The organism is Falsigemmobacter intermedius (genome assembly GCF_004054105.1).
GTDB classification, from domain to species: domain Bacteria; phylum Pseudomonadota; class Alphaproteobacteria; order Rhodobacterales; family Rhodobacteraceae; genus Wagnerdoeblera; species Wagnerdoeblera intermedia.
The window spans coordinates 1-42,522 of sequence record NZ_SBLC01000023.1 but is presented as its reverse complement, the minus strand read 5'-3'; the positions used below and the strand labels follow the sequence as shown (position 1 = coordinate 42,522).

Annotated in this window: 38 protein-coding genes and 1 tRNA gene; 17 read left to right on the top strand and 22 right to left on the bottom strand. The window is 61.2% G+C overall.

The window, feature by feature from the left end; all coding sequences use genetic code 11:
- Positions 1-222: 222 nt before the first annotated feature.
- The 3 genes from fabG to EP867_RS14230 all read left to right on the top strand — a co-directional run bounded on the left by fabG (position 223) and on the right by EP867_RS14230 (position 2,703).
- Positions 223-963 (top strand): 3-oxoacyl-[acyl-carrier-protein] reductase, encoded by a 741-nt coding sequence (gene fabG / locus EP867_RS14240; RefSeq protein WP_128490153.1) that lies wholly within the window; start codon positions 223-225, stop codon positions 961-963.
- Between the two features lie 151 nt (positions 964-1,114).
- Positions 1,115-1,351: an acyl carrier protein gene (locus EP867_RS14235; protein ID WP_128490152.1), complete on the top strand. Its 237-nt coding sequence runs from the start codon at positions 1,115-1,117 to the stop codon at positions 1,349-1,351.
- 113 nt (positions 1,352-1,464) lie between these two features.
- Positions 1,465-2,703, top strand: coding sequence for a DUF2254 domain-containing protein (locus EP867_RS14230; protein WP_128490151.1), 1,239 nt, complete (start codon positions 1,465-1,467; stop codon positions 2,701-2,703).
- Positions 2,704-2,746: 43 nt separating this feature from the next.
- Here EP867_RS14230 and EP867_RS14225 read toward each other — a convergent pair whose 3' ends face one another.
- The 4 genes from EP867_RS14225 to serS form a co-directional block, all read right to left on the bottom strand.
- Positions 2,747-4,246 (bottom strand): replicative DNA helicase, encoded by a 1,500-nt coding sequence (locus tag EP867_RS14225; RefSeq protein WP_128490150.1) that lies wholly within the window; start codon positions 4,244-4,246, stop codon positions 2,747-2,749.
- Positions 4,247-4,479: 233 nt separating this feature from the next.
- Complete coding sequence (locus EP867_RS14220; protein WP_128490149.1) at positions 4,480-5,166, bottom strand: orotate phosphoribosyltransferase; 687 nt, start codon at positions 5,164-5,166, stop codon at positions 4,480-4,482.
- A gap of 11 nt (positions 5,167-5,177) precedes the next feature.
- On the bottom strand, positions 5,178-6,407 hold the full coding sequence (locus EP867_RS14215; RefSeq protein ID WP_128490148.1) for an MFS transporter: 1,230 nt from the start codon (positions 6,405-6,407) through the stop codon (positions 5,178-5,180).
- 300 nt (positions 6,408-6,707) lie between these two features.
- On the bottom strand, positions 6,708-7,997 hold the full coding sequence (serS, locus tag EP867_RS14210; protein WP_128490147.1) for a serine--tRNA ligase: 1,290 nt from the start codon (positions 7,995-7,997) through the stop codon (positions 6,708-6,710).
- Positions 7,998-8,341: 344 nt separating this feature from the next.
- On the opposite strand from serS, the gene EP867_RS14205 reads away from it, so the two are divergent.
- Positions 8,342-9,004, top strand: coding sequence for a PRC-barrel domain-containing protein (locus EP867_RS14205; protein WP_128490146.1), 663 nt, complete (start codon positions 8,342-8,344; stop codon positions 9,002-9,004).
- Positions 9,005-9,878: 874 nt separating this feature from the next.
- Positions 9,879-12,080 (top strand): Hint domain-containing protein, encoded by a 2,202-nt coding sequence (locus tag EP867_RS14200; RefSeq protein ID WP_128490145.1) that lies wholly within the window; start codon positions 9,879-9,881, stop codon positions 12,078-12,080.
- A gap of 147 nt (positions 12,081-12,227) precedes the next feature.
- Here EP867_RS14200 and EP867_RS14195 read toward each other — a convergent pair whose 3' ends face one another.
- Positions 12,228-12,848 carry a nucleotidyltransferase family protein gene (locus EP867_RS14195; protein WP_128490144.1) on the bottom strand — a complete coding sequence of 207 codons (621 nt, stop codon included), beginning with the start codon at positions 12,846-12,848 and terminating at the stop codon, positions 12,228-12,230.
- Between the two features lie 186 nt (positions 12,849-13,034).
- Between EP867_RS14195 and rpsB the strand changes: the two genes are divergently transcribed.
- Both rpsB and tsf read left to right on the top strand, forming a co-directional pair.
- Positions 13,035-13,799 (top strand): 30S ribosomal protein S2, encoded by a 765-nt coding sequence (gene rpsB / locus EP867_RS14190; RefSeq protein ID WP_128490143.1) that lies wholly within the window; start codon positions 13,035-13,037, stop codon positions 13,797-13,799.
- Between the two features lie 85 nt (positions 13,800-13,884).
- The gene (gene tsf, locus EP867_RS14185; RefSeq protein ID WP_128490142.1) at positions 13,885-14,793 is read left to right on the top strand and encodes a translation elongation factor Ts; all 909 of its coding nucleotides are present in this window, start codon (positions 13,885-13,887) and stop codon (positions 14,791-14,793) included.
- Positions 14,794-15,130: 337 nt separating this feature from the next.
- On the opposite strand, the gene EP867_RS14180 is transcribed toward tsf, so the two are convergent.
- Entirely contained in the window at positions 15,131-15,904 is a 774-nt protein-coding gene (locus EP867_RS14180) for a helix-turn-helix transcriptional regulator (RefSeq protein ID WP_128490141.1), read from the bottom strand.
- A 125-nt stretch (positions 15,905-16,029) separates the two neighbouring features.
- Between EP867_RS14180 and EP867_RS14175 the strand changes: the two genes are divergently transcribed.
- Positions 16,030-17,211: an NAD(P)/FAD-dependent oxidoreductase gene (locus tag EP867_RS14175; protein ID WP_128490140.1), complete on the top strand. Its 1,182-nt coding sequence runs from the start codon at positions 16,030-16,032 to the stop codon at positions 17,209-17,211.
- Positions 17,212-17,298: 87 nt separating this feature from the next.
- Here EP867_RS14175 and mmsB read toward each other — a convergent pair whose 3' ends face one another.
- The 4 genes from mmsB to EP867_RS14155 form a co-directional block, all read right to left on the bottom strand.
- Positions 17,299-18,171, bottom strand: coding sequence for a 3-hydroxyisobutyrate dehydrogenase (mmsB, locus tag EP867_RS14170; RefSeq protein ID WP_128490139.1), 873 nt, complete (start codon positions 18,169-18,171; stop codon positions 17,299-17,301).
- Positions 18,168-19,190, bottom strand: coding sequence for an enoyl-CoA hydratase/isomerase family protein (locus tag EP867_RS14165; protein ID WP_128490138.1), 1,023 nt, complete (start codon positions 19,188-19,190; stop codon positions 18,168-18,170). Before EP867_RS14165 ends, mmsB begins: the two co-directional genes overlap by 4 nt.
- Positions 19,187-20,332: an acyl-CoA dehydrogenase family protein gene (locus tag EP867_RS14160; protein WP_128490137.1), complete on the bottom strand. Its 1,146-nt coding sequence runs from the start codon at positions 20,330-20,332 to the stop codon at positions 19,187-19,189. The genes EP867_RS14165 and EP867_RS14160 overlap by 4 nt, the downstream gene beginning before the upstream one ends.
- Before the next feature lie 83 nt (positions 20,333-20,415).
- On the bottom strand, positions 20,416-21,915 hold the full coding sequence (locus EP867_RS14155) for a CoA-acylating methylmalonate-semialdehyde dehydrogenase (protein WP_128490136.1): 1,500 nt from the start codon (positions 21,913-21,915) through the stop codon (positions 20,416-20,418).
- 108 nt (positions 21,916-22,023) lie between these two features.
- On the opposite strand from EP867_RS14155, the gene EP867_RS14150 reads away from it, so the two are divergent.
- From EP867_RS14150 to coaD, 3 genes are all read left to right on the top strand, one after another.
- Positions 22,024-22,914, top strand: coding sequence for a LysR family transcriptional regulator (locus tag EP867_RS14150; RefSeq protein WP_128490135.1), 891 nt, complete (start codon positions 22,024-22,026; stop codon positions 22,912-22,914).
- A 53-nt stretch (positions 22,915-22,967) separates the two neighbouring features.
- Positions 22,968-23,402 (top strand): CBS domain-containing protein, encoded by a 435-nt coding sequence (locus EP867_RS14145; RefSeq protein WP_128490134.1) that lies wholly within the window; start codon positions 22,968-22,970, stop codon positions 23,400-23,402.
- Positions 23,403-23,515: 113 nt separating this feature from the next.
- The gene (gene coaD, locus EP867_RS14140) at positions 23,516-24,028 is read left to right on the top strand and encodes a pantetheine-phosphate adenylyltransferase (protein WP_128490133.1); all 513 of its coding nucleotides are present in this window, start codon (positions 23,516-23,518) and stop codon (positions 24,026-24,028) included.
- 79 nt (positions 24,029-24,107) lie between these two features.
- Here the strand turns inward: coaD and aroQ are convergent, their stop codons facing one another.
- Complete coding sequence (gene aroQ / locus EP867_RS14135) at positions 24,108-24,545, bottom strand: type II 3-dehydroquinate dehydratase (protein ID WP_128490132.1); 438 nt, start codon at positions 24,543-24,545, stop codon at positions 24,108-24,110.
- 54 nt (positions 24,546-24,599) lie between these two features.
- Complete coding sequence (locus tag EP867_RS14130; RefSeq protein ID WP_128490156.1) at positions 24,600-25,790, bottom strand: phosphoglycerate kinase; 1,191 nt, start codon at positions 25,788-25,790, stop codon at positions 24,600-24,602.
- A 118-nt stretch (positions 25,791-25,908) separates the two neighbouring features.
- On the opposite strand from EP867_RS14130, the gene EP867_RS14125 reads away from it, so the two are divergent.
- The gene (locus tag EP867_RS14125) at positions 25,909-26,418 is read left to right on the top strand and encodes a peptidylprolyl isomerase (RefSeq protein ID WP_128490131.1); all 510 of its coding nucleotides are present in this window, start codon (positions 25,909-25,911) and stop codon (positions 26,416-26,418) included.
- A 40-nt stretch (positions 26,419-26,458) separates the two neighbouring features.
- Positions 26,459-26,962: a peptidylprolyl isomerase gene (locus EP867_RS14120; RefSeq protein ID WP_241656919.1), complete on the top strand. Its 504-nt coding sequence runs from the start codon at positions 26,459-26,461 to the stop codon at positions 26,960-26,962.
- 92 nt (positions 26,963-27,054) lie between these two features.
- On the opposite strand, the gene EP867_RS14115 is transcribed toward EP867_RS14120, so the two are convergent.
- The gene (locus EP867_RS14115; protein ID WP_128490129.1) at positions 27,055-27,363 is read right to left on the bottom strand and encodes a hypothetical protein; all 309 of its coding nucleotides are present in this window, start codon (positions 27,361-27,363) and stop codon (positions 27,055-27,057) included.
- Positions 27,364-27,533: 170 nt separating this feature from the next.
- Here EP867_RS14115 and ade point away from each other — a divergent pair, with 170 nt between their 5' ends.
- On the top strand, positions 27,534-29,231 hold the full coding sequence (ade, locus tag EP867_RS14110; RefSeq protein ID WP_128490128.1) for an adenine deaminase: 1,698 nt from the start codon (positions 27,534-27,536) through the stop codon (positions 29,229-29,231).
- A gap of 104 nt (positions 29,232-29,335) precedes the next feature.
- Here the strand turns inward: ade and EP867_RS14105 are convergent, their stop codons facing one another.
- Positions 29,336-29,557, bottom strand: a complete 222-nt coding sequence (locus EP867_RS14105) for a DUF6324 family protein (protein WP_128490127.1) — start codon at positions 29,555-29,557, stop codon at positions 29,336-29,338.
- Positions 29,558-29,642: 85 nt separating this feature from the next.
- Positions 29,643-30,797 (bottom strand): trans-sulfuration enzyme family protein, encoded by a 1,155-nt coding sequence (locus EP867_RS14100; protein WP_128490126.1) that lies wholly within the window; start codon positions 30,795-30,797, stop codon positions 29,643-29,645.
- A gap of 127 nt (positions 30,798-30,924) precedes the next feature.
- Here EP867_RS14100 and EP867_RS14095 point away from each other — a divergent pair, with 127 nt between their 5' ends.
- Positions 30,925-31,401, top strand: a complete 477-nt coding sequence (locus EP867_RS14095; protein ID WP_128490125.1) for an Lrp/AsnC family transcriptional regulator — start codon at positions 30,925-30,927, stop codon at positions 31,399-31,401.
- Between the two features lie 10 nt (positions 31,402-31,411).
- Here EP867_RS14095 and EP867_RS14090 read toward each other — a convergent pair whose 3' ends face one another.
- Positions 31,412-31,639, bottom strand: coding sequence for a DUF2798 domain-containing protein (locus tag EP867_RS14090; protein WP_128490124.1), 228 nt, complete (start codon positions 31,637-31,639; stop codon positions 31,412-31,414).
- Between the two features lie 238 nt (positions 31,640-31,877).
- Positions 31,878-32,204, bottom strand: coding sequence for a HesB/IscA family protein (locus tag EP867_RS14085; protein ID WP_128490155.1), 327 nt, complete (start codon positions 32,202-32,204; stop codon positions 31,878-31,880).
- A gap of 81 nt (positions 32,205-32,285) precedes the next feature.
- Here EP867_RS14085 and EP867_RS14080 point away from each other — a divergent pair, with 81 nt between their 5' ends.
- Together EP867_RS14080 and EP867_RS14075 are read left to right on the top strand one after the other, a co-directional pair.
- Positions 32,286-33,485 (top strand): deoxyguanosinetriphosphate triphosphohydrolase, encoded by a 1,200-nt coding sequence (locus tag EP867_RS14080; RefSeq protein ID WP_128490154.1) that lies wholly within the window; start codon positions 32,286-32,288, stop codon positions 33,483-33,485.
- Between the two features lie 75 nt (positions 33,486-33,560).
- A tRNA-Ser gene (locus tag EP867_RS14075) sits at positions 33,561-33,650 on the top strand.
- 318 nt (positions 33,651-33,968) lie between these two features.
- On the opposite strand, the gene EP867_RS14070 is transcribed toward EP867_RS14075, so the two are convergent.
- The 5 genes from EP867_RS14070 to EP867_RS14045 form a co-directional block, all read right to left on the bottom strand.
- On the bottom strand, positions 33,969-37,076 hold the full coding sequence (locus EP867_RS14070) for a type I restriction endonuclease subunit R (RefSeq protein ID WP_128490123.1): 3,108 nt from the start codon (positions 37,074-37,076) through the stop codon (positions 33,969-33,971).
- 13 nt (positions 37,077-37,089) lie between these two features.
- A complete protein-coding gene (locus tag EP867_RS14065) occupies positions 37,090-38,406 on the bottom strand; it encodes a restriction endonuclease subunit S (protein WP_128490122.1) in 1,317 nt (438 codons plus the stop codon).
- Positions 38,403-40,238, bottom strand: coding sequence for a type I restriction-modification system subunit M (locus EP867_RS14060; protein WP_128490121.1), 1,836 nt, complete (start codon positions 40,236-40,238; stop codon positions 38,403-38,405). The genes EP867_RS14065 and EP867_RS14060 overlap by 4 nt, the downstream gene beginning before the upstream one ends.
- A 97-nt stretch (positions 40,239-40,335) precedes the next feature.
- Positions 40,336-40,842, bottom strand: a complete 507-nt coding sequence (locus EP867_RS20530; protein WP_206616345.1) for an HGGxSTG domain-containing protein — start codon at positions 40,840-40,842, stop codon at positions 40,336-40,338.
- A 525-nt stretch (positions 40,843-41,367) separates the two neighbouring features.
- Positions 41,368-42,519 (bottom strand): IS256 family transposase, encoded by a 1,152-nt coding sequence (locus tag EP867_RS14045; protein ID WP_241656918.1) that lies wholly within the window; start codon positions 42,517-42,519, stop codon positions 41,368-41,370.
- Between the last annotated feature and the right edge of the window lie 3 nt (positions 42,520-42,522).

The following is a 42,522-nucleotide window of genomic DNA, read 5'->3' as shown; positions in this document are numbered from 1 at the left end:
CATAGCGAAGACCGGGAAAGGCAGGCTGTTTCGGCATCGGCGGGGCTCCTCGTCGCGTCCCGATAATCCTATCAGATCACGCCAAAACGCGCAGGTTTTTCAGACGTTCCTTAAATACTCAAATGGCATCCCTCTCATTCGCTGATTCGTCTGCGGGGAAAAGGCAATGGTTGAGCGCGCTGGCAAATGGCGCTACACCCGGCGAAACTCAACGGAGGACTTATGTTCGACCTTACCGGTAAAACGGCGCTGGTGACCGGCGCTTCGGGTGGCATCGGTGCCGCTGTGGCCCGGGCCCTGCACGGGGCGGGCGCTGTTGTGACGCTGTCCGGCACCCGTGAAGCGCCGCTGCAGGCGCTGGCGGCTGAACTTGGCGAGCGGGCTTTTGTCGCGACTGCAAATCTCTCAGACGGCGCCTCGGTGGATGCGCTTCCCAAGGCTGCTGCCGATCTGATGGGCGGGCGCGTAGACATTCTGGTCAACAATGCCGGGATCACCCGTGACAACCTTTTCATGCGCATGTCGGATGAAGAGTTCCAGTCTGTCATTGACGTGAACCTGACGGCAAGCTTCCGGCTGATGCGCGGCTGTCTGCGCGGCATGATGAAAGCCCGCTATGGCCGCATCGTTTCGGTGACCTCGGTGGTGGGTGCGATCGGCAACCCGGGGCAGGGCAACTACGCGGCTTCGAAAGCCGGAATCGTGGGCATGTCGAAAGCTCTGGCGCAGGAAGTCGCCAGCCGTGGCATCACCGTGAACTGCATTGCTCCGGGCTTTGTTGCCACGGCGATGACGGAAAAACTGACCGATGATCAGAAGGCGGCTCTGCTGCCGAAGATCCCTGCGGGCCGTATGGGCACTCCGGAAGACATTGCAGCCGCTGCACTTTTCCTTTCGAGTGCCGAGGCTGGTTATGTCACCGGGGCCACACTTCACGTCAACGGCGGCATGGCGATGCTGTGATTGCCGCAGGCGTGGCGGAAACAGTTTGCCACGCCGGATTAACATGCTATAGCCCCGCTCGGATCGCATGGACTTTGCCGCAGTGGCAGAGGGCTTTGCGAACGATATGGGACAGACTGCGGGCTCTTCCCGCTTCAGAAAAGGTAGTACCATGAGCGATATCGCAGACCGCGTGAAGAAGATCGTTGTCGAGCACCTCGGCGTTGAAGAAGACAAAGTCCTCGAAAACGCTTCGTTCATCGACGATCTCGGTGCGGACAGCCTCGACACCGTCGAGCTCGTGATGGCATTTGAAGAAGAGTTCGGCATCGAGATCCCGGACGATGCAGCCGAGACCATCCAGTCGTTCGGTGACGCAGTGAAATTCATCACCGAAGCATCGGCCTGAGAATTTCCGGCCATTGGCTGAGAAAGGCGCCTCCCCGGAAGGGGGGCGCCTTTTTCGTTGCGCGGCTGGCAAGTGCAGGCCACTCTTGCCGCAGCTGATTGGGGTGAGAGTGCATGACACGCTGGCGCTGGAAGATTCTGCAGTTAAGTCGCAAGCTCTGGGTGCGGGCGGTGTTTTTGGGGCTGGTTGGTCTTCTTGCCGCGCTGGCCTCGGTCTTTGCGGAAGCCTGGCTGCCTTGGGAGTTTCCGGTTGAGATCAGTGTGACCGCTGTCGAATCGCTCCTGACGATTATTGCCTCCTCCATGCTGGCCGTGACGACCTTTTCGCTGTCGACCATGCTGGGGGCTTTTGGGGCGGCCACCAATAATGTGACGCCCCGGGCGACGCCGCTGCTGCTGGAAGACCGTCTGGCGCAGAATGTTCTGTCGAGCTTTGTCGGCTCCTTCATCTTTTCGATTGTGGGTCTGGTGGTGCTGAAGACCGGTGCCTATGGCGACCGGGGGCGGTTCATCCTTTTCCTGGTCACCATCGCGGTCATCGTGATGATCGTGGTGATGCTCATGCGCTGGATCAACCATCTGCTGCTGCTGGGGCGGATGGGGGAAACCACGGGGCGGGTTGAACTGGCCGCCGCTCAGGCGCTCCGCGGGCGGCTGGAGCAGCCCTGGCTCGGTGGTGTGGCGCTGGAGGATGCGGAGCGGGAGCCGCCTGAGGGGGCGGTGGTGTTGCGGGCCGGAGAGGTCGGCTATCTGCAGCATATCGATCTGCCGGGGCTGGCTCTGCTGGCTGACACCCTGGAGACGGAGATTCGCATTCCGATCAACCCTGGAAAATTTCTTTATGCTGACACTGTTCTGGCCTGGCATGACGGCCCGGCAGAGAAGATGGAGGAGTTTCGGGAGGCGTTTACCGTCGGCATTGCGCGGACCTTCGATCAGGATCCGCGCTTCGGATTTATGGTCATGGCAGAGATCGGCTCGCGTGCATTGTCGCCTGCGACCAATGACGCCGGCACGGCGATTGATGTGCTGGGGCGGCTTGCGCGGCTGATGACGATCTGGGGCGAGGGGACGGCGCGTCTTGCGGAGGAGCCGCCGGAGCCGGCCTATCCGCGCCTGCGGGTGGCACCGCTGTCTGATAACGATCTTTTTGAGGATGCCTTCATGCTCATGGCACGCGACGGGGCGGGGCTGGTCGAGATTCAGCTGCGCCTGCGCAAGACGCTTGAGGCGCTTGGCCGCATCGGCAGCCCCGCCTTTCGTCAGGCGGCGGAACGTCAGCGCGCCCTTGCCGGTGCGCGTGCTGCGGAGGCCCTGATGTTGTCTCAGGATCTTGAAAGGCTGCGCGACTGAGCTGCGGGAACGAAGAAGGCCGGGGAGATCCCCGGCCTTTATCTTAGTGGAAGTCGTCGCGATCGTTCTGCCACTCGCGGGCAAGGTTGCCAAAGCGGGTGTATTTGCCCTCAAAGCTTAATTCGACCGTGCCGATCGGCCCGTGACGCTGTTTGCCAAGGATGACTTCGGCCTTGCCATGGGCCTGTTCCATGACCTGCTGCCAGGCGGCCATTTTTTCCAGCTCGTGATCGCCGGGCTTTTCGCGCTCTTTATAGTATTCATCACGATAGACGAACATCACCACATCGGCGTCCTGCTCAATCGAGCCGGATTCGCGCAGGTCGGAAAGCTGCGGGCGTTTGTCTTCACGGCTTTCGACCTGACGTGACAGCTGTGACAGCGCAATCACGGGGATGTTGAGTTCTTTGGCGATTGCCTTCAACCCTTGGGTGATCTCAGAGACCTCCTGGACGCGGTTGTCTTTGGAGGTGCCTTTGAGAAGCTGAAGATAGTCCACCATCAGCACGTCCAGCCCGTGGGTCCGCTTCAGGCGGCGGGCGCGGGCGGCCACCTGGCTGATCGGCAGTGCCGGCGTGTCATCGATGTAAAGCGGGCAGGTCTCAAGCGCCTTGGCGGCTTCCACGAAGCGGCGGAATTCGGCCTCGGTCATATCCCCGCGGCGGATCTGCTCTGAGGGGATCTCCGCGGCCTCAGACAGGATACGGGCGGCCAGCTGATCGGCCGACATCTCCAGCGAGAAGAAGCCCACCACGCCGCCTTCCACCGCGCCTTCAGAGCCATCCGGGCGGCGGCCCTTTTTATAGGCCTTGGCGATGTTGAAAGCGATGTTGGTGGCAAGCGAGGTTTTACCCATCGACGGACGGCCGGCGAGGATGATCAGGTCCGAGGGGTGCAGACCGCCCAGTTTCTTATCCAGATCGATCAGCTGGGTTGGAATGCCCGACAGGCCGCCGCCGCGCTGATAGGCGGCATTGGCGGTATCAACAGCCGTGGTGACGGCGCGCAGGAAGCTTTGAAAGCCGCGCTCAACGACACCCTGTTCGCCCAGTTTATAGAGGCGCTGTTCGGCCTCGGTGATCTGTTCTTTCGGCTCTGAGCTGATATCGACCTTGGCGGCGCGGTCGACGATATCTTTACCAAGCTGGATGAGTTCGCGCCGCACCGCCAGATCATAGATCATCTGCGCATAATCGCGGGCCGCAAAGGCCGAGATGGCGGCACCGGCAAGGCGCACCAGATAGGCCGGACCGCCGAGTTCTTTCAGCCCGGCATCATCTTCCAGAAAAGCCTTCAGCGTCACCGGAGAGGCGAGGGCGTTTTTCTGGATACGCGAGGCCGCAATCTGAAAGATCCGCTGGTGGACGGGGTCGTAGAAATGCTCCGCCTTCACCAGGGCGGCGATGCGGTCGTAGACATCGTTATTGGTCAGGATCGCGCCGAGAAGCTGCTGTTCCGCCTCAATGTTATGCGGCAGCACCTCGGCAGCGCTGTCAGCGGCGGGCAGGGGGGCGACTGGGCGAAGAGGCGTAATCTCGGTCATGACCGTCTTTTCAGAACTGTTCGGCAGGGTCTCTTTGTTTAGGGCATGGCGCGCTCAGGGTCGAGGGGCAGACGCTGGCGGCTTTTGCGCAGTCTGGCGCGTTTGGGGCCAGTTGTCACCACCCCTTGCGATCGGGGCAGGCTCTGCCCCGAGATGATGTAAAATAAGACAGGCCGGGGAGTGCCCCCGGCCTGAAAATATTTTTCCTGCGGCGCTGTGGCTCAGGTCTTCGTTCAGGCGGTCGGCAGGCCGCGGCTTTCGCGCCAGGCGTCGGGGCTGGTCAGGAAGGCTTCGACCTCAGAGAGGGTTGCCTCATCAAAGGCCTTACGCTCACGCGCCACGGCCAGAACATCCCACCAGGTGCAGAGGTAGTGCAGTTCCACGCCATGTTCGCGCAGTTTCGGCACGGTGTCTTTGAAGATGTCGTAGTAGAAGATCACCGCCGTATGACCGCATTCTGCGCCGGTCTCTCGGATCGCATCGACGAAGGACAGCTTCGAGAAGCCGTTGGTGGTCATATCTTCGACCAGCAGCACGCGCTGGCCCTCAGTCATCTGACCCTCAATGCGGGCATTGCGGCCATAGCCTTTGGGCTTTTTGCGCACATAGGTCATGGGCAGGGCCATGCGCTCTGCCACCAGGGCCGCGAAGGGGATGCCTGCGGTCTCGCCGCCGGCGATATTGTCGAAGGCCTCAAGGCCTGCGTTGCGCATGACGGTGCAGGTCAGGAAATCCATCAGCGCCGAGCGGATGCGCGGATAAGAGATCAGCTTGCGGCAGTCGACATAGGTCGGGCCCTTCAGCCCGGAGGCATATTGAAAGGGCTCTGCGGCATTGAAATGCACCGCTTTGATATCCAGAAGCATGCCGGCCGAAAGGCGGGCAATTTCTTCGCGGGCGGGGAAGCTGGACGGGATCATGGCGCGCTCCTTCAGGCTGACGCGGCGGCTTTGCCACTGCGGGGGGTGAAATGCAACCGCCCGCCGCGTGAAAGCAGCCATAACACGATGCCGACATTGGCCGCGTTCCACACGATGCCGTTGAGGAAGGCGGCCGCATAGCTGCCGGTGAGGTCGTGAATCGCGCCTGACAGCCAGCCGCCGAGCGCCATGCCAAGGATGGTGGCCATCATCACGATCCCCACATTGGTCCCTGCGACGGCGGCGGGCATGTAGTCGCGCACGATCACCGCATAGGCCGGAACAATGCCGCCTTGGCTGAGGCCGAAAATCAGGCTGACAATATAGAGTGAGATCAGCCCGTCAAAGGGCAGATAAAGGAACAGTGCCATCATCTGCAGGCTGCCAAAAAGCAGAAGGGTCCCAAGCCCGCCGATCCGGTCGCTGATTGCCCCGCCGATCAGCCGCGACACCACGCCGCCCGCCAGCATGAGCGAGAGCATCTCCGCGCCCACCGCCGGGCCAAAACCAAGGTCCATGCACAGGGCCACGATATGCACCTGCGGCATCGACATCGCCACGCAGCAGGCCACGCCTGCAAGGCTGACCATCACAAGAAAGCGCCTCTGCGGGATCGGCAGAGCGCGGTGTCCCTCTGATCCCGCCTCAGTGGCCCTCGCCTCAACGGGCAGGGGGCGGCGCAGCAGCCAGATCAGTCCCGGCAGCAACAGAAGGATCAGCAGGCCCGTCAGCGCATAGGCCCGTCCCCAGCCCATCTGCGGCACCCAAAGGGTCAGGAGAAGCGGCCAGACGATCCCCGCCAGATAATTGGCCGAGGCCGCGATCGAGACGGCAATCCCGCGCCGCCTGCGAAACCAATGCGAGATGTCCGCCATCAGTGGCGAAAAGCAGCCCGCCGTGCCAAGCCCGACCGCGACCTGCGCCCCTCCGGCCACCCAGGCATTCGGGGCAAAGCCGGTGACGATATGCCCAAGCCCGGTCAGAAGCCCCGCAAGCACAAGGGTCGGCACCAGACCCTGACGGTCCAGCATCCGCCCGGTCACCACATTGCCGATGGCAAAGCCGATCATGGTGGCCGCGAAAAGCGCCGAACTTTCCGCCCGCTCCAGGCCGAAATCGGCGGCCATCATGGGCAGGGCGACAATCACGCTCCACATGCCGACATTGCCGATGGTGCCCGCGAGCACCGTCACGCCAAGCCGCCCCCAGGCGGTGCGGCTGTCCTGGATCGTCTGGCGCATGGTCTCACTCCTCCCCGGGCTTCCTGACTGTCCGCGCCGTCAGGCAGAAAGGCAAGAGCGGTGAAGCGCGGGGGACTTCAGTCCCTCTCCGGCATGTCGTGATGATCCAGGCGGGCTCAGAGGGGTTCTCTTGGCGCGTTGGCGGGCGCTGATGCCCCTTTCCAATTCTCATTAGAATATCCACAGCACCTCTGCGGTGAGGCTTCAAAGACCTTGCCTCGGGCCGCAACGCGGCAGGCATTGAACAAAAAAGGCCACCCCGAAGGATGGCCTCTCCTGTCATGACGCAGGCGCTCTGCCTCAGACCAGATCGCCTTCCGGTGAGATGCGGGTTTTGCCGCCAAGGTAGGGGTGCAGCACCGCCGGAAGATCGACCGAGCCGTCCTCCTGCTGGCCGTTCTCCAGAACCGCGATCAGCGTGCGGCCCACAGCAAGGCCCGAGCCGTTCAGCGTTGCCACGAACTCCGGCTTGCCACCTTCGGGGCGGAAGCGCGCGTTCATGCGGCGGGCCTGGAACTGGCCACAGGTCGAGCAGGAGGAAATCTCGCGGTATTTGCCCTGACCCGGAACCCAGACTTCGATGTCGTGGGTCTTCTGGCTGCCAAAGCCCATATCGCCGGTGCAAAGCACCACCGTGCGGTAGGGCAGGTTCAGCTTTTGCAGGATCGCCTCAGCACAGGCGGTCATGCGGTCATGCTCTGCGAGGGCCTGCTCGGGCTCGCAGATGGTGACCATTTCGACTTTCTCGAACTGATGCTGGCGCAGCATGCCGGTGGTGTCTTTGCCCGCCGAACCCGCTTCCGAGCGGAAGCAGTGGGTGTGGGCGGTCATGCGGATCGGAAGCTGCGCCTGATCGAGGATCTCACCGGCGACAAAATTCGTCAGCGTGACTTCCGCAGTCGGGATCAGCCACCAGCCATTGGTGGTCTGATAGCTGTCTTCCGAGAATTTCGGCAGGTTGCCGGTGCCGAACATCGGCTCGTCTTTGACCAGAACCGGGGTCCAGCATTCGGTCAGACCATGCTCTTCGACATGGGTATCGACCATGAACTGACCAAGCGCGCGGTGCACGCGGGTCACAGCGCCCTTCAGCACCATGAAGCGCGAGCCGGAGAGCTTTGCGGCGGTTTCAAAATCCATTCCCGGTTTCACGCCTTTGATCTCAAAGTGCTCAACGGGTTGGAACGGGAACTCCCGGGGGGTGCCCCAGGTGCGGATCTCGACGTTGTCGTTTTCATCGCGGCCCTCCGGCACCTCATCGAGGGGCAGGTTGGGGATGGTCATCAGTATGTCGCGCAGTTCTGCGTCGCGTGCAGCGGCTTGCGTGTTCAGCGCTGCGATCTCGGCTTTCTTTTCGGCCACGAGGGCACGCAGACGCTCGAACTCCGCGTCATCGCCACGGGCCTTCGCGGCACCGACTTCCTTTGAGGCGCGGTTCTGTTCGGCCTGCGCGGTTTCTGCCGCCTGGATCTTGCCGCGACGCTCCTCATCAAGCGCCAGGATCTGCGACGACAGCGCCGCGAGGCCACGGCGGCCAAGCGCGCGGTCGAAAGCTTCGGGGTTTTCGCGGATGAAGCGAATGTCGTGCATGGATCGGCTCCGGATGGGTCAGGGCGGCGCGCGCCCGGTCTCTCCGGCAATACCAGGCCCCCTGCGCTCAGGCAAGGCCACTGCGTCCGGCCTGGTGACGCGCAGGTTCCCGTCGCAGCTTTGCCAGAGGCAGAGTTTCGCCGGAAAATGGCACGGGAAGTGGCTGAAACCCGCGTTTCGATGTAAAATCCGGCAGTGATTTCACCCGGCGGGGGAGCCGGGCGGCCTCTGTGCCGTTGTCATTTCATCATGAGCGCCGTGCGGCTGAGAGCCGTTCTGCCCTCACATCCGTCCGGGCAATGTCCCGGATATCCGGTCAGACTGACGAGGAGAAGATGGAGAAAATGTTTAAGACCCACCCGATTGCCGCCCTGATCACCACCGTCGCCCTGCTTGCCCCGCCTGCCTTTGCGCAGCAGGGGACGGCCCCGGATGGTGCAAATACGACCATCCCGCCGGGCCTGCCGCCGCATACCACCCCGACGGCCCCCGATGGCACCTCGCCCACCACGTCCCCTACCGGGCAGGTCGATGTGCAGACGAAGCCCGATCTCGGTGCAACGGCTGATGCTCCGGCACCAAGCGCGGCACCCGCACCGGATGCCACTGCGCCCGCGCCGGCTTCAAGCGCTGCCCCGGCAGCGCCGGTGACCACGCCGGCACCGGAAGTGCCGGCCATGGCCACGGGACTTCTGGCGCCCGAGGGCTATACCCAGATCGCCGATTTCACTGTCGTCACCGCCGATCAGCTGAAAGGCGCTGAGGTTCGCAGTGCCGAAGGGAAGGACGTCGGCCGCGTCACCGAACTGCGCAGCACCTCTGCGGGCCTGCCGGAGGCGCTGATCGCTGACATCGGCGGTTTCCTGGGTCTTGGTGCGCATACCGTGCAGCTGACCCCCGATCAGATCGGTATTTTCAAAAATGACTCTGACAACTTCATTGTTGTTTCGAGCCTGACGGAAGACGTGCTGAAGTCGCTTCCTGCCTGGGAAGCGCCCGCACAGTAACTCCGCGAGCCGGCCTGGCCGGAGGTGAGGAGGAGGGCGGATGACCCGCCATAACATGCCGCTCCCTGGCGTCCCCGGGGAGCGGTTTTTTATGCGCGGGGTGTGCCGGGGGGGCGGACATGGCGCAGAGAGACTTTGCAGAGCGGTTGGCCGCCTGTCTGCCGCGCCCGATTCCGGGTTGAACCGCGCGGATCTGACCGGGAGAGGCATCAGCCCTGTGGCCCGGGGCCGTGCCGCTCGGACCCTGCGGCAGAGCGCGGGCTTGACCATGTCTGATTACCCTTCAGATGCGATGTCCGGGGTGATTCGTCCTGAAGCTCCGGAATTCCCGCTATGGCTGTATGCGACCTGAGAATGCGGCGCACAGATGTGCGGCTGTCAGGCGCCGTGATGATAAATCTGTGAACAGGGTTAACGCTGCGACGCAATCCCGGATTGTTCTGTTTGTTTCCCTTTGGACATCAATACGAAAAACCCGCCCGCCATGCCGTGCCAGGACGGGAGGATTTCCCGACCTTGCTCGCTGCGGGACTCGGCAAAAACAGTTTGAGGGCGAAACAATAGTGAGGAAATCGCCTTTTGAGTGCACCCGTGGAGCGTGTTTCGGGCTGCCCTGATTGAGACCTGTTTGCCGGGATTTTGCTTTATTTCAAACTAAATCTAAGTCTAATGAATGTTGATCCGGCCGCCTTCTTTTCCTGTCGGCAGAGCCGGGACGCAGCTTCGCCAGAGCGGAGCTGTCGTCTCCAGAGATGACGTTTCACCGCCCCTCAGGCGCAGGACTTCTGCGTGAAGGGAGAGGTCGTATTTGCCCGAAGTTGCGGGCCCGCAGCGTTAATTGGCCTGGCCAGCGCCGGAAGATGAGGTTAGAGAAATGCCGGTTTTTGCCTATTACGATTTTAACGATCCCGACAACATCCTCCGCGACGGTGCGCTTGATAACGGGGCGCAGCAGGGCATGTATATGGGCGGCGCGGCTGCCGCTGAGGGGCGGCTGCAGCTTGACGGCAATACGGCCTATGCCAAGATTTACCCTGCTGAGATGTTTCAGGACGGACGCGGCACCGTTGCGCTTGAATTCAGCATGACCTCTCATTCGGGCGAGGGGCCGGATACGGTCCTGTCGCGCGACAGTCGGGAAGAAGGCAGCGGTTTTCGCGTCGATGTGATGCCGGACGGCGCCATCCGCGTCAGCCATGACAGCCCTGATGGACCGACCGTTTTCACCACGGAGGCCGGGTTCATCAATCCCAACGATCAGGTTGATCTGAGCTACTCCTGGAACTACGGCGGTGAGACCCCCGGCCAGCTGGTCATCAACAACCTCACGACCGGTGCGACGCATCTGGATGATGTGCCCAACACGCTGACCATGGAGATGCCCAGTCCTGAGGTGCAGTGGAAGGTCGGCACCAGCGCGGCCAGCACCGAGGCCGGGACGCTCTGGCCGCTGCAGGATTTTTTCAACGGCAGCGTGGGCTATCTGTCCTTCTCAGACAGCGTCGACAACATCGTTGAAAATGAGGATCCCGATGCCCGCGACGACAGCGCAGACACGGCGGTTGATCGTTCCGTCATCATTCCGGTGCTGTCCAATGATGTGGATCCCGACGGCGACAGCCTGACGGTCACCTCTGCAACGGCGGATGTCGGCGATGTGGTTATCAATCCCGATGGCACGCTGACCTATACCCCGCCTGAAGGCTATCTGGGCGATGTGGCGATTTCCTACACCATCTCGGACGGTCGCGGCGGTTCAGATACGGCCACCGTTACGGTGAATGTCTCGAACGGCGGCAATACCGGCGGCCATCGCGACGGGATTGTCTGGGGGACCGGCGCGGGCGATGTGATCGACGCGGCCTATACCGGCGACAATGACGGGGACTTCGTCGACCGTGGCGATGCGCTTTTGTCGGGTCACGTCCACGATGATGACTACATCATTGCGGGCGCGGGCAATGACACCGTTTATGCGGGGCAGGGTGCGGATATCGTCTTTGGCGGCACCGGCGCGGATTCTGTCTACGGCGGCGCGGGCAACGACACCCTTCTGGGAGAAGGCGGGCAGGACAGTCTTTACGGCGGCGACGGGGATGACCTGCTCGACGGCGGCGCAAAGGACGATGTTCTGTACGGTGACGCCGGAGATGACACGCTGCTCGGCGGGGATGGTTATGATCTGCTGGATGGCGGCAGCGGGGATGACCTCCTGGTGGGCGGCGCGGGTGCGGATACGCTGCGCGGCGGAGAGGGGGCGGATACTTTGCTCGGCGGCGATGACCGTGACCTCATCCTGGGGGCAAATCCCGGGGATCTGATCGACGGTGGTTCGGGCGGTGACGACTGGGACACCCTGGATCTGACCGGAATGGGGCCGCTGCGTGTCTGGCGCGATCCTGAGAACATCGAGAACGGCTATATCACCTTCTTCGATACTGAGGGCAATGAGACCGGGCGGTCGCATTTCTTCGATATTGAGAAGATCATCCCCTGCTTCACGCCGGGCACTCTGATCGCGACACCGAAGGGGCCGGTGCCGGTGCAGGATCTTCAGGTCGGTGACCGCGTGATGACCCGTGACAACGGCATCCAGGAGATCCGCTGGACCGGGGCGCGTCATCTCTCGGCGGCAGAGCTTGCCATGGCCTCGCATCTGCAGCCGGTGATGATCCGTCGCGGCGCGCTGGGCAATGGCCTGCCCGAGCGGGATATGATGGTCAGCCCCAACCACCGGGTGCTCGTCGCCAATGACCGCACGGCGCTTTATTTCGATGAGCATGAGGTTCTGGTCGCGGCAAAGCATCTGGTCGGCATTGAGGGGATCACCCCGATCATCAGCTCGGGCACCAGCTATCTGCACTTCATGTGCGACCGCCATGAAGTTGTCCTCTCCGACGGGGCCTGGACCGAGACCTTCCAGCCCGGCGATCAGTCTCTCCAGGGCATGGGCAACGCACAGCGCAATGAGATCTTTGAGATCTTCCCCGAACTGCAGGAAAGCCGCGGCATCGACAGCTATGTCGCTGCCCGCAAGACCCTGAAAAAGCACGAAGCCCTGCTGCTGCGCCGCTGAGAGCGGGCGAAGGCCCAGGTTGCATGGCAAGGCCGGCGGGTGATCCCGCCGGCCTTTGTCGTTCCGGAGCCGCTCTGACCCCACAGGCCCGGTCCGGGGCGGGCCGAGCCCGCTGGCGGTCACAGACCGCCGGGTCCTGTCCGCCGCTCAGTTCGCCGAGGGGTTGCGCCGCCCCGCGCGCCATCTCTCCCAGGCTTCGGGCGTGTCCAGATCGGTGAGGGCATGGGCCTCGGGCAGGGCGTGAAGGGTGATCCGCGCCGCATGGGCCCGCAGCAGCGGCTTTGCGCCCTGATCGCCGCGCAGCTGCGCAGCCTCCGCCAGAAGATCTGCGGGCAGCAGGACCGGGTGGCCAGGCCGCCCGTCGGCACCGGCCCCGCGATGGATGCGCGAGGGATCGGCGCGAAACGCGTCCAGCAGCAGCTGCAGATCCGCGAGGGTGATCTCGGGCATATCGGCGGGAAGAACCATCATAGCCCGTCCCGTTCGGGCGGCCCGTTCCGCGCCTGCCCGCAGCGAGGCGGACATCCCCTCAGCGGCAGCTTCGGGAAAGACAATCTCTGCCGCCAGGCCCTCAAGTGCCGCAAGGCGTGCGGGGCTGTCAGGGGGCAGTGTCACCAGCACCGGACAGCGCGTCGCCAGGGCCATGCGGGTGCGGTTGCGCAAGAGAGGCTCTCCGTCCAGATCCTCGGTCAGTTTGTCCCGCAAAGGCCCCATGCGGCTTGAGGCTCCGGCAGCGGGCAGCAGGATCAGGGGCAGGGCAGCAGGCATGGCGCGAAACCTTTGGGCCGGGGCGTGCAGAGCCCCTCTTTGTGCTTGTCATCTGATCGCCCGCAGGATACACGCGCAGCACTTCACAGGCGAAGGCGGGCTTTGACAGGGAGACATCCTGTCAGGTCCACCGGTTGGGGGAAACCCTGAAACCTTCGCTCAGGTACAAACCGGAAAGGATAAGAGATGGCTCTTCCTGAATTCTCGATGCGTCAGCTGCTCGAAGCTGGCGTTCACTATGGTCACCAGACTCAGCGCTGGAATCCGCGTATGGCCGAGTATATCTACGGCGATCGCAACGGCATCCACATCCTTGACCTCACTCAGACCGTTCCGATGCTGGATCAGGCTCTGAAAGTCGTGCGCGACACCGTCGCACGCGGCGGTCGCGTTCTCTTCGTCGGCACCAAGCGTCAGGCTTCGAAAGCTGTCGCTGATGCTGCTGAGAAATGCGCACAGTACTACATGAACCACCGCTGGCTCGGTGGCACCCTGACCAACTGGAAAACTGTTTCGCAGTCGATCCAGCGTCTGAAAGCCATCGACGAGCAACTCGCTTCCGGTGCTGAAGGCCTCACCAAAAAAGAGCGCCTGAACATGGAACGTGAGCAGGCCAAACTGACCGCTTCGCTCGGCGGTATCCGCGACATGGGCGGCGTTCCGGACCTGCTGTTCGTGATCGATGTTGGTAAAGAAGACCTCGCAGTCCTCGAAGCCAACAAACTGGGTATCCCGGTTGTCGCAGTGGTTGACACCAACTGCTCGCCCAAAGGCATCACCCACGTGATCCCGGGCAACGACGACGCGGCCCGCGCCATCGCTCTCTACTGCGACCTGGTTGCACGTGCAGCTCTCGACGGTATGTCGGCTCAGATGGGCGCAGCAGGCATCGACCTGGGCGAACTGGAAGAAGCTCCGGCAGAAGAAGTGATCTCGGAAGCTGAAGCCTGATCTCAGGCCCGTTACCGGCTAATCATACCGGGCGGGGAATGAACGTTCCCCGCCCGATTCCGTTCAAATTCCAAGGAGAAGTCGCATGAGCATTACCGCTGCGATGGTGAAAGAGCTGCGCGAGACCACTGGCGCCGGCATGATGGACGCGAAAAAAGCGCTGGTCGAGAACGATGGCAACATGGAAGCGGCAATCGACTGGCTGCGCACCAAGGGCCTCGCGAAAGCTGCGAAAAAAGCAGACCGCGTTGCTGCTGAGGGCCTGATCGGTGTGGCCGTTGCTGCTGGCAAAGGCGTCGCTGTCGAGATCAACTCGGAAACCGACTTCGTTGCGAAAAACGCTGACTTCCAGGCTCTGGTTGCCGGCATCGCAGGCGTCGCTCTCGAAGTTGGCCAGTCGGTGGAAGCTGTGAAAGCGGCAACCCTGAACGGCAAAACCGTTGAAGAGACCCTGAACAGCGCCATCGCCGTCATCGGTGAGAACATGACCTTCCGTCGTCTGGAAGTTCTGGAAGGCGAGACCGTTGTGTCCTACGTGCACAACGCTGCCGCTGAAGGCATGGGCAAAATCGGCGTTCTCGTTGCTCTGAGCGGCGATGCGGCGAAAGCACAGGAAATCGGCAAGCAGTTCGCAATGCACATCGCTGCAACGAACCCGCTGTCGCTGTCGGAAGCCACCCTTGACCCGGTCGTGGTTGAGCGTGAACTGGCCGTGCAGACCGCAAAAGCTCTGGAAGAGAACGCTTCCTCGGCCAAGCCGAAGCCCGAGCAGGTCATCCACAACAACATCATCCCGGGCCGTATGAAGAAATTCCTCGCAGAGAACACCCTTCTCGGCCAGGCTTTCGTCATCAACCCCGATCTGACGGTTGAGCAGGCTGCAAAAGAAGCCGGCGTGGAAATCACCGGTTACGCCCGCGTCGCTTGCGGCGAAGGCATCGAGAAAAAAGAAGAAGATTTCGCTGCAGAAGTCGCAAAGACCCTGCAGGGCTGATTTTCTCCTGCTCTGCTTTTCGGAGCAGAGCAGGGTTTCAGATGGAAAAGCGCCCCTCGGGGCGCTTTTTTATATTCCGGGGTGTCAGTGCGAAAAGTGGCGTTCAGAAACGGCTGGCCTGCAGGCAGGCGGAGCGATCCGGTTTGTGGCGGGCGCAGAGCGCCGGATGTGGTGCGTTAATGCAGCTGCGCAGGCCATTCTGCGGGCGGAAAGGACAGCCGGGAAAGACCGGTGTAAATGAGCCGGTTGTGCGGCTTGCCTCCAGACCGGTCACAACGCCCAGGTCCCGGTGCTGTTTCCCGGGCCGGGCCTCCATCCGGGGCCAGGTGCTTTTAAATCAACGTTTCGGCTCGCCCGTCGGGTTGGCGTAGAGGTGATTGAACATCGCGGCCTTGGCGACCGCCTGTGCGGTGGTGTCCACATCAAGGCATTCACGGGCCAGCCGAAGATGCTTTTCCACCATGCCGGGGCTGATGCCCATGATGATGGCGATATCCTGACTGGTCTTGCCTTCAGCCACCCATTCAAGCGCTTCGCGCTGGCGCGGTGAGAGCGCCCGGCGGTGCACTTTCAGCGGCATCGACTGAATTTTAAGATGCATTGTCTGGGCGAGGATGATGATCTCATCGCCTTTCTCCGCCCACATGGCGTCGATGCTGTCCTGGGTCTGATCGGGGGCCGCGATCATGCTCAGCGCGGCTGCGCGGCGCGATCCCGGCTCTTCGAAAGAGATCACATAACCTGCGCAGAGACCGCTTTTGCGGGCAAGATCACGGGCGGCCACTTCATCGGGGGTCAGCAGGCCTTTGGCGAACTGCTCTTCCGCCCAACGCCAGGAGCTGGCGCCAGAGTTGTTCATCACCCAGCGAAACATCGGGGTGCGGATGAAGAAGCTCATATCCTCCCGGCCACGGCCGGGATGGCGGGCGATGGTGGTGAAGGAGACCACATCCTGAATGTCGCCGACGGAGCCTTCCCGACGGTTGCTGGTCGCACCATAAAGGATCCGGTCAAACCCGAAGGGCTTCAACGCGGCAGCAAGCTCGTGCCAGACAGCCTCCGGCGTCCGGGCGCTGACGATCCTTCGGATCTGAGAGAGCGCATCAGTCAAACTGTCGACCTTTTTTGTCGTCCGGGCCTCTGAAAGAGGCCTTGCTCAAGTTCCTTGTTTTCATTCTATTCCCGGTATTACAAGGCCGCACAAGGCCTTTCCAACCTGTTTGAACGGAGTGGGCCGTGACGCAAAATTTTGATGTCGTGGTAATAGGCGGCGCTGTCTCAGGTGCTTCGGCGGCTTTCTGGCTGACGCGGATGCAGCCGGAGCTGCGTGCGGCGGTGATTGAGCGGGATCCGGGCTATGCATTTTCGGCCACGGCCCTCTCGGTGGCTTCGGTGCGAAGCCAGTTCAGCAATCCGGTCAATGTGCAGATTTCGCGCTTTGGGGTGGAGTTTATCCGTAATTTTGGCGAGGAACTCGCGCTGGAGCCGGGGCAAGGTGATCTGGGCCTGAAGGAGAACGGCTATCTGTTTCTGGGGGCCTCTGCCGAGGCGCCGGGTCAGCTGGAAGAGCTGGCCGCGATGCAGCGCGGCTTCGGGGCAGCGACTGAGGTGCTGAACCCGGAGGCCATTGCAAAGCGCTTTCCCTGGATGAAAACCGAAGATCTGAGTGCGGGGTCTTTTGGCCACCGTGACGAAGGCTGGTTTGATAATATGGGCCTTCTGGGCGGTTTTCGCGCTGCTGCCCGGCGTCAGGGCGTGGTTTTTCTGAAAGACGAGGCCGTGGGGCTTGAGCTGGAGGGCACAAGGATCACCGCAGTGAAGCTGGCCTCCGGCGCGCGGCTCGGCTGCGGGGCAGTGGTGAATGCGGCCGGGACGCGGGCCTCGCAGGTCATGGAATGGGCGGGGCTGACGCTGCCCGTTGAGCCGCGCAAGCGCACCGTTTTCGTGATTGATGCTCCCAATGCGCGCCATCCGGAGGCGCCGCTGATTATTGATTATCAGGGCTATTATATGCGCCCCGAGCATCAGGGCTGGATCACGGCAACGGTCCCTGAGGGCGATGGACCCTGCGCGGTGGATGATTTTGAGCCCGATGCCCATCTCTTTGAAGAGGTGATCTGGCCGATGCTTTATAACCGCTCAGAGGGTTTTGACGCCTGCCGGGTGCAGCGGCTTTGGGTCGGGCATTATGATTACAATACGCTCGATCAGAATGCGATTCTGGGCGCGCATCCGGCGCGGGAGAATCTCTATCTGATGAATGGATTTTCCGGGCATGGTCTGCAGCAGTCCCCGGCGACCGGGCGCGGGATTGCGGAGCTGATTCTGACTGGGGGCTACCGCAGCCTTGATCTGAGTGATCTGGGGGTTGAGCGGGTGCTGGCGGGGCGGCCGTTTCTGGAGATGGCCATCGTGTAACAGGCGGGCGGGGGAGGCGGGGCGCTGCCCCGCACCCTGTCGGGAGGGGCAGCGCCCCTCCCGATCCCTCCCCGATCTCCCGGATGCTCAGCCGCGGCTGCGCTGCTCGAAGCGCGGCAGCATGGCGGAGAAATCCATGCCTTTGCCGTTCTCATGCTCGACAAAGCGGGTGTAGAGCTCGGCGGCCAGCTGACCCATGGGGGTATCGGCATCGGCAGCCTCGGCTGCCTGTTGCGACAGGCGCAGGTCTTTGAGCATCAGTTCTGCCGCGAAGCCCGGTTTGTAGCCATTATCGGAGGGGCTTTGCGGGCCGACGCCGGGGGCCGGGCAATAGGCATTCATGCTCCAGCTATAGCCCGAGGAGGTGGAGACCACATCGAACATCTTCTGGCGGTCGAGGCCGAGTTTATCCGCCAGGGCAAAGGCTTCGCAGGTGGCGATCATGGTGACGCCGAGGATCATATTGTTGCAGATCTTGGCGGCCTGACCGGCGCCTGCATCCCCGCAGTGCACGGCTTTCTGGCCCATGATATCAAAGAGCGGCTTCACGGTGGCGAAGGCCGCGTCCGCCCCCCCCACCATGAAGGTGAGCGTGCCGGCAGCCGCGCCGCCGATGCCGCCCGAGACCGGGGCATCGAGAGCGCCAAGCCCTGCGGAGGCGGCCTTCTCCGCCACGGCGCGGGCGCTTTCCACGTCGACGGTCGAGCAGTCGCAAAGCACTGCGCCGGACTTCATCGCCGGAATCACTTCGGCCGCCACGGCCTGGAGGATCGCGCCATTGGGCAGCATGGTGATGACGACATCGGCACCCTTTGCGGCCTCTGCCGCGGAAGCGGCGCGGGCGGCCCCCTCAGGGGGCGCGGTGACGAGGTCAAATCCCGTAACCTCATGGCCTGCCTTTACAAGGTTTGCGGCCATGGGGCCGCCCATATTGCCAAGGCCGATAAAGCCGATCTTCATTGGTCTTCCTCCCATTCGTCTGCGCCAAGGGGCGCAAGCATTGCGGCCACATCCTCTGCCGTCACCTCTGCGGTTGAAGCATGTTGCCAGACCGGTTTGCGGTCTTTGTCGATGAGCTGTGCGCGCACGCCCTCGATGAAATCGCCCTGATCCATCGAGCGCCAGGTCCAGCGGAATTCCTGACGCAGGGCCTCGGCCAGGGTGGCGGGGCCGGGGCGGATCATCGCGAGCGTCGAGGCCATGGAGAGCGGCGAGTTGCGGCGCAGCGCCTTGAGGGCGGAGGCGGCGAAATCGCTGCCGTCAGCCTCAAGGGCGGTCATGATCGCGGGGATGCTGTCGGCGCTGAAGAGACGGTTGATCTCTGCGCTTTGCGCCGCGAGCGGGCTTTCCGGGGCAAGGTGATGCGACAGATCGGGCTGACCGGTGGCGATCAGCTGTGCTTTGAGCGCAGGCCAGTCGGCTTCGGGGATAAAGTGATCGGCAAAGCCGGCCCAGATGGCATCGCCCGGCCCCATGCGCGCCGCGGTGAGGCCAAGGTAGAGGCCCGCCTCTCCCGGCACGCGGGAGAGAAGCCAGGTGCCGCCGACATCCGGGATCAGGCCGATGCCGCATTCGGGCATGGCCACCTGCGTGCTTTCACCCACCACGCGGTGGCTGACCAGGCCGCCAAAGCCCACGCCGCCGCCCATGACGAAGCCGTGCAGGAAGGAGATGATCGGTTTGGGATACTCCGCCAGCAGCAGGTTCAGCCGGTATTCGTCGCGCCAGAAATTGCGGCCGAGACTGTAATCCCCCTGACGTGCCGCCTGCGCCGCCTGCACCACATCGCCGCCCGAGCAGAAGGCTCGCGGGCCTGCGCCTTCGAGGATCACAACCGCGACCTCAGGGTCATTGATCCAGGCGCGCAGGGCGGCTTCGGCATTAAGGCAGATCTGATGGGTCAGCGCATTCAGCGCCTCGGGGCGGTTCAGAGTGAGGATCCCGGCGCGGCCCTCTTTGCGGATCTCAATTTCGCTCATTTCCGGCCCCCGATCAGGCTGCGCGCGGTGATGACGCGCATGATTTCATTGGTGCCCTCGAGGATCTGATGGACACGCAGATCGCGGACGATCTTTTCGATACCGTAATCGGCAAGATAGCCGTAGCCGCCGTGCAGCTGCAGGCAGTCATTGGCCACCTCGAAGGCGGCATCGGTCACATAAAGCTTGGCCATGGCACAGAATTTGGTGGCATCAGCGGTGCCGCTGTCGACCTTCCAGGCGGCTTGGCGCAGGAAGGTGCGGGCCGATTGCAGCTTCACTTCCATATCAGCCAAGCGGAACTGCAGGCCCTGGAACTGATCGATGCTTTGGCCAAAGGCCTTACGCTCGCTCATATATTGCAGGGTCTGATCAAAGGCGGCCTGAGCGCCGCCGAGGGCCGAAGCCGCGATGTTCAGCCGCCCGCCGTCCAGCCCGGCCATGGCATAGGAAAACCCGCGCCCCTCTTCGCCCACCAGATTATCAAGCCCGGTCAGGCAGTCGTCAAACTGCACCTGGGCCGTCGGCTGCGAACGCCAGCCCATCTTCTGCTCCAGCGCCCCGAAGGACAGGCCCGGTGCGCCGTTCGGCACGATCACCGTTGAGATGCCTTTCGGACCATCGCCGCCGGTGCGGACCATGACCAGATAGGCATCCGAATAGCTGCCGCCCGAGATAAAGCTTTTTGAGCCGTTGAGCTTATAGCCCTCATTGCCTTTCTCGGCCCGCGTGCGCAGAGCGGCGGCGTCAGAGCCGGCGCCCGGCTCGGTCAGGCAGTAAGAAAAGATCGTCTCCATGCTGCACAGACCCGGCAGCCATTTCGCCTTCAGCTCAGGGGAGCCGAATTTATCGATCATGCCGCCACACATATTGTGGATCGACAAAAGCGAGCCGACCGAGGGGCAGGCCATGGCCAGGGCTTCAAAGACCAGCGCCGCATCCAGCCGCGACAGGCCTGAGCCGCCATATTCCTCTGAGACATAAATCCCGCCCAGTCCCAGTTCGGCCACCCGGGGCCAGAAGTCGCGCGGGATGGTCCCGGCCTCTTCCCAGGCCCGCGCATGCGGGGCGATCTGCTCCTGCCCGAAGGCGTAAGCCATGTCAAAAATGGCCTGCTGCTCTTCGCTCAATCCGAAACCCATTGCGCCCTCCCACTCCCTGGCACGATGTCTTTCCCCGAGATCGGGGGCAAAAAGGGGGCCGCAGCCGGCCCCCTTTCAGATTGTCAGTCCATCATCTTGAAGTTCAGCGACGCGCCTTCTTTGATGCCCGAGGGCCAGCGCGAGGTGATGGTTTTGGTGCGGGTGTAGAAGCGGAACGCATCCGGGCCGTGCTGGTTCAGGTCACCGAAGGCGGATTTCTTCCAGCCGCCGAAGGTGTGATAGGCCAGCGGAACCGGGATCGGAACGTTGATGCCGATCATGCCGACGTTGACACGGGCGGCAAAGTCACGCGCGGTGTCGCCGTCACGGGTGAAGATCGCGGTGCCATTGCCATATTCATGGTCCATGGCCAGCTTGAGCGCTTCTTCATAGCTTTGTGCACGAACGGTCGAGAGAACCGGTCCGAAGATCTCTTTTTTGTAGATGTCCATGTCGGGGGTGACATGGTCAAAGAGATGGGGGCCGACGTAGAAGCCGTTTTCATAGCCCTGCAGAGTGAAATCGCGGCCATCGACGACCAGGGTCGCGCCCTGTTCCACGCCGGTTTCCACCAGACGCAGGATGTTCTCTTTGGCAGCAGCGGTCACAACCGGGCCGTAGTCGATGTCTGCGCCACCGGTATAGGGGCCGACTTTCAGCTTCTCGATGCGCGGGACCAGCTTTTCGATCAGCTTGTTCGCGGTCTCTTCGCCGACCGGAACCGCAACCGAGATCGCCATGCAGCGCTCGCCTGCTGCACCGTAGCCTGCACCGACCAGCGCGTCAGCGGCCTGATCAAGGTCAGCGTCGGGCATGATGATCATGTGGTTCTTCGCGCCGCCGAAGCACTGAACGCGCTTACCGGCTGCGGTGCCGCGCGAATAGATGTAATGCGCGATCGGGGTCGAACCCACGAAGCCCACGGCCTGGATCGTCTCATTGTCGAGGATCGCATCGACCGATTCTTTGTCGCCGTTGATGACCTGCAGAACGCCGTCGGGCAGACCGGCTTCTTTGCAAAGCGCAGCCAGCATCAGCGGCACGCTCGGCGCGCGCTCAGAGGGCTTCAGGATCATCGCGTTGCCACAGGCCAGCGCCGGGCCCATTTTCCACAGCGGGATCATGGCGGGGAAGTTGAAGGGCGTGATGCCTGCCACAACGCCCAGCGGCTGGCGCATGGAGTACATATCGATGCCCGGGCCTGCGCTGTCGGTGAATTCACCTTTCAGCAGCTGCGGTGCGCCGATGCAGAATTCGATCACTTCCAGGCCACGCTGGATATCGCCTTTGGCGTCCGGAATGGTCTTGCCATGCTCACGCGACAGCACTTCTGCAAGCTTTTCCATGTCACGGTTGATCAGGCCGACCAGGGCCATCATCACACGGCCGCGTTTTTGCGGGTTGGTCGCGCCCCAGGCAACCTGAGCTTTCGCAGCATCCGCCACGGCCTGGTCGAGTTCTGCCTGGGTGGCGAGAGCGACCTTTGCCTGAACCTCACCGGTGTGGGGGTTGAAGACGTCGGCAAAGCGGCCCGAGGTGCCGGCGACCATTTTGCCGTTAACCCAATGTCCGATCTCTTGCATGGGATCCTCCCGTTTAGTCGTTTCAACCCGCAGGTTAGCCTTGCAGTTTTGCTTCTCACAGAGGAAGTTTGGCAAAGAGGATTTGCAAAAATGCAAAACGGAGGGGCGATGGATTGGGACGATCTGCGGGTGTTTCTGGCGGTGGCGCGGACGGAAAGCCTGTCGGGGGCCGGAAAGACCCTGCGCTGCGATGCCGCGACCGTGGGTCGGCGGGTGACGCGTCTGGAGGAGGCGTTAAAGGCGCGGCTCTTTCTGCGCTCGCCGCAGGGCTATCAGCTGACGGATGCGGGCCAGCGCCTGCTGCCCCACGCCGAAGCGGCAGAAACGGCGATGACAGCCGCCGGTGAGGATCTGGGCGGCACGGCCGGAAAGATCAGCGGCCAGCTGCGCATCGGCGCGCCCGATGGCTGCGCCAATTATGTGCTGCCCCAGGTCTGTGCCGCGATCTCGGATCTGCACCCCGATCTGGATATTCAGATCGTCGCTCTGCCACGGGTGTTTAACCTCTCGCGGCGCGAGGCGGATCTGGTGATCGGGGTCTCACCGCCCACGGCAGGGCGGCTGACGGTCCAGAAGCTGACGGATTATCACCTTCATCTCGCCGCGCACCGTGATTATCTGGCGCGTCACCCGCCGATCCGCAGCACCGCCGATCTGGGGGCGCATCGCATCATCGGCTATATCCCGGATATGATTTTCGACAAGGAACTCGACTACTTAGGAGAGACCGGGGCAGGGCCGGTGCGTCTGGGATCAAACTCGGTCTCGGTGCAGATGCAGATGGTGCGGGCGCGGGCGGGCATCGGCGTGGTGCATGATTTTGCGATTCCCGGCGCGGCGGGGGTGGTCAAAGTTCTGCCTGATGAGATTTCGCTCAAGCGCAGCTTCTGGCTCATCCGCCATGCCGATGACCGCCGGTCAGACCGTATGAACCGGCTGGCAGAGGCCTTGAGCGAGGGCCTGCGCCGCGAGGTGGCCCGCCTCGAAGCGCTGACTTGACAGAATCGCGCACCCTCCGCAGCGTGAAGGGGTAATGGTGCGGGAGAAAAGCGATGCTGGTCAGACAGATCCTGAGTGCGAAGCCGGAGCAGAAAGTGCTGGCCGTCGCGCCGCAGACCCCGGTTGCTGAGGCGGTGCGGATCCTTGCGGAAAAACGGATCGGCGCGCTGGTCATCTCCTCGGACGGGCGCAGGGCAGAAGGCATCCTGTCAGAGCGTGACATCGTGCGCGAACTTGCGGTCCGGGGTGGCGAGATTCTGACCCAGCCGGTCGCCGAGTTGATGACCCGCCGCCTCGTGACCTGCACCCCCGGCGATTCGGCGCGACATGTGGTCGAAAAAATGACCGCCGGACGCTTCCGCCACATGCCGGTTCTGGAAGGCGATGAAATGATCGGGCTGATTTCCATTGGTGATGTCGTCAAGGGACGCCTTGATGAATTAACCATGGAAACCAATGCTCTGGCCGATATGATCCGGGGCCATTAAGCGCCGCGCAACCGGGCAGAGAGACGCAATCTCCGCTTGAAAATACGGCGGTAATATTGTTGCTCTTGCAGCAGCGCAGCAAAACTCTGCTGCGTGGCAGCGAGGAGGCTTCCATGCGGATCGGACTTTATCCGGGGACGTTTGACCCCATTACTCTGGGTCACCTGGATATTATTGAGCGGGCAGCGCGGCTTGTGGACCGGCTGGTGATCGGCGTTGCCATCAACCGCGACAAGGGTCCGCTTTTCTCGCTGGAGCAGCGGGTGCAGATGATCGAGGAAGAATGCGCCGAGCTGACCCGCCGCACGGGGACCGAAATCCTTGTGCATCCCTTTGAAAATCTGCTGATCGACTGCGCCAGAGATGTGGGGGCCACGGTCATCGTGCGCGGCCTGCGGGCGGTTGCGGATTTTGAATATGAATTCCAGATGGTTGGCATGAACCGCTCGCTCGACAGCTCAATCGAGACGGTCTTTCTGATGGCGGATGCGCGCCGTCAGGCCATTGCCTCGCGTCTTGTGAAAGAGATCGCGCGTCTGGGCGGGGATGTGACGAAATTCGTGCCCGAGCAGGTGAATACTGAGCTGCGCAGCCGCTTTGGCCCGGTGACCGTGAAACTCACCTGAAGCCCGCCTGAACCATCGGGGGAGAGGCTCTGCGCCTTCGGGCGCAGAGACGGGGGCTGAGGCAGAGGCGCTGGCCTCTTTATTTCTGCAAAAGCGCCGCCACGCGCCGCACGGCCAGATCATAGCCCTGCACCCCGCAGCCCGCGATCACCCCTTCTGCCCGCAGGCTGATATAGGAGTGGTGGCGGAAGCTTTCGCGCTTGTGGATGTTTGAGATATGCACCTCAAGCACCGGCCCCTCAAAGATATTCAGCGCATCAAGGATCGCAACCGACGTGTGGCTGTAGGCACCGGGGTTGATGATGATGGCATCGAAAGTCCCGCGTGCCTGCTGGATCCAGGTGACCAGTTCGCCCTCAAAATTCGACTGCCGTGCCTCAAGGCTCAGACCCAGAGAGGCGGCCGTCGCACCGGCCAGGGCGACCACATCCTCCAGCGTGTCCCGGCCGTAAACCTCAGGCTGGCGCAGGCCCAGCATATTGAGGTTCGGCCCGTTCAGAAGCAAAATTCCCGCCATAGTTTCCCCCGCAAAGAAAAGGCCGCCCGGGTTCTCCCGCGCGGCCCTGCAAGCTTATTGATCCAGCGCGTCGACGCCGGGAAGGGGCTTGCCCTCCATCCACTCAAGGAAAGCACCGCCGGCCGTTGAGATATAGGTGAAATCCGAGGCTGCGCCTGCTTTGTTCAGGGCCGCCACCGTATCACCGCCACCTGCAACCGAGATCAGCTTTCCGGCTTTGGTCAGCTCTGCGGCGGCTTTGGCTGCGGCATTGGTGGCTGCGTCGAAAGGCTCAATCTCAAAAGCACCCAAGGGGCCGTTCCAGATCAGCGTGCGGCACTGCGCAAAGACCTCAGCGATCGCCTCAGCCGTTTTCGGGCCCGCGTCGAGGATCATGGCATCGGCAGGGCAATCCGCAGCCGCGACCACATCGTGATCGGCATTGGCTTTGAATTCCCGCGCCACCACCACATCGACGGGCAGATGGATCGTGCAGCCCGCCTCTTTGGCGCGGGCGAGAATCGCTGCTGCCGTGGGGGCCATATCGCGCTCAGCCAGGCTTTTGCCGACCTCAACGCCCTGGGTGACAAGGAAGGTATTGGCCATGCCGCCGCCGATGATCAGGTGATCGACCTTCGTCACCAGGTTCGACAGAAGCTCCAGTTTGGTTGAGACCTTCGCACCGCCCACCACGGCCGCCAGCGGACGTTTGGGGTGGCCGAGCGAGGCATCGAGGGCCTGGAGTTCCGCTTCCATCTGACGACCCGCACAGGCGGGCAGGGCCGAAGCCAGACCCGAGGTCGAGGCATGGGCGCGATGGGCAGCCGAGAAGGCGTCGTTCACGAAAATGTCACCGAGTTTCGCCAGCGCGGCGATCATCTCAGGGGTGTTTTTCTCTTCGCCCGCGTGAAAGCGGGTGTTCTCCAGCAGGAGAGTTTCGCCGGGCTGCTGCGCAGCCACCGCCGCTTCCGCTACCGCACCGATGCAGTCTTCGACAAAGCGGATCGGGCGGCCGAGGCATTTTTCCAGCGCCGGGAAAACCTTCGAGAGGCTCATTTCCGGGACGACTTTGCCTTTGGGGCGGTCGAAATGTGCCAGAAGCACCGGTTTGCCCCCCTTGTCCAGGATGCTCGTGATGGTGGGCACAATTTTTTCGATCCGGGTGGTGTCGGTCACCAGCCCGTTCTCCAGCGGCACGTTAATGTCCACGCGCACGAGAACGGTCTTACCGTTCAGCTCCATCTGATCGAGTGTTTTCCAGGCCATATCCATCTCCGCTTCCGGCGCACTCTCATTCCCGCCCATGGGCCGGAAGTCAACAGCTTTGGCCTTTCCCAGTTGCCGCATTCGCATTACTCTGCCGCCAGCTACCAAGGAGGCACCTATGGCCGAGTATAAAGACCCGGAAAACACCATCATCATGACGCTGAAGCACGGCGATGTTGTCATCGAGCTGCTGCCCGATGTCGCGCCCAAACATTGCGAGCGTATGAAAGAGCTGGCACGCGCCGGGGCCTATGACGGCGTGGTCTTCCACCGCGTGATCGACGGCTTCATGGCGCAGACCGGCGACGTCGCCAATGGCAATGCGGATAAAGACAGCTTCAACATCCGCCGCGCCGGTACGGGTGGCTCGGATCTGCCGGATCTGCCGGCGGAATTCTCGCGCATTCCGCATGCCCGCGGCTCGCTGGGCGCCGCGCGTTCGTCGAACCCGAACAGCGCCAACTCGCAGTTCTTCATCAACTTCAGCGACAACAACTTCCTGAACGGCCAATACACCGTTTACGGTCAGGTCGTGTCGGGCATGGAGCATGTTGACAGGATCGTTCGTGGTGAGCCGCCGCAAAGCCCGGACCGTATGCTCAAAGTGCGCGTGGCTGCCGATGTCTAAGGTCGCGCTGCTGGCGGGGGCTTTTGTCTGCGCGGCGGGCATGGCCTTTGCGGACCCCAAACTGGTGATCGATGTTGCGGGTGAAGCCAATGGTCAGGTTGTGATCAACCTGCGCCCGGATCTGGCTCCGAACCACGTTGAGCGTGTGGTGACCCTGGCCAAAGAAGGTGCCTATGACGGCGTGGCCTTCCACCGGGTGATCGACGGCTTTATGGCCCAGACCGGCGATGTCGAATTCGGCAAAGGCAGCGATCTGTCGCGCGCCGGGATGGGTGGCTCGTCGCTGCCCGATCTTAAGGCCGAATTCACGCCGACGCCCTATGTGCGCGGTGTGGTGGGCATGGCGCGGTCGCAGAACCCCGACAGCGCCAACAGCCAGTTCTTCATCACCTTTGCATCGGCCCCCTTCCTTGACGGCCAGTACACCGTCTTTGGTGAGGTTGAGAGCGGCATGGAGGTGGTCGATAAGATCCGCCGCGGTGCCGGTCAGTCGGGCTCGGTCACCAATCCTGATAAGATGGTGAAGGTCACCATTCAGGAGTGATCCTGACCGGAGCAGTCTTTCGGCGGGGGCCTTCGGGCCCCCGTTTCATTTCTGGCTCCGCTGTCCCTTTCCGCCCGCGCGGAAGTCTGATGTCACCCTGCGGCTTCGGGGCAGCGCAATGTGGTCCGCATCTCGCCGCTGTCGCCCTGAAGCGTGGCGGCGATAATGGCGCAGCCGGTGACCTGCTCCAGCAGCCGGGTCATGGTTTCCCGCGTGGCGCGGTGCTGTCCGGGGCGCAGGAAGCCAAGCCGGATAATCTCAGCCCGATTGCCTTTCTGATAGACGACATAGTCGCGCCCGTCGTGGCGGATGTCCGTGCGCTTTGCGTCAAAAAACTCCGGCGCGGGCTGGGCTCCGCAGGCGGCAAGCAGAAGGGTGAGGGGCAGAGCGAACCGATACATAGATGCGGGATACTCCGGCATGGTTAATATTTCGCTAAGACAGCAGTAACAGTCCGGAGCGCGCCTGGCCAGCCGCAGCCGTCTGATCCGCGACATATTGCGCGATTATGGCGGTATCGCCAGCCACGGGACAGAGGTAATCTGCGCCGGAACTGAGCAGGGGAAAGCCGATGAGTGAGCTTCAAAACCGCATCCGTCAGGGCCGTGGGGCCGAACCGGCCGATCTGGTGCTCAAGGGGGGCAGGGTGCTTTGCACCGTCACCGGCGCGCTGATCGAGGGGGATGTGGCGATCTGCGGCGGCACCATCGTGGGGCTTGGCCAAAGCTATTCGGGGCGGCGCGAGATTGATGTCTCGGGGAAAATCCTCGTTCCGGGGTTTATCGACACGCATCTGCATATCGAAAGCTCGCTGGTGACGCCCTTTGAGTTTGACCGCTGCGTGGCGCCGCGGGGGGTGACGACAGTGATCTGCGATCCCCATGAGATCGCCAATGTCGCCGGTGTGCCGGGTCTGCAGTATTTTCTGGATGCGGCCTTAAGGACGGTGATGGATATCCGGGTGAACCTCTCGTCCTGCGTGCCTTCATCGCCGATGGAGACGGCGGGGGCTGAGATCCTCGCCGGGGATCTGCTGCCGCTTGCGGATCATCCGAAGGTGATCGGGCTTGCGGAATTTATGAACTATCCGGGCGTCATTTATGAAGATCCCGAATGCATGGCCAAGCTGGAGGCATTTCAGGGCCGCCACATCGACGGTCACGCGCCGCTTTTGTCGGGCCGTGATCTGAATGCCTATGTCTCGGCCGGCATCCGCACCGAGCATGAGGCCACTTCGGCGGCGGAGGCCGTTGAGAAGCTGCAGCGCGGGTTGCGGGTGCTGATCCGCGAGGGCTCGGTCTCGCGGGATCTGGAGGCGCTTGCCCCTGTGCTGACGGATCTGACCTCGGCCTATATGTGTCTGTGCACCGATGACCGGAACCCGCTGGATATCGCGGAACACGGGCATCTTGATTATATGATCCGAACGCTGATTGCCAAAGGCTGCCCGCCGCTGGCGGTTTACCGCGCGGCAAGCCTTTCGGCGGCAGAGGCTTTCGGGCTGAAAGACCGGGGCCAGATCAGCCCTGGCAAGCGGGCTGATATTGCGGTGATCGACAGCCTTGAGGGCTGTCACGCTTCGCTGGTGCTGTGCAACGGCGTCGTGGCCGATGAGGCGGCCTTTGCGGCGCGGGCGCTGATTGAGCCGGTGGCCCGGAAATCCGTCCGGGCTGCGAAGGTTACGGCAGTGGACTTCCGCCACCGCGGCAACCGTGATGAGCTGCCGGTGATCGGCATACTGCCGGGCAAGATTATCACCGAGCATCTGCGGGTGGAGATCGCGCCTGAGGATGGCGACCGCAGGCCCGATGTGGCGCGTGATCTGATGCGGATTACGGTGATCGAGCGGCACGGCATCAATGGCAATGTCGCCAATGGCTTTGTGAAAGGCTTTGGCATGACGCGGGGGGCCATTGCGTCGACCGTCTGTCATGATCACCACAATATCGCCGTGGTGGGCGCAGATTACGAAGATATGGCAATCGCGGCCAATCGTCTGGGGGAGATTGAAGGCGGATTTGTCGTGGTGGCGGGGGGTGAAGTTCTGGCGGAACTGGCGCTGCCGGTCGCGGGGCTGATGAGCCTTGAGAGCTTCGAGGTGGTGCGCGGGAAACTGGTGGAGCTGCGGGCGGCGGCAAAGTCGCTGGGGGTGGTGCTCGATGAGCCGTTTTTGCAGCTGGCCTTTGTGGCGCTGCCGGTCATCCCGCATCTGAAGATCACCGATCGCGGCATGGTGGATGTGGACCGCTTTGAGCTGATCGCGGATTAAGCGGTGAGCGCCGGGGGCGCTGCCCCCGGACCCCCGGAGTATTTGGAAAAAGCCAAAGTCTCAGGAGGGGTGGTTGGAAAAAAGGGGCCGCAGGGCCCCTTTTCTTATTTCTTCGATTTGCCGGATTTGCCGGCGGCGCTGTCGGCGATGCGGCGGGCTGCATCTGCGGCGGAGCGCAGTTCTTCGGCGATTTCTTCTGCCTCTTCCGGGTCGAAATCGAGCGGCAGCTCAACCCCGTCGGCTTCGAGATAGATGCGGACCATGCCCAGAGTGGTCGGGCCGATCTGCAGATTGGCGGCGATGTCGCTTTGTTTATCGATGCCCATGGAAAGACCTCCGGCGCTGACGAATAAAGCCCGGACCTAGCGCGGATCGGACAATCGCGCAAGGACCGGGAGGTCACGCAGCCTGTCAGCCGTGGGCGGCTTTCAGAGCCTGATCCAGGTCGTTGAAGAGGTCTTCCGCATCTTCGATGCCGATGGAGAGGCGCAGAAGATCGCTCGGGCAGGGGGTGCCGGGGCCCTCAATGGAGGCGCGGTGCTCAATAAGGCTTTCGACGCCGCCAAGCGAGGTGGCGCGTTTCCAGAGCCTGACCTTTGCTGCCGTGGCGATGGCGGCCGCCTCGCCGCCGCTGACGCGGATTGAGATCATATAGCCAAAACCGTTCTCCATCTGAGTGGCGGCGATATCGTGGCCCGGGTGTTGCGGCAGGCCGGGGTAGAGCACCTGGGCCACCAGCGGATGGGCGGCGAGGCGTTTTGCAAGGGTGTCCGCTGCTTTGGCCTGGGCCTCGGCGCGCAGATGGAAAGTGCGCAGGCCGCGCATCAGAAGGAAAGCTTCAAAGGGGCCGAGGATGGCGCCGATGGCGCCGCGGATGCGTTTGACGCGGGCCCAGTACGCATCATCCTTGGCGGCCATGAGCACGCCGCCGATGACGTCCGAGTGACCGTTGAGGATTTTTGAGACCGAATGCATCACCACATCGGCCCCGAGGGTGAGCGGGCGGGTGTGGAAAGGGGAGGCCACGGTGCTGTCGACGGCGAAAAGCGCGCCATGGGTATGGGCGAGATCGGCGGCGGCGCGGATGTCGGTGATGGTCCAGAGCGGGTTTGAGGGGACTTCGGCCCAGATCAGTCTGGTTTTACCGGGCTGAATGGCGGCTTCGATCTGCGAGAGGCTGTCCATCTCAACGAAGGTGACGCTGAGGCCGAGGGCGGGGGCGTCTTCGAGAAGCCAGCGGCGCAGCGCCCAATACATGACTTTCGGGGCAATCACATGGGCGCCGGGTTCCAGCGCCATGAAGACCGCCGTCGCGGCTGCCATCCCGGAGCCGAAGAGAAGCGCGCCGGCCTTTGCCTCTTCGAGATGGGCGAGGACGGCCTCTGCCTCACGGATGGTGGAATTGTCCGGGCGGCCGTAGCAATAGCCTGAGGAATAGGCATTGTCCTCGTCGCGGATATAGGTGGTGGCGACATGGATCGGCGGCACCACGGCCTTTGTGATCGGATCGATGGCCCCCATGGCGTGAACGGCAAGGGTGCGCGGGCTGTAGTCTTTTTTGTCCATGTCGCTGGAATCCTTGATGGTCTTTTGAGCAGTTTCTGCTCTGGCCCGGAAAATAGCCGCGAAGTTTTGGTGAAAGATGGCGTTTTTTCGCGCCGCGTGACAAAAATCGTCCAAAAGGCGGGGGCAGATGGCGAAAAGCATCGAACTTGATCAGTTTGACGAGGCTTTGCTGCGGGAAATGCAAAGTGACAACCAGACACCGGCGCGGGTACTGGCGGAACGGGTGGGCCTGTCGCAAAGCGCGGTGCTGCGCCGGTTGCGGCGGCTGCGCGAAGAGGGGGTGATCCTGGCCGATGTGTCTGTGGTGAACCCGGCGGTGATGGGGGTGCCGCTGCGCATTCATGTGCTGGTTTCGATTGATCAGGGCGCGCGTCAGGCGGCGGCCTTTTCAAAGAAGCTCCAGGGGCGGCGGGAGGTGATTCACGCCTCTTATGTCACCGGGGGGGCGGATTTTGTGCTGCTGTTGCAGCTGGAGAGCATGGAGGCCTATGCGCAGTTCGCCGCCGAGGTCTTTCACGCTGACCCCCACGTCTCGTCCTTCTACACCTATGTCGCCATGCGCGAGGTGGTGGGGCTGCATCACCGGCAGAGCGCCTGCCGGTGATGCCAGGCCGTCAGCGGAAGAGTTTGCCGCGCAGGATCCCGGCCAGCGGGAAGGCGATCCGCGAGACCACTTGGGTCATCAGGAAGGCAATGGGCCATGCGATGATAAACTGGCTCATCCATTCCCTGAAGAAGCCCTCATGCGGGCCAAGGGCCACCAGCATCATGATCCCGGACATTGAGAATGCCATCATCAGGGTCATCAGGATCTGTGCGATTATCTGTACTTTTTTGTCCATAGCCTCAGCCTGTCAGAATGCGGGCCGGGCTGTCAGCAGATCTGACACCGCAGCACCGACGTGAACGAAGGTGCCGCGGGTTCGCGGGGGATGTCTCGCCCCGCGACCAATTCCCGGGGAGCTGAACCCCGGTGCCCGGAATAACCAGACCGGACTGAAATCTTTTCGACCTGTGGCAGATAGAAATCCCTGGCGCCGCTGTCAAGCGCGGCAGCCGGACGCAGGCTGAGGCCCCCGGTTACATTGAAAAAGAGGTGCCGCAGCCGCAGGAGCTGGAGGCATTGGGGTTTTCAATGACAAAGCGCGCGCCGATCAGCTCATCGGTGAAGTCGATCTTTGCGGCCTGCAGGAAGGGCAGGGAGACCGGATCGATCAGCACTTTCTGGCCCGCGCGTTCCAGCACGATGTCATCCTCGGCCGGATCGTCGAGCTTGATGTCGTAGTGAAAGCCCGAGCAGCCGCCGCCTTCGACGGCCACGCGCAGGGGCTTTTGCTCGCCCATGGCCTCCGCGATTTCGGCAAGCCGCGCCCAGGCGCGGTCGGTCACAGTGGGGGGCAGGGTCAGGGACATGGCGGCGATCATTGCGTTAAGTTTCCATCCGGTGTGAATATAAGCCTCATGACTGTCAGCGACAAGGAAGGCCAGATGCTCGCCCCCTATGCCTGCCACCCCGAGACCAGCCGCGGCCGGCTTTTTGAAGAACGCATGAGCACCTTTCGCTCGCCCTTTCAGCGCGACCGGGACCGGATCATCCATTCCTCGGCCTTCCGTCGCCTGAAGCATAAAACCCAGGTTTTCGTGGAATATGAGGGGGACTATTATCGCACCCGACTGACGCATTCCATTGAGGTGGCGCAGGTGGCGCGGACCATCGCAGGTGTGCTGGGTCTGAACACGGAACTGGCGGAAGCGGTGGCGCTGGCCCATGATCTTGGTCACACCCCTTTCGGGCATGCCGGCGAAGATGCGCTGGCAGAGCTGATGCAGCCTTACGGCGGCTTTGATCACAACGCCCAGGCGCTGCGCATCGTCACCCGGCTTGAGCGTCATTACGCAGATTTCGACGGGCTGAACCTGACCTGGGAAGCGCTCGAGGGGATCGCCAAGCACAATGGCCCGGTCGTCGGCCCCTTTGCGGGCCATGGGGAACCCTCCGGGCCTTTGCCCTATGCCCTGGCTGAGGCGAATGCGATGTGGGATCTGGAGTTATCCACCTTCGCCAGCGCTGAGGCTCAGGTCGCGGCGCTGGCCGATGACATCGCCTATACGCATCACGACTTGCATGACGGGCTGCGCTCCGGTCTGTTCACGGAGGAAGAGCTTGAGGGGCTGCCGGTGACCGGTCCGGCGTTCGAGGTTGTTGATCGGCTCTATCCGGGACTCGACCGGATGCGCCGCCGTCATGAGGCATTGCGTCGGGTTTTCGGCGCGATGGTTGAGGATGTGATCGCCGTCGCGCAGACCCGTCTGAGAGAGGCGCAACCTGCCTCGCCTGAGGACATCCGTGCGATGGACAGAATGGTCGTGCGCTTTTCCGAGCCCTTTCTGCAGGAGTTGAAGGCGGTCCGCAGTTTTCTTTTCAGCCATATGTATCGGGCCCCTTCTGTCATGGCAGAGCGCAGGCGTGTGACCGCAGTTCTGCACGACCTCTTCCCGCTGTTTCTTTCGCGCCCCGAACACCTCCCCGAAGACTGGCGGGCGGCGCCGGATCTGGCGGAGGATGACGTGGCCCTCGCGCGGATCGTCGCCGATTATGTCGCCGGCATGACCGACCGCTTCGCTTTACAGGAGCACGCACGGCTTTTCGGTGGCGCGCCGCCTTCTGTGACAGGGGATCTGACATAAATCAGGCAGATGATTGAATTTTTCCGCCTGAGATGCCTTGCATCGCGCCGCAGAGGCGGCTAATCACAGCGCAACGGACAGTTGGCCGAGTGGTCGAAGGCGCACGCCTGGAAAGTGTGTAGGCGGGGAACCGTCTCGAGGGTTCGAATCCCTCACTGTCCGCCATTACACCTTGATATTGCTATATTTTTTGCGGATTTTGGCTTCATACCCGCCATAATACCCGCCATCCGAAATGCGCTTGGATACTACAAGTTGCAACAATCCGGGCAGGGGCCTCTATCAGTCTTTTTACGAGAATCCTGTACCCGGCGGCCCATCGCCCGCAGCGCGCTGTCGAGGTCACTTCGATAGCTTCTTCTCCGTCAGCGCAGCGAAGAAACCACTCCCAGCCCTTCGTGGAACAAGCGCCCATCGCGATCGACAGATCACGATGGGCGCTTTTCTGGCTAATGCAGGCTAATGCCCAGCGCGCGGGTGTGATTACAGGCGGGCTGAGGCATTTCTGAGAGCTTCGTACAGCTGACCATACCCTATCAGGGCACCAATGAGGCCCTCTTGAATGTGAGCTGACCCCAGCGCCTGTCTGCTCATCTCGCTATGGGCTGCGTAGGCATCGATAATTGCGTCAGTTACCGCGGTTTTGAGGGCCGGTGAGCTGGCAAACTGATCCTTCATATTGTTCTGCGCCTGTTCGGCCAGTTTACTGTTGTCGAGCAGAGCCCCCTTGATGGCAGCTACATAGGCCAGCTGGTCGTTATCCGTCACGCCACTGAACATATCGTTCAGTTTGCCGAGGATTGCTGACAGCAAGGCCTTCTCCTGATCCTGCACACTGGCGGTCCCGGTATCCGTCAGCGGCTTCAGCTTTGGAGCGTCACCATTGAGGACCAGATCGGTCTGGCCTGTTTTGTTCAGACGGTGATGCGTCAGCACCACCTTGCTCAGGTCGATGGTTTCACGCTCACGGCCAAAGTCCAGCGAGTTGATGAGATGGCGGTAAAACATATAACGGGCTTCGATCGCCGTAGAGCCGTAGTCGAAGATCTGCGACAGGAAAGCGTAGAGCCGGCGATAGGAGGCCATCGTCGACTTAAAGAGGATCAGAGCCTCCTGAGCCTGCTTTGCCGCCTGTGCGGCTTTCTCGTTACCGGCAGCCAATGCGTGACGTTCATCCGTCTGTGCTGCTTTGAACTCTTTCAAAAGCCGATCTGCAACGGGCTCGATCGCAGCGCGCAGGTCTGCATGGGTCGCTTTTGGGTTCAGCTCAGCCTTAACGACCCGATCGACCTCGAAGTCGTCATAGTGGCCAAAAGCATCAAGCTTCGCGCGCAGATCGAGGACCTGATCCGGACCAGTCACATCTTCCAGTTCGGCCGTTTCGTAATACTGCCTGAAGGCTGTGAGGATATCCTCAGAGCTGTTGGCGAAGTCGAGAATGTAAGTGGTGTCCTTCTTCAGGTCGCCGGAGGACCACGCGCGGTTCAGCCGGGAGAGCGTTTGAACCGCCTGAATACCCGCAAGGCGACGATCCACATACATCCCGCACAAAAGCGGCTGGTCAAAGCCGGTTTGAAATTTGTTGGCGACCAAAAGGATATGGTAGTCGGGTTGCTTGAAGGCTTCCCGAATGTCGCCCTTGAGGTAGGGATTCACCGTCTTGTTGGTCTCGGTGAACTCACCGGGACCGCTCTCGGGGTCTGTGACTTCGCCCGAGAAGGCCACCAGGGTGCCAAGGCCGTATCCGCGCTCGGCTATGTACTTCTGGATTGCCAGCTGCCAGCGCACGGCTTCCTTACGGCTTTCAACCACCACCATCGCTTTGGCCTGACCGCCCAGCAGGGGCATCACCATCTCGCGGTAGTGTTCGACCACAACCGCAACCTTCTGGGCGATGTTATGGGGGTGAAGCTTAACCCATTTCATCAAAGCCTTTTGGGCTGCATTCTTCTCAACGGTGGTCTCATCAATTTCGGCGCCATCACTCGCCAGTTTGAAGGCGAGGGAATAGGGCGTATAGTTCCTGAGGACATCGAGGATGAACCCCTCCTCAATCGCCTGCCGCATCGAATAGACATGGAATGGGGCAGGAAGATTGCCTGGACCAGCAGGGGCGCTGGGGTCAGGGCAGCGGCCAAAGAGCTCCATGGTCTTGGCCTTGGGTGTTGCCGTGAATGCGATGAAACTGACCCCTTTGGCTTCACCGGCTTTTGAGGCCATCTGCATCGCGAGAATATCCTCGGCGCTGATTTCGCCGCCATCCTGCACATGCGCCAAATCGTCTGCGGAGAGGATTTGCTTGAGTTTGGAGGCCGCTTCACCGGTCTGGCTGGAATGTGCCTCATCGGCGATGACCGCGAAGCGCTTGCCCGAGGTTGCAGCCAGCTGCTGCACAGCTTCAAGAGCGAATGGGAAAGTCTGGATCGTACATACGACGATTTTCTTACCGCCCGCCAAGGCCTCAGCCAGCTGGCTGCTCTTGGAGCCCGTCTCTGAAGTGATGGTCGCTACCACACCCGTAGTGCGCTCAAAGGCAAAGATGGCCTCTTGCAGCTGCGTGTCAATCACATTGCGGTCCGATACTACCACGACCGAGGAAAAGATCTTCTCATCCTTTTCGTCGTGCAGATCGGCCAGATGATGCGCCGCCCAAGCGATCGAGTTCGTCTTGCCTGACCCCGCCGAATGCTGGATCAGATATTTTCCGCCCGCACCTTCCGCCAAAATCGCCTGACGCAGCTTGCGCGTGGCATCCAACTGGTGGAAGCGCGGGAAAATCACGCCTGTCAGCTGCTTTTTCTTGTTTTTTTCCGCCACCATATAGCGGCCCAAAATCTCAAGCCAGCTGTCGCGCTGAAGGACCTCTTCCCACAGATAAGCGGTGCGGTGACCGTTCGGGTTTACCGGATTGCCCGCCGCGCCATTGTCCCCCTTGTTAAAGGGCAAAAACCGCGTGTCGGGGCCTGCAAGGCGGGTGGTCATCATCACTTCACGATCTGAGATCGCAAAATGCACCAAGGCCCCGCCGGGGAAGTTCAAAAGGGGCTCAGGCTTTTTGCCTTTAGCCTGTGGGATACGGTCAAAGCGGTATTGGTCCACCGCATCCGCCACGCTTTGGGTGAAATCAGTTTTCAGCTCTAACGTTGAGACGGGGATGCCGTTCAAGAACAGCGCCAGATCAATACAATTTTCGTTCTCGGTCGAATAGCGCAGCTGACGCACCACGCGCAGGCGGTTGGCATTGTAACGCGCCAGAATATCGGGGTTGAGGCCCATGGCAGGGCGGAACTGGGCGAGTGACAAAGGCGCACGCAGGCCCACCACCTCGATGCCCGCGCGCAGCACATCCAAAGTGCCGCGCTGATCAAGCTGGGCGCGGATACGATCTAAAAGCTTGGATTCCCCATGTTTCTGGCAAGCCTCAGCCCAAGCTTTGGGCTGAGTGTCGGTGAACCATGCCACCAGATCGGCAGGAAACAGGGCACGCGGGCGATCATATTGCGCTGCATCGCCGATGCTATAGGCCCAACCATTGGCGGCGAGGTGGTTGCAAATATAATCCTCGAACCCGATTTCCTTATGCGTTGCCATGGAATGAAAAGCCTTATTCTAAAATGCTGTCGTCAAAATCGCGCAGATCAATCTTTCCGGTCACCGCCGCCGAGATCAAGGCCGAACGACGTTCTTGGAGAAGGCTGATAGCAGCGACTGCGGCATTGGATAGGCTATCAAATTTTTGAGTTACCCTATCCAAAAACTGAACAACTTCTTCTTGTTCCGGTAGAGATGGACAGGGGAACATGAAGCCTGCAATTTTTTCCAAGTGAAGGTTGATGACGGTGCTCTGCTTTTTGTCAGCCTCGATTTGCATTTCAATTTGCTTTGAAAGGAAGACATATTTTGCGAACTCTGCGCTTAACTCCCTGTTCAGCCGTATAAGGCAAAGGCTGACAAAGATGCTAAAGTCCCAGTCCCAAGTGATGACCATTGGGACCCCAACCGTCCCATTTTTGGACAGCAGAAGATCGCCTTTGCGCGGGTGGCAGCGTTTAATTAATTCGAGATGCTCTTCCAGGGGAATACGGGCAACTGTTTCAAGATCAGGAAAACCACGTGAAATATCTGTTACTCGTAGGAACGGCACACCTTCAGAAACGTAGGTGGGAGTGAAATGCGCACCATCCACAATCTGGCTTGTCATTCTGGAGAGCCTAATAACCTCCCACCCCTCAGGCACATCGCCGAGCCAATCGATGCCGGAGGGTTTGAGTTTGGCGTTTGGGTTGAGGCCCTTGGTGACGGCGTGGCTGATTGTGGCCTGACGTTTCTCGGCCAAAAGCGCGATCAGGCGGCGCTGTTCCTCGATCAGATCATCAATCTTCGCCACCTCCCGATCCAAAAACGCAGCAATCTTGCGTTGTTCGGTGAGAGGGGGGATAATCGCGAATAAGCCTCCAAATTTTTCTGGGTATAGCCTCAAGCGCGAGTCAATCACCCCAGCTGAAAAAGCCTTGAAATATCGGCAGTATTCATCAGTTCTGACCAAATGGTTTAGATACGCAGGAAATATCGAGCTGTTGAGCTTAAAAACAGCATAGGCGGGACTGACAATCCCGTTGAAGTCAGTGATCCCTTGCGCGCGATTCCATGCAAGCATGATATTCATCACAAGGTCGCCACTATAGGCAACTTTATACCCTTGAAGGCTCTCTGCGCGACTAAGAAACTCGCCGTCCTCGATACCTTCTGAACGTGGTCTAACTCCAGTGTAAGCCGAAACAGACAGTAATGTCTCATCTCCATCTTCGGAACGTTCGTCCCGTTCATGAAGGTGATTTTTAAAGCGAGATACCTCCCAGCCAGCGGGAACCTCGCCCAGCCACTCTACACCGCTGTATTTATACTCAGGATAGGCTTTCATGCGCTCAGGCCTTTCAGTAGGTCCTGAATACGGGCGGTGACTTTCGCCAGATCGGCGTCAATCTCGGCCAAGGGGCGCGGCGGCTCAAAGACGTAGAAATGCCTATTGAACGGGATTTCATAGCCGATCTTGGTCTTGTCCTCGTCAATCCAAGCGTCTGGCGCATGGGGCAGCACTTCGCGGGCAAAGTAGTCGGCCACATCTTCGGCCAAAGGCACGGTCTCGGTATCGCGCAGGGCACTATCGGCTTGCACCTTACCCTTGGCTTTGCCGCGTTGGCCCAAGATCAGATTGCCAGCTTCATCCTTCAAAGGCCGCTCAACGGTGATTTGGCGGAAACCAAAAGCCTCGTTGGGCAGGATTTTCGACAAGGGTGCCAACTTCACCGCACCGCCTGTGGGGGCTGCGGGCGGGGTTTGGCCTTTCAACACGACCTCGGTTGCAATCTCTTTGCCAGCCTCATCCAAAATGCGGGCAAGCTGCGCCTCGGCAAAGTCGCCGAACAGGCGGGTGACGGTGGCGATGTGCTCTTCGCCCATTTCTTTGCGTTTAGAGCCAAGACTTTTGCGCATCTTTTGCCAGAAGCTTGATCCGTCGATCAGCTGCACCTTGCCTTTGCGCTCGGCGGGCTTTTTGTTTGACAAGATCCAAACATAGGTCGCGATGCCTGTGTTGTAGAACATGTCGGTCGGCAGGGCGACGATGGCCTCGACCAGATCGTTTTCCAACACATAGCGGCGGATTTCGCTTTCGCCCGAGCCTGCGCCTCCTGTAAACAGCGGCGAGCCATTGAGGACGATGCCAAAGCGTGCGCCGCCTTGGGCTGCGGGGCGCATTTTCGACAGAAGGTGCATCAGGAACAAAAGCGAGCCATCCGATACGCGCGGCAGGCCGGGGCCAAAGCGTCCGGCATGGCCCCGTTTTTCATGCTCTTCGCGGATGGCTTTTTCGACCTTCTTCCATTCCACGCCGAAAGGCGGGTTCGAGAGCATGTAGTCGAACTTCTGATCCGTGTGCCCGTCGTCTGAAAGGGTATTGCCGAATTTGATATTGCCGACATCCTGACCCTTAATGAGCATGTCAGCCTTACAGATGGCATAGGACTCGGGGTTCAGCTCCTGTCCGAACAGAGAGACAGAGGCCGATGGGTTCATATCGGTCAGATATTCCTCTGCGACCGAGAGCATGCCACCGGTGCCAGCCGTCGGGTCGTAGATGGTGCGCACAATGCCGGGTTTTGCCAGCGCGTCGTCGTCTTCGGTGAAGATGAGGTTGACCATCAGGCGAATAACTTCACGCGGGGTAAAATGTTCACCCGCAGTTTCATTCGACAGCTCTGAGAAGCGACGGATCAGCTCTTCGAAGACAAGACCCATCTGGTGATTGCTAACCAGATCAGGGTGCAGGTCAATTTGGGTGAATTTCTCAACGACCTGATAAAGCAGGCCGGCTTTGGCGAGCCGGTCGATTTGAAGGTCAAACTCAAAATGCTCAAAGATATCGCGGATCTCGGGAGCGAAGGCGTCGATGTAAGTGCGCAGGTTTACAGCAATGTTGTCCTGGTCGCCCATGAGCCGCTTCAGGTCAAAGCGAGAGAGATTGTAAAAACCAACGCCGGACTTGCGGCGAACAAAGGCTTCGACGGGCATCTGCTGTGACTGACGCAGCTTAGCTTCTTCGAGCACATCGTCTTTGGTGGCTGCTAACACGCAGTCGATACGGCGAAGCACAGTGAATGGCAGGATTACCTTGCCATAGTCGGACTGCCTGTAGTCACCGCGCAGAAGGTCGGCGACGGACCAGAGAAAGGCTGAAAGTGCTTGTTGGTTCATGGGCCGCTCGCTGTATGTTTTGCCATACTGTTATCTACCGACGGCCAGCGAGGCCACGGTGAAGTTGCGTAGTATTCTGATTGTTTGCTGGCAGGTCTTACGCATTTGGGTTGTCGGTGAGCTTTTCCGCTCGCCACCGCGCCCAGCGCCGCCGCTGTGCCTGTGCGATCCGCTCACGGCCTTCCTCTGTCCTCGCTCCCGTAGAAAGGCCTCCATGATATTTGCACCGCTGTTTTCCCGGCGCTGAGCTGCACCAGCAGTGCGTGCCTTTCCTCGTCTTAGCGTTGCATCGAACCCTGCGTTGGTCTGCCGCGACTGCATACTGTGCCTTAAGTCGTTGGAGGCTTAATTCTATCGCGCGGTTCTCGGCCGCAATACGTGCGCGCATTCTAACACCCCAAACCGCGCGCGCGCATTTGACCGCCGATGTATCCGGCAAGTCCAGAACGCTGGCTATGGCGACAATGGCATGTGCTGATCTCTTTACCGTGCGGCGGTTCTCCCAGTAGCTGATGGCGTGCCTTCCCACTCCTGACAGCTCGGCGAGCTTAGTTTGAGACAGGCCAGCAGCTTTTCGGATTTTTGCAAGATCATCACCTGTCATGGGCATAGGTATCCTTCCGTTCTCGCCGCAGGTGACCTGCCACTGGTCCTTCATCCACCTGCAACCGGAGCCGGTTGCTGATTGATCCGTTCCGCAACGTTGGACCGCCCGAAGCTCGAGTTTTCGGGGATCATATCAGGTGGTGCGGCGTGGCACGTGCTCCTCTCTTCGGAGAGAGGTCGTTCGTGCGGTCTGACAAGAGGTATCAAACTGATGAACTGTTGCGAGGGGAGCTGCTGAAAGGCGCCCGAGCGTGAATTGCAAGCTTTCTCAGCAGGAGGAGTTAATCCATCTTGATATAGCACTCCTCAGACAGCACCGTCACGAAAATCAAGATTAGCTAGCGAGGCCAAGCGGTGGTGCCATTTCACGTTCCACGTAGACTGTTGTTAGGTGAGATAGAGGTACCGGAGGCCGACTTACTTTCAGCATCTGGTGTTGCAGTCGTGCTGGCAGAACCGGATCGTGTCCCATAGCGTGGTGTAGCTCGGTCTATGCCACTGCCTTTGGCGCGGTCCGAGCTGGTCAGTTTCTCTGCGCGACTGGCAGGCTGACGATGAGATCATCGCAGATCGGGGCCAGCGTTTCCAGCGTCATGTATCGGCCGCGCTGAACGGTCCATTCCTCGGTCTGCTCCATGAGGATTGCGCCGACCAAACGGCGGATGGCGGCCTCGTTGGGGAAGATGCCCACCACATCCGTGCGGCGCTTGATTTCGCCGTTGAGGCGCTCGATGGGGTTTGTGGAATGCAATTTGGTGCGGTGCTGGGCGGGGAAGGTCATGTAAGCCAGCACATCCTCCTCAGCAGAATCCATGAGGGCCGCGAGCTTGGGCAACTTACCCCGCATCTGATCCGCCACGACGCGCCACTGGGCTTTGGCGGCCTGATGGTCGGGTTGGGCGAAGGCCGTGGCGATGAAGGCCGACACCATGCCGCGGCTGTTCTTGCCGGCATGGGCCAGGGCATTGCGCTGGAAGTGGACGCGGCATCTCTGCCAAGTCGTTGAAAGCACACGCGCTGTTGCGGCCTTGATGCCCTCATGTGCATCGCTGATCACCAGCTTCACCCCGCTCAGACCCCGCCGGACGAGGCCGCGCAGGAACTCCGTCCAGAACGGCTCGGCCTCGGATGCGCCGATGGCCATGCCCAGCACCTCCCGCCGCCCATCCGTATTGACGCCCACCGCGAGGGTGACCGCCACGCTGACAATCCGCCCTCCTTGGCGCACCTTCAGATAAGTGGCATCGATCCAAAGATAGGGCCATTCGCCTTCAATGGGGCGCTCAAGGAAGGCATCCACCCGTTCATCGATCTCTTCGCACAGCCGGCTGACATGGCTTTTGGAAATGCCGGTTCCGCCCATAGCCTGCACGAGATCATCCATGGAACGTGTTGAAATGCCATGAATATAGGCCTCTTGGATCACGGCCGTCAGCGCCTTCTCCACCGAGCGGCGGGGCTCGAGAAAAGACGGGAAATACGATCCCGTCCGCAGGCGGGGGATCTTCAGTTCCACCTGACCCGCGCGGGTCTGCCAGTCGCGCTCACGGTAGCCGTTGCGCTGCGCGGTGCGCTCCGTCGACTTCTCGCCATACTCGGCATTGGTCTTGGCGCTGTTCCAGTTCGACACCGTCACGTGCATAGATACCTTCCTGCCGATAGAGCGGCAGACCATCGG

Excerpts from the sequence above, each read along its gene's own strand:
- EP867_RS14065 (WP_128490122.1), bottom strand. The coding sequence starts at position 38,406 with ATGAAAGCCTATCCTGAGTATAAATACAGCGGTGTAGAGTGGCTGGGC.
- EP867_RS14230 (WP_128490151.1), top strand. The coding sequence starts at position 1,465 with ATGACACGCTGGCGCTGGAAGATTCTGCAGTTAAGTCGCAAGCTCTGG.
- EP867_RS14165 (WP_128490138.1), bottom strand. The coding sequence starts at position 19,190 with ATGAGCGAAATTGAGATCCGCAAAGAGGGCCGCGCCGGGATCCTCACT.
- serS (WP_128490147.1), bottom strand. The coding sequence starts at position 7,997 with ATGCACGACATTCGCTTCATCCGCGAAAACCCCGAAGCTTTCGACCGC.
- EP867_RS14215 (WP_128490148.1), bottom strand. The coding sequence starts at position 6,407 with ATGCGCCAGACGATCCAGGACAGCCGCACCGCCTGGGGGCGGCTTGGC.
- EP867_RS14095 (WP_128490125.1), top strand. The coding sequence starts at position 30,925 with ATGGCGAAAAGCATCGAACTTGATCAGTTTGACGAGGCTTTGCTGCGG.
- EP867_RS14195 (WP_128490144.1), bottom strand. The coding sequence starts at position 12,848 with ATGCCTGCTGCCCTGCCCCTGATCCTGCTGCCCGCTGCCGGAGCCTCA.
- EP867_RS14150 (WP_128490135.1), top strand. The coding sequence starts at position 22,024 with ATGGATTGGGACGATCTGCGGGTGTTTCTGGCGGTGGCGCGGACGGAA.
- EP867_RS14120 (WP_241656919.1), top strand. The coding sequence starts at position 26,459 with ATGGCCTTTGCGGACCCCAAACTGGTGATCGATGTTGCGGGTGAAGCC.
- EP867_RS14145 (WP_128490134.1), top strand. The coding sequence starts at position 22,968 with ATGCTGGTCAGACAGATCCTGAGTGCGAAGCCGGAGCAGAAAGTGCTG.
- EP867_RS14105 (WP_128490127.1), bottom strand. The coding sequence starts at position 29,557 with ATGGGCATCGATAAACAAAGCGACATCGCCGCCAATCTGCAGATCGGC.
- rpsB (WP_128490143.1), top strand. The coding sequence starts at position 13,035 with ATGGCTCTTCCTGAATTCTCGATGCGTCAGCTGCTCGAAGCTGGCGTT.
- EP867_RS20530 (WP_206616345.1), bottom strand. The coding sequence starts at position 40,842 with ATGACAGGTGATGATCTTGCAAAAATCCGAAAAGCTGCTGGCCTGTCT.
- EP867_RS14155 (WP_128490136.1), bottom strand. The coding sequence starts at position 21,915 with ATGCAAGAGATCGGACATTGGGTTAACGGCAAAATGGTCGCCGGCACC.
- aroQ (WP_128490132.1), bottom strand. The coding sequence starts at position 24,545 with ATGGCGGGAATTTTGCTTCTGAACGGGCCGAACCTCAATATGCTGGGC.
- EP867_RS14100 (WP_128490126.1), bottom strand. The coding sequence starts at position 30,797 with ATGGACAAAAAAGACTACAGCCCGCGCACCCTTGCCGTTCACGCCATG.
- EP867_RS14070 (WP_128490123.1), bottom strand. The coding sequence starts at position 37,076 with ATGGCAACGCATAAGGAAATCGGGTTCGAGGATTATATTTGCAACCAC.
- ade (WP_128490128.1), top strand. The coding sequence starts at position 27,534 with ATGAGTGAGCTTCAAAACCGCATCCGTCAGGGCCGTGGGGCCGAACCG.
- EP867_RS14160 (WP_128490137.1), bottom strand. The coding sequence starts at position 20,332 with ATGGGTTTCGGATTGAGCGAAGAGCAGCAGGCCATTTTTGACATGGCT.
- EP867_RS14200 (WP_128490145.1), top strand. The coding sequence starts at position 9,879 with ATGCCGGTTTTTGCCTATTACGATTTTAACGATCCCGACAACATCCTC.
- EP867_RS14090 (WP_128490124.1), bottom strand. The coding sequence starts at position 31,639 with ATGGACAAAAAAGTACAGATAATCGCACAGATCCTGATGACCCTGATG.
- EP867_RS14235 (WP_128490152.1), top strand. The coding sequence starts at position 1,115 with ATGAGCGATATCGCAGACCGCGTGAAGAAGATCGTTGTCGAGCACCTC.
- coaD (WP_128490133.1), top strand. The coding sequence starts at position 23,516 with ATGCGGATCGGACTTTATCCGGGGACGTTTGACCCCATTACTCTGGGT.
- mmsB (WP_128490139.1), bottom strand. The coding sequence starts at position 18,171 with ATGAAGATCGGCTTTATCGGCCTTGGCAATATGGGCGGCCCCATGGCC.
- EP867_RS14130 (WP_128490156.1), bottom strand. The coding sequence starts at position 25,790 with ATGGCCTGGAAAACACTCGATCAGATGGAGCTGAACGGTAAGACCGTT.
- EP867_RS14060 (WP_128490121.1), bottom strand. The coding sequence starts at position 40,238 with ATGAACCAACAAGCACTTTCAGCCTTTCTCTGGTCCGTCGCCGACCTT.
- EP867_RS14205 (WP_128490146.1), top strand. The coding sequence starts at position 8,342 with ATGTTTAAGACCCACCCGATTGCCGCCCTGATCACCACCGTCGCCCTG.
- EP867_RS14125 (WP_128490131.1), top strand. The coding sequence starts at position 25,909 with ATGGCCGAGTATAAAGACCCGGAAAACACCATCATCATGACGCTGAAG.
- fabG (WP_128490153.1), top strand. The coding sequence starts at position 223 with ATGTTCGACCTTACCGGTAAAACGGCGCTGGTGACCGGCGCTTCGGGT.
- EP867_RS14220 (WP_128490149.1), bottom strand. The coding sequence starts at position 5,166 with ATGATCCCGTCCAGCTTCCCCGCCCGCGAAGAAATTGCCCGCCTTTCG.
- EP867_RS14045 (WP_241656918.1), bottom strand. The coding sequence starts at position 42,519 with ATGGTCTGCCGCTCTATCGGCAGGAAGGTATCTATGCACGTGACGGTG.
- EP867_RS14080 (WP_128490154.1), top strand. The coding sequence starts at position 32,286 with ATGCTCGCCCCCTATGCCTGCCACCCCGAGACCAGCCGCGGCCGGCTT.
- EP867_RS14225 (WP_128490150.1), bottom strand. The coding sequence starts at position 4,246 with ATGACCGAGATTACGCCTCTTCGCCCAGTCGCCCCCCTGCCCGCCGCT.
- EP867_RS14115 (WP_128490129.1), bottom strand. The coding sequence starts at position 27,363 with ATGTATCGGTTCGCTCTGCCCCTCACCCTTCTGCTTGCCGCCTGCGGA.
- tsf (WP_128490142.1), top strand. The coding sequence starts at position 13,885 with ATGAGCATTACCGCTGCGATGGTGAAAGAGCTGCGCGAGACCACTGGC.